Origin of the sequence: Thauera sp., from assembly GCF_034003485.1 — a bacterium.
In the GTDB taxonomy this organism is placed as follows: Bacteria; Pseudomonadota; Gammaproteobacteria; order Burkholderiales; family Rhodocyclaceae; genus Thauera.
Map to the genome: position 1 here is coordinate 55,146 of NZ_JAVEYL010000005.1, position 56,729 is coordinate 111,874.

Genomic DNA, 56,729 nt, shown 5'->3' on the forward strand with positions numbered 1-56,729 from the left:
TACGCCCATGCCAAGGTGTTCTTCACCAACATGACGGGCGAGGGCGACGTGCCCGAGATCCTGCAGGGCCTGCGTCGGGCGAGTGGGTTTCTGCGCCGCGAGCTTGGCCGTCGCATCCGCATCCACACCATTCCGGAGCTGCACTTCCACTATGACCGTTCGGTGGAAGAGGGATCGCGCCTGTCGCAACTGATCGACACGGTCGTGCGCGAGGATGAGGCGCGGCAGCAGGACGAGCCTGGCGACGGCACGGATGCCGTCGACAAGGACGATGACGGACAGCCCCGGGGCTGAACTCGGGGCGTCGGCGCAGCAGCGCCCCAGGCGCCCGAAGCAGCCGCAGCGCAAGATCATCCGGCGCATCGTTGACGGCGTGCTGCTGCTCGACAAGCCCACCGGCATGAGCTCGAACGGCGCGCTGCAGGCTGCGCGCCGCCTGCTCAACGCGGCCAAGGCAGGTCATACCGGGACGCTGGACCCGATGGCGAGCGGGCTCTTGCCGCTCACCTTCGGTGAGGCGACCAAGTTTTCGCAGATGCTGCTCGATGCCGACAAGACCTACGAGGCGGTCGTGCAGCTTGGCGTGGAGACCGACAGCGGTGATGCCGAGGGGGCGGTGACTGCTACCTCGCCCGTCGCGCTCACTCAGGCTGATGTCGAAAAGGTGCTCGCGCGCTTTCGAGGAGAGCTCGCGCAGGTGCCACCGATGTATTCGGCGCTCAAGCGCGACGGCAAGGCGCTGTACGAATATGCGCGCGAAGGTATCGAACTCGAGCGCGAGCCGCGTCGGGTGACGATCCACGCGCTCGATCTGCTCGACTTCGCGGGCGACCATTTCACGATCCGCGTCCATTGCAGCAAAGGTACATACATTCGCAGCCTGGCGATGGACATGGGTACGGCGCTCGGTTGTGGCGCGCACCTTTGTGCGCTGCGGCGCACGGTGATCGGTGCGTTCGACCTGAGCGAGGCGGTCACCCTGGCGCAGCTCGAGGCGCTCGGCGAGGGCGATCGCGACGGGCTGCTAGCGCCGGTCGATGCCCTGGTGGCCGAGTACCCGGCGCTGACGCTGGACGCAGACGCGACGCGCGCGCTGCTTCAGGGGCGCGTACTGAGCGAGCCGCGCGGAGAGTCCGGCGCGTCGGTGAGGGTTTATGGGCCGACCGGTTTTCTCGGCCTGGGCCGCTGGCAGGACGACGGCCGGCTCGCGGCGCGCCGCCTGATCGCCACTGCACCAGAGCTGCTGGTGGCATGCGGATGATTTTGATTGAATTCATGCCGCGGGTTTGGGTATAATCCGCGGCTTCTGATTGGCAGAAAAACACGAGTAAAGACACACATGGCTCTTGATACCGCATCCAAGTCGAAGATCGTCTCCGACTTCCAGCGCGCCCAGGGCGACACCGGTTCCCCGGAAGTCCAGGTTGCGCTCCTGACCGCCCGCATCAACGGGCTTGCCCCTCACTTCAAGGAGCACGGCAAGGATCACCATTCCCGCCGTGGCCTGCTGAAGATGGTCAGCCAGCGCCGCAAGCTGCTGGACTACCTCAAAGGCAGCAACGCTGACAGCTACCGCACTCTGATCGAGCGTCTGGGCCTGCGCAAGTAATTGCAGTCCGTGACGAGTCCGACAGCGCCGATCAGGGCGAAGTAAGCCAGCAAAGCCGGTGTGTGCCCCTGCGGCCGCGCCGGCTTTTTGCTATCTGCGGCGCCCTGTCCGCTGGCCTGTCGACGTCGTCTTTCCGTGGTGTCGCGCTGCCCGCTCGGGCGGCCCGCCACAAGCAGTTGTAGTTCGCTGCATCAACCGAAAAAGGGAAAATACCTTGCCTACCGCAATCAAGAAAACCTTCGCCTACGGCGCCCACACCGTCACGCTCGAAACCGGCGAAGTTGCACGCCAGGCCGGCGGCGCCGTCATCGTCAGGATGGATGAAACCGTTGTGCTGGCCACCGTGGTCGGCGCCAAGGAAGCCCGTCCTGGCCAGGACTTCTTTCCGCTCACCGTGGACTACGTGGAGAAGTTCTACGCTGCGGGCCGCATCCCGGGTGGTTTCTTCAAGCGTGAAGGTCGTCCGACCGAGAAGGAAACGCTCACCTCGCGCCTGATCGATCGTCCGATCCGCCCGCTCTTCCCCGATGGCTTCATGAATGAAGTGCAGGTCATCGTCACCGTACTGTCGCTCGACCCCGAGATCGACTCCGACATTCCGGCGTTGATTGGTGCTTCGGCTGCGCTCGCAATCTCCGGTTTGCCGTTCAACGGCCCGATCGGCGCTGCACGTGTCGGTTACCTCGACGGTCAGTACCTCCTCAACCCGACCGCGACCGAACTCCAGTCCAGCCAGATGAACCTGGTGGTGGCTGGTACCCAGACCGCTGTGCTGATGGTCGAGTCCGAAGCCAAGGAGCTGCCCGAAGACGTGATGCTCGGCGCCGTGGTGTTCGGTCACGAGCAGATGCAGACTGCGATCAATGCCATCAACGAGCTGGTCGAGGTCGCCGGAAAGCCCGAGTGGAACTGGCAGCCCGCGCCCGCCAACGAGCCGCTGATCAACAAGGTCACCGAACTCGCCAAGGCCGAGATGGAAGAGGCCTTCCGCATCACCAGCAAGCAGGAGCGCTCGACCCGCCTGGCGGAAATCCGCAGGCGCGTGATCGGCCAGCTCACCGAAGGCGTGGAGAACGCGCCGTCGGTCGGCGAGCTCAAGGACATCTTCTTCAACCTCGAGTCGGGTATCGTGCGTAGCCGCATCCTCAATGGCGAGCCGCGCATCGACGGGCGAAACACCCGCACTGTCCGTCCGATCGAGATCCGTACCGGCGTGCTGCCGCGCACCCACGGCTCCGCGCTGTTCACCCGTGGCGAGACCCAGGCCCTGGTCGTGGCCACGCTCGGTACCGGGCGTGATGAACAGATCATCGACGCGATCGCCGGCGAGTACCGGGAGCGCTTCCTGCTGCACTACAACTTCCCGCCGTTCTGCACCGGCGAGACCGGCCGCTTCGGCATCACCAAGCGCCGCGAAGTCGGCCACGGCCGCCTGGCCAAGCGTTCGCTGGTCGCCATGCTGCCCAAGCCGGAAGAGTTCTCCTACACAGTGCGCGTGGTTTCCGAGATCACCGAATCCAACGGCTCGTCGTCGATGGCCTCGGTGTGCGGGGGTTCGCTCGCCATGATGGACGCCGGCGTGCCGCTGAAGAACCACGTCGCCGGCATCGCGATGGGCCTGATCAAGGACGGTAACCGCTTCGCAGTGCTGACCGACATCCTGGGCGACGAGGACCACCTCGGCGACATGGACTTCAAGGTCGCCGGTACCGAGAACGGCATCACCGGCCTGCAGATGGACATCAAGATCCAGGGCATCACAAAGGAGATCATGCACGCGGCGCTCGAGCAGGCCAAGGAAGGCCGCCTGCACATCCTCGGCATCATGCAGCAGTCGCTGAGCAGCAGCCGTGGCGAGGTCTCCGAGTACGCGCCGCGCATGATCAACATGAAGATCAACCCGGAGAAGATCCGTGACGTGATCGGCAAGGGTGGTGCCGTGATCCGCGCGCTGCAGGAAGAGACCGGCACCGTGATCGAGATCGAGGACGACGGTTCGATCAAGATCTCTTCGGTGAGCGCCGAAGGTGCGCAGATCGCCAAGGCCAAGATCGAGGCGATCACGGCCGAAGTCGAGGTCGGCAAGATTTACGAGGGTCCGGTCGTGCGCCTGCTCGACTTCGGCGCCATTGTGAACATCATGCCGGGCCGTGACGGCTTGCTACACGTGTCCCAGATCGCCAACGAGCGTGTGAATAACGTTGCGGACTACGTGAAGGAAGGCCAGGTCGTGCGAGTGAAGGTCCTCGAGACCGACGAGCGCGGCAAGATCCGCCTGAGCATGAAGGCGCTGTTGAACGAGAACGCTGGCTGAAGCAAATGGCGGGCCTCGGCCCGCCGCGCGCTGCGATGCCTTCGCAACAAAAAAGGACGCATGCCGCGTCCTTTTTTGTTGCCTGTGTCGGGGCATGCCCCGGCCGCGTCCGGCGTGCAGGTTTCCCGGCCGTAGCCGGGCAGGGCGGATTACTTCGCGACCTGACGCTCGCGCATCTCTTCCAGGGTCTTGCAGTCGATGCACATCGTCGCGGTCGGGCGGGCTTCCAGGCGCTTGAGGCCGATCTCCACGCCACAGCTGTCGCAGTAGCCGTATTCGCCGTCTTCGATGCGGCCGATCGCCTCGTCGATCTTCTTGATGAGCTTGCGCTCGCGGTCGCGGTTGCGCAGCTCGAGCGCGATGTCGGATTCCTGGCTGGCGCGGTCGTTGGGGTCCGCGAACACGGTGGCTTCGTCCTGCATGGTGTGAACCGTGCGCTCGATGTCATCGACGAGCTCGCCCTTGAGCGAGTTCAGGATCGCGCGGAAGTGGGCCAGCTGCTTTTCGCTCATGTATTCCTCGCCGGCTGCAGGTACGTAGGGCGGGAATTGCTTGTGCAGGGTATCGTCGGCCATGGATCAGCTTCCGTAGGTGGTAAATGAAGAGAGCCGACTTAATAGCAGAATCGGCCTTGAGCGGCAAGCCGAGCGTTGGCCGAGGCGTGTGCGCTGTCGTGGCGGACGGGGCTTTCGAGCCGACCCTTGGCGCCGCGCGGGCTCCGATGATGAGCGCGAGTGCTCAGGGCCCCGCCCGGCGGCCGCCGAACTGAAGAAGCAGATCGCAGGTCCGACCGCCCGCAAACCAGCGCGAGACCACGCGAGGGCCGCCTCCGTTAGCGCTTCGCTCAGCGGGCAGGAAGGTGAATTCGGTAGACACCGGCCTGTGCTGTACCGACCAGGCCTGCATGGCGCCCAGCGTCGCAGCCAGGCTTGCAGCGAAATCAGCGCCGTACGCGCGGCACGCTTCTGCATCCGCAAGCCTGACACCTGCGTTGCCCGCCGGTGTGGCGAGGATCTCCTCGATGCGGCCTTGCGTGTCGGCCATTGCCATCACCGACATCGGCTGACCGGCGACCTCGAGCACCACCGTGATCTGGTCACGCTCGTCGCAGCCCGGACCAACCATGGCGGCGGCGGGATCCAGAGGCACCGTCTGCCGCGAAGCTTCCACGAGCGACACGCCCAGCACCAGTGGCCCGATACCGCTGGCCGACAGTTGCACCGAGGCTGACGGTGGCGCGGCGAGGGCGAGCGCTGTGGACGCCAGCGCCAGACCAAGGAGGGCGACAGAGCAAGCGAAGGGGGCGACATGCTTTCGCGGTCGCAGTACGCTGTCGCCCCCAGCGGACTTCGGCAGATTCATTCGCCGAGGATCACCCCGCAGAAGTGGCGCGGTCCCGCCCCGCCGATCGGTTGCGTTACATGGTCGTCGCGGTTTTCGTGGATCACCAGTGCCGCACCATCGGCGTCGAGGATCGCGGGTCTGTCGCCTGCACCCCCAAGGCTGGCGAAGGTGGTGAAGAACTCGGCTTCGACGCTGCCATCGGGATGCACGAAGAGGTTCGGCAGATCGCCCGCGTCCGGACCCTCCGCGTTCATCAGCCCATGCGGCTTTGCGCCCGGATTCAGGTGACCCTTGGAGGCGACGAAGCCCGCCGCGCCGTCGTCACAGGTGCCGACGCTGTGGATGTGAATGGCCTTGGGTCCGGGCGGCAAGCCTTTGGCCGAGATGTGGATCAGCACCCCATGCGGGCTTTCGGTCAGTGTCGCCTTGCCGACTGTGGCGCCCCCGCGGTCGACGATCGGCGCGCTGGCGCGCTCGGCGGCAAGCACAGGCGTGCTGATGATTGCCGCTGCGAGGGCAAGGGTTAGCAGGGAACGTGTCTCCATGTCGTGGTCTCCTTTTTTGGAATGGATACAGCACCTGAAGCATAGGTGATTCGCAAGCCAAAGAGGGTATGGATCTGTGCTGCTGCCGTTCTTTCGTGCCCGGAGAGGGGATGGATTTCTGGTGTGGACGGTGGCGAGGGCTTAACATCGCGATTGGTCCGAAACGGAGAATTCCATGGCTTCCTCCCCCGACAGTGTCAGCATGGCGCTGTTCTGCGACTTCGAAAACGTAGCCCTCGGCGTGCGGGATGCGAATTACGACAAGTTCGACATCAAGCGTGTGCTCGAGCGGCTGCTGCTCAAGGGCAGCATCGTGGTCAAGAAGGCATACTGCGACTGGGACCGCTACAAGAGCTTCAAGGCGGCGATGCACGAGGCCAACTTCGAGCTCATCGAGATCCCGCACGTGCGCCAGTCCGGCAAGAACTCCGCCGACATCCGCCTCGTCGTCGACGCGCTCGACCTGTGCTACACCAAGTCGCATGTCGACACTTTCGTCATCATCAGTGGCGATTCGGACTTTTCGCCGCTGGTGTCCAAGCTGCGTGAGAACGCCAAGCAGGTAATTGGCGTCGGGGTGAAACAATCGACCTCCGACCTGCTGATCGCCAATTGCGACGAATTCATCTTCTACGACGATCTCGTCCGCGACAGTCAGCGCGCCGCGGCCAAGCGCGAGGCGCGGGATAATCCGCCCCCGGTGAGCAGACGTTCGCCAGAGGAGGAAAAGCAGCGCCGTGAAGAGATGGAGGCCCTTCGGGGCAAGGCGATCGACATCGCGGTGGAGACCTTCGAGGCGCTGCTCGCCGAGCGCGGCGAGAGCGGCAAGATCTGGTCGTCGATGCTCAAGGAGGCGATCAAGCGTCGCAAGCCGGACTTCAACGAGAGCTACTTTGGCTTTCGCGCTTTCGGCAATCTGCTCGAAGAAGCGCAGAGCCGCGGCCTGCTGGAGTTGGGACGTGACGAAAAATCGGGCACTTACGTGACCCGACCCGGGCCGGGCATGGGGCTGACCGAGCCTTACGCCGCGCCGAGAGAGCCGCGAAGCGTCGAGGTGCCCGAGGGGGGCGCAGACACGCATGCGGAGGGTCCGAGCGGTATCGCAGCCGCGGAGCCCGCTGCACGTGGCGGGCGCCAGGCCGGACGGGGGGCGCGTCGGCGCGGGGGCAAGGCGGTCGAGACCGAGTCGCTGGTCGTGCAGGCCGCGTCGGTCGCCGAAGCGGCTGAGAATGCCCCGCGCCTGGAGGAGGCCGGGCACGAAGTGGTGCAGGCTGAGTCTCGCGGTGCGGAGCGGCCCGAGCCCAGCCTTGCTGCCGAACCGGCCGATGCTGCGCCGAAGTCCAGAGGCGGACGTGGCCGCGGCCGCGGCGCGGCGGTCAAGGCTGACGCGGCGCCTGCTCCTGCGGCGGCGGTGCCTGTGCCGCCGGCGCCCGAGCCCGAGGCTGCGCAGGGGGGGCGGTCCGATGAGGTGTCTGCTGACCGGCGCGGTGCCAAGCGCGGCAAGCGTGGCTCGGAGCGGTCCGGGCGCGAGCCGGCGCAGTCCGTTGGCAACACGGGGGTGGCCGAGACGAGGCTGCCGGAATCCGAGGTGTCCGAGACGAAGGAGCCTGGGACGAGTGCGGCGGAAATCGCCGCAAAGGTCGGCCGCGCAACGAAGAAGGCCAGGGCAGCCCAAGCGACAGTCGCTTCGCCGCCGCCCCCCGAGACAGTCGGTAGCGAAACGGGTGAGGTCCGCAACGACGAGCCCGCTGCTGCCCGCAAGGCGCCGCCGCGAGCCCGTCGCCCGCGCAAGCCCAAGACCGACGCCAGCGAGTGAGCATGGCGGGTGCCTGGCCGTATCCGCGCTGGATTGCCCACCGGGGCGCGGGTCGGCTGGCGCCGGAGAACACGCTTGCCGCCTTCGCGCTCGGTCATGCGCAGGGTTATCGCATGTTCGAGTGCGATGTGCGGCTGAGCGCGGACGGGCATCCCTTCCTGCTGCATGACGACCGCCTCGAGCGCACCACCGATGGTGCGGGTGAGGCGCTCGCGCTGAGCTGGGCGGCGCTCTCGCGCCTGGATGCGGGGGCCTGGCACTCGCCGCGGTTCGCGGGTGAGCGCCTGCCGACGCTGGGCGCGGTGCTGGCCTTCTGCGCGCGCCATGACTGCGCGCTGAACGTCGAGCTCAAGCCCGCACCCGGCGACGCCCGGCGCACGGGCGCGGTCGTGGCCGCGCGGATTGCGCGTGAATGGGCCGGCGCGTTGCCGCCGCTGCTCACGTCCTTCGACACGTCCGCGCTCGAGGCCGCAGCCGCAGCCGCACCGGCCCTGCCACGCGGCCTGCTGCTCGAGCGCTTCGCGGCCGGCTGGCGTGAAACCGCGCAGTGCCTGGGCTGTGTGGCCGTGGTGGCCGAGCAGCAGGCATGGACGCCCCAAACCGCGACGGCGGCGCGCAGCGCAGGCCTGCACACGCTCGCATACACCGTCAATGACGACGCCCAGGCCTCGCGCCTGCTGGCATTGGGCGTGGACGGCCTCATCACCGATCGCGTCGATCATTTTCGCGCCTGAAGTCGTGCGCGCAGGGCGGTGCCCGGAACTCGCCGCGGCGCGCAGGCTCTACCGCTGGTTACTTTCCTTGGCTCGATCATCATGTCCTTACGTTCAAGGTTTGGCGCGTTTGCGCTGGTGGGCACCGTGGCCGCGTCCCTTGCCGCGCCGGCATTCGCGCAGGCAGGAGACGCCTCGCAATGCCTCGTTCCGGGGGGCTGGGCGCGGGCCGACGGCGTGGCGCCGCAGGTCGTGGACGGCGCCGGGCTGCTTGCGGCCATGGCGCAGCGCGCGGTCGTGTTGCTCGGCGAGCAGCACGACGACATGGATCATCACCGCTGGCAGTTGCAGACGCTGGCTGCCTTGCACGCGCAGCGCGCGCACCTGGTGATCGGCTTCGAGATGTTCCCGCGCCGGGTGCAACCGGTGCTCGACCGCTGGGTGGCCGGTGAGCTCACCGAGTCCGAGTTCCTCGCGCAGAGCGAGTGGAACAAGGTGTGGAGCATGCCGGCGGAGCTCTATCTGCCGCTGTTTCACTTTGCGCGCATCAACCGGATTCCGATGCTGGCCTTGAACATCGAGCCCACGCTGACGCGTGCCATTGCCGAGAAGGGGTGGGCGGGCGTCTCCGAGGCCCAGCGCGAGGGCGTGGGACAGGCCGCGGCGGCGCTCGCGGCCTACGAGGATTTCCTTTTCGAGATCCATGAGCAGCACGCGCTTGCGCGCGGGAAGTCGGCCGCCAAGACGGCGCGCAGCGATGCAGGATTCCGCAACTTCGTCGATTCGCAGCTCGCGTGGGACCGTGCGATGGCCGAGGCCGTGGTGGCGGGGCGCCAGCGTCATGCGAGCGCCGATGGGGCTCTGCCGCTGGCGGTGGCGATCATGGGCAACGGGCACGTGCGCTACGGCCATGGGGTTGCGCATCAGTTGCGTGACCTGGGAGAGCACAGCATCGGGCAGTTGATGCCGGTCGGCGCGGATACCGCGTGTGGTGAGCTTAGCGCGGGGCTGGCGGATGCGGTGTTCGCGGTGCCGGTCGCGCGCCAGAGTGCGCCGCCGCCGCCGCGACTGGGCGTTGCGCTGGAAGAACATGCCAAGGGTGTGCGCATCGCCGAAGTCACCCCAGGCAGTCTGGCCCAGCGGAGCGGGCTACGGCCCGACGACATCATCACCGAGGTGGCCGGCAAGCCCGCGAAGCGGCCGCTGCACCTCATCGCCGCTGTGCGCCTCCAGCCGGGTGGTACCTGGCTCCCGCTCAAGCTGCAGCGGGGCGGGGAATCGGTCGAGATGGTGGTGCGTTTCCCTGTCGAGCGTTGAGATGCGGCGCTCGGGCGTGTTGCTGGAGACGGCAGGGGGCGCTGGCGCCCAACGGACATTCGGGGACGGCCTGCGGCGCCAGGGTTGGCGCCTGTTGCAGGTCGTCATGCTTGCGCTGATTGGTGCGGGCGCGGTGCAGGCGGCGCCCGGCCTGGTACTCGATGTCGTCCTCGACCCGGAATCGAGGCGGCTCGAGGTCGAAGCGGAACTCCGGCCGGCGCAGCGCGACTTCGAGTTCGTGCTTCACGAGGCGCTGCAGCCCCAGGACGCGAGCATCGACGGGCGCACGGTCCGCGTGCGCCCGGCGGGGCGGCGTGACGCCTGGCGCGCCTGGCGGGTCGAGGTCCCGCAGGGGGCGACGCTGAAGCTGCGTTACGCCGGGACGCTGCCAGCGCTCGAGCGCGAACGTGACCACCGCGGCGTGCTCCAGGGCATGCCGCCGATGGCCTCGCCCGAGGGCAGTTACCTGCCGGCTGGGGCAGGGTGGTATCCGCGCCCGGCGGCGTTGTTTTCGTATCGTGTGAGCCTGAGCGTGAAGGGCGGCCAGCGTGCGCTGGTCGCGGGGCGGCTGGAGGACGAAAGCCTGCCTGCAACGCCGGCCGATCCCTACCGCGCGCGCTTCGCCTTCGATCAGCCGACCGACGGCATCGACCTGATGGCCGGGCCGTGGGTGGTGCGCGAACGTCGCGTGGTGCAGGCCGATGGTCGGCCATTGCGGCTGCGCACCTACTTTCCCGCCGCGCTCGATCAGGTTGGGGGCCTGGCTGACGCTTATCTTGCCGACAGCGAGGGTTACATCGAGCGCTACGGCGCGCTCATCGGCGCCTATCCATTCACCGAGTTCTCGGTGGTGGCCAGTCCGCTGCCGACCGGTTTCGGCATGCCGACGCTGACCTACATCGGCGAGCAGGTGCTGCGTCTGCCCTTCATCCGTGCCACTTCGCTGGGCCACGAGATCCTGCACAACTGGTGGGGCAACGGCGTGATGGTGGACTACGCCCGCGGCAACTGGTCCGAGGGGCTCACGACCTTCATGGCCGATTACGCGTACAAGGAAGCCGAGTCTCCGGCCGGCGCGCGCGAGATGCGGCTCGGCTGGCTGCGCGATTTTGCGGCGGTTCCGGCGGGCAATCACCAGGCGCTGGCCGATTTCCGCTCGCGCACCCATGGGGCGGCTGCTGCGGTGGGGTACGGCAAGGCTGCGATGGTGTTCGTGATGCTCCGTGATGCCATCGGCGAGGACGCCTTCGCGCGCGGGATCCGCCTGTTCTGGGAGCGGGAGCGCTTTCGGGTCGCGGGCTGGGCGGAACTGCAGCAAGCCTTCGAGGAGACGTCGGGACGCCCGCTGGAAGGCTTCTTCCGTCAGTGGCTGACGCTGCGCGGTGGCCCGGCGCTGAGGCTGGAGCGGGCGCAGTTGCTGGCGGCGGGTGCCTCGGCGGGGAAGAGCGGCGCGGTCGTTCCGCAGCAGCCGGAGGTGCCCGGTGCCGAGCGCTACCGACTTCGTCTCGAACTCGTGCAGCCGCAGCCTGCCTACGCGTTGCGCGTGCCCCTGCAACTGACCGCGGGCGAGAGGCAGGAAACGCGCTGGGTCGACATCGATGGCGAGCACGCAGGGGTCGATCTGAATGTCGACTTTGCGCCGGCCGAGGTGCGCCTCGACCCCGACCTGCGCCTCTGGCGCTTGCCGGATTCCGCGCAACTTCCGCCCATCCTGCGCCAGTGGATCGTCGCGCGCGCGCCGCGGCTCGTGATCGCCGACGCCTTGCCAGCCCTCGGGCGGGCGGGAGATGCGGGCGTGATCGATGCGGCCGGTGCGCTCGCGCGCCGGCTATTCGAGCGCCCGCCGGCGCGCAGTGACGCCACCGCACTAGGTGGCGGGAACGAGCCGGTCTTGCTGGTGGGCACGCATGACGCGGTTTCGCGCGTGCTGCAAGGCGCAGGCCTGCCTGCTGCAGCCGAAGCCATGCCGCCGGGCGGCGAGGTGCGCGTGTGGACCGCGCGCGCTGGGGGTGGTCCGCCGCTGGCCGTGGTGGAGGCAAAGGACGCCGCCGCCCTGCAGGCCATCGCGCGTCCGTTGCCGCATTACGGCAGCCAGAGCTGGTTGGTGTTCGATGGTGGCCGGGTGCTCGCCCGGGGTGTCTGGGATGCGCCTGGTCCGGCGGTGGCGGTGGAACGCTGACCATGCGCTGCGCCGGGACCGTGCGCGCTTGCTGCCGCGTGGTCGGACGGAGCCAAGCCCGCCAGCAATGCTAGACTTTGGCCCGAATCGTCCCCCCGGAAATGCCATGCAGCCACGCCACCTCGTCCTGAGCTCCGCGCTCGTCGTCTCTTCGTTCTTCGGTGCCGCGCACGCGGACGAGGCGGCCTTCGCATCCTGTCTGGCCGGCTTGCGCGCCGAGGCGCAGGCGAAGGGCGTGAGCAGGGCAACCTACGATGCCCATGCCGCGGCTCTTGTGCCCGACATGACCGTCATCGGCTTCCTCGATGCCCAGCCCGAATTCGTCACGCCGATCTGGGACTACCTCGCCGCGCTGGTCGACGCCGAGCGCGTGGCCGACGGCCGGGCGATGCTCGCTGAATGGGCGTCGGTGCTGGCGCAGGTGGAGGCCGAATACGGCGTGGATGCCGCCACCGTGGTTGCGGTGTGGGGGGTGGAGAGCAATTTCGGGCGCAACTTCGGCAGCCGCCCGCTGCTCACCTCGCTGTCGACCCTGTCGTGCTTCGGCCGGCGCCAGAGCTTCTTCCGTGGCGAGTTCTTCACCACGCTCAAGATCATCCAGGACGGTCACGTCGCACCCGAACGCCTGACCGGCTCGTGGGCGGGCGCCTTCGGGCACACGCAGTTCATGCCCTCGACCTTCATGCGCCTGGCGGTCGATTTCGACGGTGATGGCCGGCGCGACCTGGTCGACAGCGTGCCGGATGCGCTCGCGTCGACGGCCAACTTCCTCAAGCGCGCGGGCTGGCGCAGCAATCTGCCCTGGGGGTTCGAGGTCAGCCTGCCGCGCGGGCTGGATGTGTCGGGGGCAGGGCGGCGCAACAAGCAGCCGCTTTCCGAGTGGGCTGCGCGCGGCGTGACGCGTATCGACGGCACGCCCATGCCCGCGGGGGCGACGCCCGCCGGGCTGTTGCTGCCTGCGGGCGAGGACGGACCGGCCTTCCTGGTCACCCGCAACTTCGATGCGCTGTATTCGTACAACGCAGCCGAGAGCTATGGTTTGGCAATTGCGCATCTTTCTGATCGCCTGCGCGGTGGTGCGCCCTTCGTGACCCCGTGGCCGACGGACGATCCCGGCCTGTCGCGCGCCGAGCGCCGCGAGCTGCAGCAGTTGCTGATCGCCCGCGGTCACGAAATCGGCGAGGCCGACGGCATGATCGGCGCGCGTACCCGCGAGGCGCTCAAGCTCGAGCAGGCTGCGCTCGGCCTGGCTGCCGACGGTCGCGCCGGCCAGCGCGTGCTGCAGGCCCTGCGCGCCAGCGCTCGCCGCTGACCGGCGGCTGCGCGCGCTCGTTCAGGCCGGCGTGCGCCGCCGGTTCGCACGCTCGGTTCGGCGCTCCTCGTCCTGCGTCTGGGCGAGCACCTCCTGCACGTAGTCAAGGTGCTCGCACGCGAGCCTGCGGGCGTCGTCGGCACGACGCTCGATGATCGCCTTGTACAGCGCCTCGTGCTGTCCGAGCAAGTTGTCGCGGATCTCTCCGCCTTGCGGGTACATGCCGCCGATGTTGGTCACCACATTGCGTTCGAGCAGATCGAAGAGGCTGCGGATCGTGTGCAGGAGCACCGCGTTGTGGCTGGCTTCGGCGATCGCGAGGTGAAACAGCGCATCGTTGCGCCCCTCCTCGGCACGGCTGATCCGCCCCTGGCGCAGATTGCTGTCCTGCACGCGCTCGAAGGCGCTCTTCAGGCGCTCGCGGTCCGGCTCGGTTGCGCGCAGCGCGGCGTAATAGGCACAGGAGCCCTCGAGCGTATGGCGGAATTCAATAAGGTCGCGCTGGGCCTCGGGATTGTTCTCGAGGAGTTCTAGCATCGGGTCGCGGAACGATGATCCGAGCGACTCGCTGACGAAGGTTCCGCCGCCGTGCCGGCTGATCAGCAACCCGCGCGCGACCAGTTTCTGGATCGCTTCGCGCAACGATGGCCTCGATACGCCGAATTCCTCGGCCAGCGCGCGCTCGGCGGGCAGGCGCTCGCCCGCCTGAAAGCTGCCCTCGAGGATCAAGGTCTCGATGCGTTCGATGATGTCGTCGGACAGGCGGCGTTGTTGCAGGGGCTTGGCTTTCATGAACGATTTTCCTGGGATACGGGTGCGTGCGGTCTGGACCCGCAGGCACGTGAAATCTAGCCGTGGAGCAGGGTGTGGGCAAGTTTCCCCGGCGGCTGCTAAAGCGGCTGCGGGAAAGGGGTTATGCCCGCATCGGGAAATTTGATGATTTTGATTGACAGGCTAAAAAGGCTCCCCTAGTCTAGGTCACAAATTGGTTAAGTGGTAAGACCAATTGAAAGATTATGAACTGATCTGACTTCTAAGGGGTAGGGGGTATCCGATGGCTTTTTCGACAATCGTGGTGTTCATGGCGCGCGCGCGGCGTTGCCTTCGGGCAGGGGGGTAGGACATGCAGCCCGGTGCCTTGGCCTTAATAGCCTTTTCTCCAATCCTGCTCGCAGCAATCCTGCTCGTCGGCCTGCGCTGGCCGGCAAAGCGTGCGATGCCTGTGGTCTATGTGATCACGGCGCTCATCGGTCTGTTCGTGTGGGACATGAGCTTCAACCGCGTGCTTGCCTCGACCCTTCAGGGCCTGGTGATCACGATCGGCGTGCTCTGGATCATCTTCGGCGCGATCCTGCTGCTGAACACCTTGAAATACTCGGGGGGTATTTCGGCTATCCGTGCCGGCTTCACCACCATCAGCCCCGACCGCCGGATCCAGGCAATCATCATCGCGTGGCTGTTCGGCTGTTTCATCGAGGGTGCCTCCGGCTTCGGTACCCCAGCGGCGATTGCCGCGCCTTTGCTGGTGGCAATCGGCTTCCCGGCGATGGCGGCGGTGATGCTCGGCATGCTGGTGCAGAGCACGCCCGTCTCCTTCGGTGCGGTTGGTACGCCGATCATCATCGGCGTCAATAGCGGCCTGGATACCGTTGCGATCGGTGCTCAACTGGCGGCCAAGGGATCGAGCTGGGAGGTCTTCCTGCAGCTCATCACCAGCAACGTGGCGATCATCCACGCCATCGTCGGCACAGTGATGCCGGTGGTGATGGCGATGATGCTGACGCGCTTCTTCGGCAAGGAGAAGAGCTGGAAGGCGGGTCTCGAGGTCGTGCCGTTCGCCCTGTTCGCGGGGCTGGCCTTCACCGTGCCATATGCCTTCACCGGTGTCTTCCTCGGGCCCGAGTTTCCGTCGCTGCTCGGTGGTCTTGTCGGTCTTGCGATTGTCACCACTGCAGCGCGCTTTGGATTCCTGGTTCCGAAGACGCACTGGGACTTCGCCGATCCCAAGGACTGGCCGGCCGAGTGGTTGGGCAGCATCGAGATGAAGCTCGATCAGATGCCGCACCACCAGAAGATCGGCATGGTGCGCGCATGGTTGCCCTACGTTCTGGTTGGGGTACTGCTCGTTGTGAGCCGTGTTTTCCCCGACGTGGGCAACGCGCTCAAGTCCGTGGTCGTCAACTTCCCGAACATGCTGGGTGAGAAGGGTGTCAGCGCCAACTTCCAGCCGCTTTACCTGCCTGGAGGCATTCTTGTCGCCGTCGTCTTGATCACCACCTTCCTGCACGGCATGCATGCTCGTTCGCTGATGAAGGCCGTGGGTGAATCCTCGCGGGTTCTGCTTGGCGCTGGCTTCGTGCTGCTCTTCACCGTACCGATGGTTCGCATCCTGATCAACTCCGGTGTCAATGCGGCCGACCTGCCGAGCATGCCGATCGCGATGGCGCAGTGGGTGGCCGACAGCGTGGGCAACGTGTATCCGCTGCTGGCGCCTTCGGTGGGCGCGCTGGGCGCCTTCATCGCCGGCTCGAACACGGTCAGCAACATGATGCTCAGCCAGTTCCAGTTCGGTGTGGCGAGCACGTTGGGCATCTCCGGTGCCCTGATCGTGGCGGTGCAGGCGATCGGTGCGGCTGCGGGCAACATGGTCGCAATCCATAACGTCGTCGCCGCCTCTGCCACTGTTGGCCTGCTCGGGCGCGAGGGCGCGATCCTGCGCAAGACCTTCTGGCCGACGGTGTATTACGTGGTGATGGCCGGCGTGGTCGCGATGATCGCCATCTATGTGCTCGGTGTCACCGATCCGTTGGTTGCCGCGGGCTGACCGGGGCGGGTTCCGAGAGGCCCCCTGCGAGGGGCGGGAGGCGCAAGCGCGCTACGCCTCCCGCTGTTTTGCAGTCGCGGCGAAGCTGCGGCTGGCGCAGGATCAATAGCCTCGATCTACCAGGACGCCGCGCGCTCCCGAAGACAGGCCGGTATCACGCCGACGATGGCTGCGGCGATATCAGCCGGCGAGCGACACCACCAGCCACCCGCCGACAGCCGTGAGCAAGACGACGAGCCAGGGCGGCGCCTTCAGCCGCGTCAGGGCGAAAAGGGCCGCTCCTGCGATGAGGAGGTCCGCCGGGGTGTGGATGGCGCTTGACCACACCGGATCATAGAAGGCTGCAAGCAGCAGGCCGACCACCGCAGCGTTGATGCCGCCGAGCGCGGCACGAGCGGCAGTGTTGCCGCGCAGGCGATCCCAGAACGGCAGCGCGCCGAGGACGAGCAGGAAGGACGGCACGAAGATCGCTACCAGCGCCAGCACGCCGCCGGACCAAGCGCTTGCCGGCCCGCTGGCGGAGGCGCCGAGGAAGGCTGCGAAGGTGAACAGGGGGCCCGGCATGGCCTGCACCGCGCCGTAGCCGGCGAGGAATGTGTCGTTGTCCACCCAGCCAGGCGGTACCACCTCGGCCTGCAGCAAGGGCAGCATCACGTGGCCGCCACCGAACACGAGGGCGCCGGTCCGGTAAAAGACGTCGACCATCGCTACGGTCGGATTGTCGAGCACACTCGAGAGCAGCGGCAGGCCGGCCAGCAGTAATGCGAAGGCAGCGAGCAGGGCGAGCGCCACGCGATGGTCGGCTCTAGCCAGGGGTGGGATCGGAGCGGGGGGAATCCGATCGGCGAACGCCCAGCGTCCGACCGCAGCGGCGGCCAGGATGACGATGATCTGGTTCCAGGCCGAAGGCAGGGCGAGCAGAAATGCGGCCGCGCCAAGCATGATGATCTTGTGGGTGCGCCCGGGGCACAGGTTACGCATCATCCCCCAGACTGCCTGGGCCACGACCGCCACCGCGACCACCTTCAGCCCGTGCACCACACCTTCCGGCATCCGGCCCCAGTGCTGGATGCCGAGCGCGAACAGGATCATCGCCAGCGCCGAGGGCAACGTGAACCCTGCCCACGCGGCCAGCGCCCCAGTCGGCCCGCCACGCCCATAGCCGATGCCCATCCCCACCTGGCTGCTAGCCGGACCAGGCAGGAACTGGCACAGCGCAACGAGATCCGCGTAACTGCGTTCGTCCAGCCACGCACGGCGAGTGACGAACTCGGTGCGGAAATAGCCCAGATGCGCCACCGGTCCCCCAAAGGATGTCAATCCAAGGCGCAGGAAGACCAGGAAGACCGACCACGCGGAGTGGCGCTCTGCAGCCGCCTCCGACATCGCGTCAGTCGTGGGTGATCGGCTTGTCGGTGAATAGGAATTCCTTCAGTTCATGAGAGAAGGTCTTGTCGCGACGGCGAATCCATTCCAGCACCATGGCCGCGTGTTCCTTTTCCTCGTCGCGATTGTGAGCGAGGATGGACTTCAGTTCGGGATCCTTGCAGGCATCGACGCGCTGGTTGTACCAGTCGACCGCTTCAAGTTCTTCCATCAACGAAATGATCGCCCGATGCATGTCGCGGGTTTCATCGCTGAGTTCCTCGACGGGTTCGTGGTAGCCCTCGTTGGCCATGGCGTTCTCCTTGTGAATGGTCCAGTTCTCGACTGCAGTAGCGCGTTCGCAACGTGAAGCTCAGGGCTCGCGGCGTGTATGCACCATGTAATTGACGTCGGTGTCCCGCCCGAGGCTATACACGCGGCTCAAGGGGTTGTAGCTGAGGCCGATGATGCCCTCGACGTCGAGCCGGGCGTTGCGGCAATGTCGGGTGAGTTCGGACGGCTTGATGAACCTGGCGTACTCGTGGGTCCCCGCGGGCAAAAGCTTGAGCACGTATTCGGCTCCGATGATGGCGAACGCGTAGGACTTCAAGTTCCGGTTCAGGGTGGACAGGAAAACGTGCCCACCTGGTTTCACCAGACGCGCGCAGGCAGTGACCGTGCTGGCTGGGTCGGGAACGTGCTCGAGCATCTCCATGCAGGTCACGACGTCAAATGAGGCCGGCGCCTCCTCAGCGAGTGCTTCGGCACTGATGAGGCGGTAATCGATCGCATGCCCGCTCTCGAAGAGGTGCAGGCGGGCGACGCTGAGTGCCTTCTCGGAGAGATCGATGCCGGTCACGTCGGCGCCGAGCCCTGCCATGCCTTCGGCCAGAATGCCGCCGCCGCATCCGATGTCCAGTACCTTCTTTCCGGTCAGTGCGGCCTTGCCGTCGATCCAGCCCAGGCGTAGAGGGTTGATCTCGTGCAGGGGCTTGAACTCGGAGGCGGGGTCCCACCAGCGGTGGGCGAGGTCGCTGAACTTCTTCAGTTCTGCGGGATCGGCGTTTAGCGTATTCATGGGGGGAAGCATAGCCTTGCTGACGAGCGCTGAAAACGGGGGCGGCGGATCTGTGCCCCGCAGAAATGAAAAAAGCCCCGCCGAGGCAGGGCTTTTTGTGCATCGAGTCCCGAATTACTTGGAGCCGATGACTTCCACTTCGACGCGACGATCCGGCTGCAGGCAGGAGATCTGCGCAGCGCGGCCACGGACGTTGTCGCACTTGTTACCGGTGACCGGCTGGGTTTCGCCCTTGCCCTCGGTATAGACACGGTTGGCATCGACGCCCTGCGAGACCAGGTAGGTCTTGACGGCGGCGGCGCGACGCTCGGACAGACGCTGGTTGTAGGTGGCCGAACCGATGCGGTCAGTGTGACCGACGGCGAGAATCACTTCCAGCTTGAGAGCCTTGGCTTGGGCAGCCAGCTCGTTCAGCTTGGCCTGGCCTTCCGGCTTCAGGACCGCCTTGTCGAAGTCGAACAGAGCGTCGGCGGACAGCTTGACCTTGTCGGCGGTGGGCTTCGGCGCGGGAACGGCAGCAGCGACCGGCGCGGTGCACTTGTCGGCAGGAACGATGTCGGAGTCGCATGCGCAGCCGACCGGGAACTCGCCAGCCATAGCGGTCGAGGCGGCAGCCGGGCTCCAGTAGCCCGTGCGCCAGCACAGGCCGGTACCGCTGCGGGCGACGACGTTACGGGCGTCGATCACGTAAGGGATTTCACCCTGGCCAGCAACGACGACGTCGCTGACCTGCGCGAAAGCGCTGGGGGCGGACAGGCCGATCGAGGCGATGGCGGCCAGCATGAGCATCTGCTTCTTGGTTTGTTTGATCATGGTTTCCTCTTAGAAGGGCGAGTCGCCGGAATTGCCACTGTACGAACTGAAGACATGCAAAATTGCTGTCTTCACGTCGGGTTGCACACTATATCCAGTTCAATTACCGAGTCTAGTTTGCCACACGGAAGCGAGCTGCAGCAATTCGCTGTCGTTAATATGCAACAGCCGGATGCCTTTGTCCACGCGGGTTTCTCCGTTTACCCATACGTGCGACACGTGCTCGCGTCCGGCTACATAGACAAGGTGCGACACTGGTTCGAAGCAAGGCTGGCAGTCGAGCGTGCCGAAGTCCACTGCGCACAAATCGGCAAACTTTCCGCTTTCAATCGAACCGATGCGGTCACCGAGGCCCAGCGCCCGCGCGCCGGCCAGCGTTGCCATGCGCAGCGCGGCATGGGCTGGGAGGGCGCTGGCATCCATGCTGCCAAGCTTTGCGAGGAGTGCGGCATGACGCATTTCCTGGATGAGATCGAGTCGGTTGTTGCTGGCCGCGCCGTCGGTGCCGAGCCCGACGCGCAGCCCTGCCCCGAGCAGGCGCGGCACGGGTGCGATACCGCTGGCCAGTTTCATGTTGGAGGTCGGGCAGTGCGCGACACTGCAGTCGTGGCGGACGAGGAGATCGAGATCGGCATCATCCAGATGAACGGCATGTACGCCGATCAGGTTTTCGCCCAGCACGCCAAGGCGCGCAAGCCTCGAAAGTGGGCGCACGCCATGCAGCGCCAGCGAGTCCTCGATCTCGCGCGCGGTTTCATGCACATGTAGATGAATCGGCAGCGCGAGTTCGTTCGCCATGGCGAGTACGCGCCCGAAGCTGGCGTCCGAGACGGTGTATGGCGCGTGTGGCGCGATCGAGAAACCGATCAGGGGATGTCCCTGCCATTGGTCCCGCGCCGCCAGGCCCTTGCGCAGGTAGTCATCCGGATCACTTGCAAAGGAGGTGGGGAAATCGAGCATGACGAGCCCCACCACCGCGCGCATCCCCATCTCGGCGAACGCTTCGGCAGCGGCCTCGGGATGGAAGTACATGTCGTTGCAGGTGGTGATGCCGCCGCGCAACATCTCGGCGGCAGCGAGCCTGGTGCCGTCGCGTACGAATGCTGCAGACACGTGCCTGGCCTCGGTTGGCCAGATTGCCTCCTGCAGCCAGCGCATCAGCGGCAGGTCGTCGGCGATGCCCCGCATCAGGTTCATGGCCGCATGGACGTGCAGGTTCACCATGCCCGGCATCAGCAGGTGACGCGGCAGGTCGACGGTGGTCGTGGCGCGGAATCGCGCGCTTGCCTGCGCCTGCGGCAACACGGCAACGATGAGCCCATCGCGGATGGCGACCGCATGGTGGTCAAGGACGACGCCAGCGGGCTCGACAGGTACGAGCCAGCGTGCGCGGATCACGAGGTCGACAGCTTCACTCAAGAGTGCTCTCCGGTTTTGGGGGTGGTACAGATTATTTCGGCCTTTTCGGCGGGGATTTAAGCATGTACGCGCACTGGGAGAAAATTTGGATTGTTCGAGTTCACAGCGCCGCCTGATTCGGCGCACGATGGAATGTGGTATGCCGTACTTTGTGCTGCCTTGGCCTGGACTCGCCGGAGCGGGCGGGTTCGTGCAACAATCGGCCATTCGTCAAGCACCGCGGTCGCGAGCGTCCACCCAAACGCATGAACCGAACTCCTGAGCGCATCGGCAAGTACAGAATCATCAGGGAGATTGGCCGCGGCGCCACGGCCGTGGTGTATCTCGCGGAGAGTGCCGACTATCCCGAGCAAGTCGCGCTCAAGCACGTTCGCTTCGACGACAGGGTCAAGGACGAGGCGAAGTGGAACCGACGGGTCATCAAGCTGCTGAAGGCTGAACGGGTGGTTTCGGGTCGGCTGAATCACCCCAACATCATTCGTATATTTGATGCCAGCATCGAGCCCGAGCAGGCCTATGTGGTGATGGAGTATTTTCCCGGCGATTCGCTCGAGCGTTACTGCAGCTTCGAGCATCTGCTACCGGTTCATCGCACGATCGGGATCGTCTTCAAGTGCTGCATGGCGCTGGATCACGCCTACCGCCAGGGCATCATCCATCGCGACATCAAACCGGCGAACATCCTGGTTGATGATCACGACAACGTGAAGATCACCGACTTCGGGCTCGCGCTCAACATCAACAAGAAGATGGACACCGACTCCACCTTCATCATGGGCGTGGGCTCGCCGGCATACATGAGTCCGGAGCAGATCAAGGGCTATCCGCTCAACCAGAAGACCGACCTGTATTCGCTGGGCGTGCTGCTGTTCCACATGCTCACCGGCCGGCTGCCGTTTCGCGCCAGCAATGCGGCGCAACTGGTGTACAAGATCATCAACGCCGATCCGCCTTCGGTGTCGCAGCTCAATCCCGACGTCCCCGAGCAGATGGACGCGGTGATCCGCAAGGCGCTGGAGAAGGATCTTTATTCCCGCTACCGCAACGGCGCCGAGTTCGCGAAGGACCTGGCAGCGGTGCGCTATCAGATCCTCGACGAGAATTACCTGCCGCCCGATGCGGCGCGCTTCGCAAAACTGCGGCGACTGGCCTTCTTCACCGAGTTCGAGGACGTCGATCTGTGGGAAGTCATGCGCATCTGCGCCTGGCGTAACGTCGATAGTGAAGTCGCGCTGATGCGCGAGGGGGACGTCGACCAGCGTTTCGGCGTCGTGCTCGAGGGCCGGGTGGAACTGTCGATCGAGGGGCGGCGGGTCATGGAACTGGGGCCGGGCGAAGTGTTCGGCGTACAAGCCTGGCTGGACCATATGGAACACCGGCACAGGATGACAGTGGTTTCGCTCGACCCGCTCAGCTACCTCGAGGTCAATCCAGCCGCGCTCGCGCTCGCCAGCGAGGAAGTGGTGGAGCGCTTCCGGCGCCAGATCTCAACGGTGGTGGTCCGCCGGCTTGCGGCCGTGTCACGCCAGCTTGCCGACCATGCGCCTCCTGCGGTGCGCGCACAGCACGCTGCACCGGGCAGTTTCGACATGCAGTTGCTGGATAACTGAACACCGCCGCGACGCGGCGATGTTCCGGAAAACTCACTGGCTTGCGCCGAGCGCGCGGGCGCGCTCGAGCGTTGCGGCACGCGCGGCCGCATCTGCGGGCGCGATCTCGAGCCAGTTGCCGAGATGCGCGCGGGTCAGGTCAGCAAGGGCATTGATCCAGGCATCGCCTTCATTGAGGCAGGGAATGTAATGGAAGGCCTTGCCGCCCTTCTCGAGGAAGGCTTCCTTGCACTCCATGGCGATTTCCTCGAGCGTTTCCAGGCAGTCGGAGACGAAGCCGGGGCACATCACATCCACCCGCTTGACCCCCTGGGCTGCGAGCGACTCGAGCGTGGGCTGGGTGTAGGGTTTGAGCCACTCTGCCTTGCCGAAGCGTGACTGAAAGGTCACCAGCACGCGTTCGCGCGCGATCCCCAGCCCTTCGGCCACCAGGCGACCCGTCTTGTGGCATTCGCAGTGGTAGGGGTCACCGAGCTCGAGCGAGCGCCGCGGCACGCCATGGAAGCTCAGCAGCAGGCGCTCGGGCTCGCCATTGACGAGCCAGTGTTCGCGCACGCTCTTCACCAGCGCCGCGACGTACCCGGGATGGTCGTGGAAGTTCCGTACGAAGCGGATTTCGGGTTGGTTGCGCCAGTGCGCCAGGCAGCGACCCACCTCGTCGACCACCGTGGCCGAAGTGCTGGCGGAGTATTGGGGGTAGAGCGGCAGGACGAGGATGCGGGTGCAGCCGCGCGCGCGCATGGCGTTGAGCACGTCCGGAATCGAAGGCGCGCCATAGCGCATCGCGTAGTCGATATCGAGGTCGTCGTGACCGCCCTTGGCGAGATAGCCGGCCAGGAGCTTGGTCTGGCGCTGGGTGTGGACCTTGAGCGGCGAGCCTTCGTCCGTCCATACGCTTGCATATTTCTTTGCCGACGCCGCGGGTCGGGTGTTGAGGATGATGCCGTTGAGGATGAGCCACCACACCGGGCGCGGGATCTCCACGACGCGCGGGTCGGACAGGAACTGCTTCAGATAGGGCCGCAGTGCCGCAGCGGTCGGCGCTTCGGGGGTGCCGAGATTGACGAGGAGGACGCCCGTACGTGCGGTGCTGTCGTGCTTGAAGGCGGGTTCGGTCCAGTAACGAGACATCTGAGTCCTTGATTGGCGGTGGCGCGGCATGCCGTTGCCGTCAGTGCTTGGAGGAAAGGGCGTTCGACAGCAGGCGTGCAGTGATGTCGACGATCGGGATCACCCGGTCGTAGGCCATGCGGGTGGGGCCGATGACGCCGAGCGAGCCGACGATCTGGCCGTCGACCTCGTAGGGCGCGGTGATGACGCTGCAGCCGTCGAGCGGCGCCAGGCCGGATTCGCCGCCGATGAAGATCTGCACGCCCTCGGCGCGGTTGGAGAGGTCGAGCAACTGGATCAGTCCGGTGCGCTGCTCGAAGAGCTTGAACAGCTCGCGCAGCCGCGACATGTTGGACGACAGGTCCTCGACGTCGAGAAGATTCGTTTCGCCGGAGATCACGTAGTGAGTCGCCGTCTCCTCCGCCGCTTGTGAGCCGGCATCGACCGTTGCCGTCATCAGCTCGTCCATGTCGCTGCGTAACTGGCGCAACTCCGCGGTGACGCGCCGGCGGATCTCGTCGAAGGACAGGCCGGCAAAGTGCTCGTTGAGGTAGGTGGCCGCGCCCGTGAGCTCACTCGCGGTGTAGGCGCGGCGCGTGATCAGTATGCGGTTCTGCACGTCGCCGGCGGTGGTGACGATGATCAGCAGGATGCGGTTTTCGGCCAGGCTGATGAATTCGAACTGGCGGATGCGCACTGCATCCTTGCGCGGCGCGACGACGACGCCGGCAAACTGGGTGAGTTCGGATAGCAGGTGGGAGGCCGAGTTGATGAGGCGTTGCGGCTGGTCAGGCACGAGCTGGCCCTGGAGTGCGCGCACGCGGGCGCTCTCCAGCGGCTGCATGGTGAGCAGCGAATCGACGAAGAAACGGTAGCCACGCGCGGTCGGAATGCGGCCGGCCGAGGTGTGCGGGCTGGCGATGAACCCCATCTCCTCGAGGTCGCTCATCACGTTGCGCACGGTGGCCGGCGACAGCTCCAGGCCGGAGAAGCGCGACAGCGCACGTGAGCCGACCGGCTGGCCGTCCGCGATGTAGCGTTCGATCAGGGTCTTGAGCAGGATCTGGGAGCGGGCGTCGAGCGAATTCATGGCAGGCGGCAATATAGCCCGGATTGTAAGAAAGCGCGCCCGCGCTGGCCACCCGCGGGGACCGCGCGGGCACGACAAGACGTGGGGCGGTTGTGGTTTAATCGGCGCTCATGAGCACGAAATTCCGAACGATTGCCCTCATCGGCAAATACCAGAGCCCCGATGTCGCTGAATCGGTGCTGTCGATCGCCCGCTACCTGCGTGATCGTAACCTTTCCGTGCTGATCGAGCAGGGCACGGCGAGTGCCATCGGCGGGGCGCACGACTTCCCCCTGGCCAGTTACGAGCACATCGGCGCCGAGGCCGATCTCGCCGTGGTCATCGGCGGTGACGGCAGCATGCTGCATACCGCGCGCAGACTGGTCGAACACGGTGTGCCGCTGGTGGGCGTCAACCTCGGCCGGCTCGGCTTTCTGACCGACATTTCGCGCAGCGACGCGACGGTGCGCCTCGGCGAAATGCTCGACGGTGTTTATACGGAAGAAACCCGCTTCATGCTCGACGCCGAAGTCCTGCGTGGCGGCGAACGTGTGTTTCATACCCTTGCCCTCAACGACGTCGTGGTGAATAAGGGCGATCTCGGGCGCATGATCGAATTCGAGTTGTTCATCGACGCAGAGTTCGTCTATACGCAGCGCTCGGACGGAATGATCGTTTCCACGCCGACCGGTTCCACGGCGTACGCGTTGTCCGCGAATGGCCCCATCCTGCATCCGAGCGTGGGCGGGATCGCGCTCGTGCCGCTGTGCCCGCATGCGCTGACGGCGCGTCCGATCACGCTTCCCGACTCCTGCAGCATCGACATCGTCATGCTGCCTCCGCAGGATGCCCGCGTGCACTTCGACGGGCAGACGCGTTTCGATCTGCGCGCGGGCGACTGTGTGCGGCTCAAGCGCTCGCCGAGCTCGCTGCGGCTTCTTCATCCGCAGGGCTACAGTTACTTTGCAATGCTGCGCCAGAAACTGCACTGGAGTGCCGCGCCGCGCGTGTGAGCGCCCGATGCAAGCGTCGTGCCTGCGCGCTGATCTGTCCCGTCCGACAACCGCCTGATTTCCCCTGCGTTCTCCTCTGCCATGCTCCGTAGTCTGACCATTCGTGACTTCGTTATCGTCGATCGCCTCGAACTCGAGTTCGGTCCCGGATTCGGTGTGTTGACCGGCGAGACGGGTGCCGGCAAGTCGATCTTGCTCGACGCGCTCGGGCTCGTACTTGGTGGGCGGGGCGAGGCGGGCATGGTGCGCAGCGGGCGTGATCGGGCCGATGTCGCGGCAGAGTTCGACCTCGCTGCAGGCGGCGCGCTCGCCGCCTGGCTTGCCGAGCAGGACCTGCCTGCGGATGAGGGCGCCGTGATCCTGCGGCGCACCATCGACGCGGGCGGACGCAGTCGCGCGTGGATCAACGGCAGTGCGGTCACCCTGGCGCAACTACGCACTGCCGGCGAATGGCTTGCCGACATCCACGGACAGCATGCGCATCATGCATTGCTGCGTGCGGATGCGCAGCGCAGCCTGGTCGACGTGCAGGCCGCCGCCGTGCCGCTGGCGGCCGAGGTCGCAGCCCTGCATCGCGAGTGGCAGCGTTTGCTGCGGCTGGAGCGCGCGGCCGAGGCCGACGCGGCCAGTTCCGCGCGCGAGCGCGAGTTGCTGTCATGGCAGTTGCAGGAACTCGACCAACTGGGGTTCGATCCCGACGCGTGGCAGGAGCTCAATGCCGAACACAGCCGCCTGGCCCATGCGTCAAGCCTGATCGACGGCGCCGACGAGACGCTCGCGGCCCTGGGCGAGGGCGACATCGCGGTGTGCACAATCCTGCGTCACCTGGATGCGCGTGTCGCCGCACTGGCTGACTATGACCCGGGTCTTGCCGACGTGCGCGAGTTGCTCGGTGCGGCGGCGATCCAGGCCGATGAGGCCCTGTACGCGCTCAAACGCTACCGCGATCGCCTCGACATGGATCCACAACGTCTGGTCGACGTCGAGCAACGTATTGCGACCGTGATGGACGCCGCGCGCAAGCATCGCGTGGCGCCCGAGGCGCTCCCGGAACTCGCGCACCAGTGGCGCGAACGCCTGGAAGCGCTCGAGGCGACGGCCGACCCCGCACGCCTCGCCGCGGCCGCGGCCGCGGCCCGGGAGGCGTTCGAGGCGGCTGCCGGGCGGCTGTCGGCCGCCCGTGCGCCGGCTGCACGCCGGCTGTCCGATGAAATCACCGCGGCGATGCAGACCCTGGCCATGGCGGGCGGGCGTTTCGAGGTGGCGCTCCAAGCCTGCGAGCCGGCTGCCACCGGCCTGGAAATCGTCGAGTTCCGCGTGTCCGCCAATCCCGGGCAGCCCTTGCGCAGCCTGGCCAAGGTGGCCTCGGGGGGCGAACTGTCGCGCATCGGGCTGGCCATCCAGGTCATGGCGAGTCGCGACACCGCAGTGCCGACGCTCGTGTTCGACGAGGTTGATGTGGGCATCGGCGGTCGCGTGGCCGAGATCGTCGGCAAGCTGCTGGCGCGGCTGGGGCGTGATCGCCAGGTTCTTTGCGTCACGCACCTGCCCCAGGTTGCGGCGTGTGCGGACTGGCAGTGGCGGATTGCCAAGCGGGAGCTGGCTGGTGAGACGGTCAGCGAGGTGACGCCGCTTGATCAAGCTGCGCGTGTCGAGGAAATTGCCCGCATGTTGGGGGGTGTGAACATCACCTCGACTACCCGCGAACATGCTGCCGAGATGCTCGGAAGACGCTGAGCGCGCGATCTCCGTGCAGCCTGAACCCACGTGGCGGAGCGCCGGCGCGGGGCGCTGAGGGGGCTAGGCTTCTGCTTCGCGATTCGGGCAGTTTTCGCGGGTGCAATCCGCGTAGAGGTAAAGCGCATGATCGCGGATCGCGAAGCCGCGCTCCTCGGCAATCTTGTTTTGCCGGCGCTCGATCTCGGGATCGAAGAATTCCTCGACCTTGCCGCATTGCATGCAGACCAGGTGGTCGTGGTGGCCGCCCTCGTTGAGTTCGAACACGGCTTTGCCGGATTCGAAGTAGTGCCGTTCGAGCAACCCGGCCTGTTCGAACTGGGTCAGCACACGATAGACCGTTGCCAGGCCGATATCCATGCCGTCGTTCATCAGCGCGCGGTAGACGTCTTCTGCGGTCAGGTGGCGCTGATCAGAGCTCTGAAAGAGGTCGAGGATCTTGAGGCGGGGGTAGGTCGCCTTCAGGCCGATGCTTTTCAGGTTCTTGGAGTTGTCGGACATGGGAGCCTGGACGAAGTGGGAAACGATATGTCGCTGAAGCTGGCGGAGCGCGGTGGCACTGGAGCCTATGCGGGGCGCCCTGAGGACCCGGGCTATGTTATATTTTTTACCCCTTTCTGAGAACTGCGACTCCGTCGCGCCAAGTCCAAATCCACATGCGCTCCTATCTCGCTGCGGCTCTCGTCGCCACCGGACTTGTTGCCGGCTGTTCTTTCGATTCTGTCGTTGGCGTGGTCGATCCTTACCGCATCGACATCCGTCAGGGCAATTATGTGGATCAGGAGATGCTTTCGCAGCTTCGTCGCGGCATGAGCCGGGATCAGGTGCGTTACGTGCTGGGTTCTCCGCTTGTGGTCGATATGTTCCGCAAGGATCGCTGGGACTACGTGTATAGCCTTCGCGCCGGTCGCAGCGAAGCGGAGCAGCGGGTGATCTCGGTGTACTTCGATGGAGATGCGCTCGATCGTGTGGAGGGTGACGTCGAGGTGGCGCAGCCGGGCGAGGGCGCTGAAGGCGCGGCCATGACGGCCGGGTCGCGTAGCCGCGTGGTCGAGATTCCCCCTGCCGACTCGCGCTGAACGGCACGCGCGCCCGCCATCTCTTCTCTCTTACCTCTGGTCCGGCCTTGTGCCGGGCCTTGTTTTTGCAGGAAACCATTCCGATGCCAGACGTTCGAGTCGCAATCGCAGGAGCATCCGGCCGCATGGGCAGGATGCTGATCGAAGCTGCACTGCAGGAGGAGGGCGTCATGCTCGCCGCTGCCTTCGATCGTCCCGGTACGCCATTCATCGGGCGTGACGCAGGCGAACTGGCAGGCATGCAGACGGGCGTGGCGATCGTCGACGACGCTGCCGCAGCCATCGCTGCCGCCGACTGCGTGATCGACTTCACCCGCCCCGAAGGCACGCTCGCGCATCTGGCGCTGGCGCGCGAGATGGGCAAGGCGGCGGTCATCGGCACGACCGGCTTCGATGCCGCGGGCAAGGCTGCGATCAGCGAGATTGCGCGCCACATCCCGGTGGTTTTTGCGCCGAACATGGCGGTCGGGGTCAATGCCGTTTTCCGTCTGCTTGAAGTGGCAGCGCGCATCCTGTCCGAGGGGTACGACGTCGAGGTCATCGAGGCGCATCACCGCTTCAAGGTCGACGCGCCGTCGGGCACTGCGCTGCGCATGGGTGAGGTGGTCGCCCGCGAGCTCGGACGCAGCCTCGACGAGTGCGCGATCTATGGTCGCGAGGGTCATACCGGTGAGCGCAATAACGAAACCATCGGTTTCTCGACGATTCGCGGTGGGGATGTGGTCGGTGACCACACCGTGCTGTTTGCCGGCATCGGTGAGCGCATCGAGATCACCCACAAATCGGGCAGCCGAATGCCGTATGCACTCGGCGCGATGCGCGCGGCGCGTTTCCTCGCCGGGCGCGGCAACGGGCTGTTCGACATGCAGGACGTACTCGGTCTGCGTTGATCTGCTGACGCCATGACTGCGGCGACCGGGGGCGGTGCCTTGCGGGCGGATTCCGCTTCCGGGGCGGAGGGTGTGGCGCGTACCGGCGGCGACTGCGATGTCGCGCTGCAGGCGCTGGAACTGGCCCAGCGCCACCTCGATTTGCTTGCGCGCAACACGGGCGCGGGCGTCTGGAGTTTTGACGTCGAACGCGGCACGATGGAGTCCGACGGGCGCTGGCGTGCGCTGCTCGGTTATCCGGCAGGCGGATCGTCCGCCTGGGTCGACCTGATGGAGGAGGACGATCGCGTCAGGCTCGACGAAGCACTCCGCGCCCATCTGCGCGGCATGACCCCGGAAGTTCGCGCCGAGGTCAGGGTTCGTGCGGCCGACGGAGGCTGGCACTGGGTGGAAGTGCACGGCATTGCACGGGGTCGCGATCATGGAGGGCGCTGGTACCCGGTCGAGGGCACCTATCGCGACATCACCGAGCGCAAGCTGCGCGAGTTCGAGCTGCTCGAGGCCAAGGAGGCCGCAGAGGCTGCGAACCGGGCCAAGGGCGACTTTCTCGCCAACATGAGCCATGAGATTCGTACGCCGATGAACGGCATCATCGGCATGACCGACCTGCTGCTGGATTCGGCAAGCCCGGAGGGCGAGCAGCGCGAGTATCTGCAGACGGTCCGTTCATCGGCCGAGGCGCTGCTGACCATCATCAACGACATCCTCGATTTCTCCCGGATCGAGGCCGGGCACCTTCATCTCGAGAGCATTGATTTCTCGACCGTGTCCGTGGTCTCTGAGACCTGTCGTTCACTCGCCCTGCGTGCAAGCCAGAAAGGCGTCGAGCTGTTCCATGCCGTGGAGCCGGACGTGCCAGCCGTGTTGCGTGGCGATCCGACCCGCTTGCGCCAGATCCTCAATAACCTGATTGGCAATGCCGTCAAGTTCACCGAGCGCGGCGAGGTGGAGGTCGGCGTTCGTTGCGTCGGCAGGCAGAATGGCGAGCTCAGCCTTGCATTCTCGGTGCGTGACACGGGTTGCGGGATTTCGGCGGACAATCTCGATACCATCTTCGGCGCGTTCGCGCAGGCCGATACCTCGACGACCCGCAAGTACGGTGGCACCGGGCTGGGGCTTGCGATCTCGCGCCAATTGGTCGAGCTCATGCACGGGCAGATCGATGTGGAGAGCGTTCTGGGCAAGGGCAGCACCTTCACCTTCACGCTCCCGTTTGGCGCGGTGGCCGATGCCCGGCCTCGTGACGCCGGAGGGCTGGCTGGTACGCGAGTGCTGGTGGCTGCGCGCAACCGTGCCTTCGGACTGTCGCTTTGTCGGCACCTGGCGAACGCAGGCCTGCGAACCCTGCTCGCCATTCGTGGAGAGGACGTGTTGGCCGCGCTGGCTTCCGCCCGTGACGGGGTCGATCCCTTCCATTTCCTGCTCATGGATGCCGATCTGCCCGACCCGGGTGGATTCGCGCTCGCGCAGCGTTTTGCCGATGCCGATCCGCGGCTCGATCGCCTGGTGATGATGCTGGCGGGCCACTCCCAGCGTAATGACGCTGCACGCTGCGACGAGTTGGGCGTACCCTTCCGGCTCGCGAAACCGTTCTCGATCGAGGATCTGCTTGACGTGCTGCGCATGGCCCGAACTGCGCAGTCGCGGGCGAACAAGGGCTCTGAAGGGCCGGCTTTCCAGCTCGCCCCCGTGATGCTGGATGCGGCCGCGGATGGTCCTGTGGCGGCCCCCCTGAGCATCCTTGTGGTCGAAGACAATCCGGTGAACCAGACGGTTGCCCAGCGGCTGCTCGAGCGCGCCGGGCATGCGGTCACCGTCGCCAACAACGGCGAAGAAGCGCTCGAGGCGCTGGAGGGTGATCACTTCGACGTCGTGCTGATGGATGTGCAGATGCCGGTGATGGGCGGAATCGAGGCCACTCAGGCGATCCGTGCGCGCGAGGCACGTCACAGCTGGGTGGTGCAGGGCGAATGGAGGCCGATTCCGATCATTGCAATGACCGCCCATGCGATGCAAGGTGACCGGCAGCGTTGTCTCGACGCCGGCATGGATGATTACGTCTCCAAGCCGATCGATGCCAAGGCGCTGTTTTCCGCGATCGACCACGTCACCCGCAGCAATTGTGCGGAGGCGGAGTTCGAGAGTGACACCCGCTTGCTCGAGCTCGGCGAGGAGGGGCGCCGACAGATCGCCTGTCTGGACGAGGCGCGTGAAATGTTCGACGGGGACGAGGCTGTCGTGCAGCAGCTCATCCAGGTGTTTCTCGGTGACCATGAGCGCACGATTGCAGAACTGCTGCGCGCTGGCGCACACCTTGACTACAAGTCCCTGGGCGAGGTCGGGCATTCGGTGAAGGGATCGGTCGGCGTTTTTTGTGCCCGGCGTGCAATCGAGGCTGCGCGCAGGCTGGAGGAGCTTGCCGCAGCGCGGGACCCACAGGCTGCAACCGGCCAGTCGCAGGCGCTCGTCAGCGAGCTTAAACTGCTCGCCCAGGCGCTGCGCGGCGAAGTGACCGACGGTCTGTAAGTCGGGGCGGTCTGCCTCGCAAGGGCGGTAGCGCGTGCGGAACGGGGTGAGTCATTTGCCTTGAATCGCCCAAAAATATACAATTTCGCAGTTTCTCAAGCGGGATCGGCCCCGAGGCCCGTCCCGTTTTTTGTACATATCGGGTGCGCCTTCCGCGTACCTTCAAGATCTTCAAGCTGATTCCAGGAGCTTCTCGTGAGTGCATTCCCGTCCGCCCTTCTTGCGCTTGCCGACGGAACGATCTTCCACGGCAAGGGTATCGGCGCGATTGGCAGCACGGTTGGCGAGGTCGTGTTCAACACTTCCATGTCGGGTTATCAGGAAATCCTGACCGACCCGAGCTATTGCCGCCAGATCGTCACGCTGACCTATCCGCACATCGGCAACACCGGTGTGAACGCAGAGGACGTCGAGTCCGACCGGGTGCATGCTGCGGGTCTCGTGATTCGTGACCTGCCCATCCTGCCGTCCAACTTCCGCATGAGCCAGCGCCTCGATGCCTACCTGAAAGCCGAGAACGTGGTTGCGATCGCCGGGCTCGATACCCGCAAGCTGACCCGCGTGCTGCGCGAAAAAGGCGCCCAGGCGGGTTGTATCGTCACTGCCGCCCCAGGCGAGACTCTGAGCGCCGAGGCTGCCGTTGCCCAGGCGCGGGCCTTTCCGGGCCTGGCCGGCATGGACCTCGCCAAGGTCGTCAGCGCCACCGAGCGTTACGACTGGAAGCAGGGTGAATGGGCCCTCGAGGGCGGCTACACCGATCGCGCCGATGGCCGCTTCCACGTCGTCGCCTACGACTACGGGGTCAAGTACAACATCCTGCGCATGCTCGCCGAGCGCGGCTGCCGCCTCACCGTGGTGCCGGCGCAGACGAGCGCCGCGCAGGTGCTCGCGCTCAACCCGGACGGCGTCTTCCTGTCCAACGGCCCGGGCGACCCCGAGGCTTGCGATTATGCGATCGATGCGGTCCGCGAGATCGTTGGCGCGCGCATGCCGACCTTCGGTATCTGCCTCGGCCATCAGTTGCTGGCGCTGGCCTCCGGTGCGAAGACGATGAAGATGCCGACCGGACACCACGGCGCCAACCACCCGGTCAAGGATCTCGACACAGGCAAGGTGCTGATCACCAGCCAGAACCATGGCTTCGCGGTCGATCCGTCCACCATGCCGGCGAACCTGCGCGTGACGCACGTGTCGCTGTTCGACGGCACCAATCAGGGTATCGCGCGCACCGACGTGCCGGCGTACTCCTTCCAGGGTCACCCGGAAGCGAGTCCCGGTCCGCACGACGTGGCCTACCTGTTCGACCGCTTCATCGGTCTGATGGAAGCCGCCAGATAACACGGTGCCCGGCGGGCCGTGGCCCGCCACCCCAGTTTTGGACGCGAGCGCATTCGGCGCGGCGTCGAGGAATCATCGAGGCAAGACAATGCCCAAACGTACAGACATCAAGACCATCCTGATCATCGGCGCCGGTCCGATCATCATCGGCCAGGCCTGCGAATTTGACTATTCCGGCGCTCAGGCCTGCAAAGCCCTGCGTGAGGAAGGCTACAAGGTCGTCCTGGTCAACTCGAACCCGGCGACGATCATGACCGACCCGGAAACGGCAGACGTCACCTATATCGAGCCGATCACCTGGCAGGTCGTCGAGCGCATCATCGAAAAGGAGCGCCCCGACGCGATCCTGCCGACCATGGGCGGCCAGACCGCGCTCAACTGCGCGCTCGATCTCGGCCGCCACGGCGTGCTCGCCAAGTACGGCGTAGAGCTGATCGGCGCTTCGGAAGAGGCGATCGACAAGGCCGAGGACCGCCTGAAGTTCAAGGACGCGATGACCAAGATCGGTCTCGGCTCCGCGCGCTCTGGCATCGCCCACAGCATGGAAGAGGCGCAGCAGGTGCAGGGCGGCATCGGCTTCCCGGTCATCATCCGCCCGAGCTTCACGCTCGGCGGCACCGGCGGCGGCATCGCCTACAACATGGAAGAGTTCCAGGAGATCTGCAAGCGTGGCCTGGAGGCGAGCCCGACCAACGAGCTGCTGATCGAAGAGTCGCTGCTCGGCTGGAAGGAGTTCGAGATGGAGGTCGTGCGTGACCGCGCCGACAATTGCATCATCGTGTGCTCGATCGAGAACCTCGACCCGATGGGCGTGCACACCGGCGACTCGATCACGGTCGCCCCGTCGCAGACGCTGACGGACAAGGAGTACCAGATCATGCGGAACGCCTCGATCGCGGTGCTGCGCGAGATCGGGGTGGATACCGGGGGGTCGAACGTGCAGTTCGCCATCAACCCCCAGGACGGTCGCATGATCGTCATCGAGATGAACCCGCGCGTGTCGCGTTCGTCGGCGCTGGCTTCCAAGGCCACCGGCTTCCCGATCGCCAAGGTCGCGGCCAAGCTGGCGGTGGGCTATACGCTCGACGAGCTCAAGAACGACATCACCGGCGGTGCCACGCCGGCGTCCTTCGAGCCCTCGATTGACTACGTGGTCACCAAGATTCCGCGCTTCGCATTCGAGAAGTTCCCGCAGGCCAACGACCGCCTGACCACGCAGATGAAGTCGGTGGGCGAGGTCATGGCGATGGGCCGCAGCTTCCAGGAGTCCTTCCAGAAGGCGCTGCGCGGTCTGGAGGTGGGTGCCTACGGTCTGGACGAGATCGAAGCGGACAGCGCCGACCTCGAGCACGAACTGTCGAGTGCCGGCCCGCAGCGCATCTGGTATGTCGGCCAGGCCTTCCGCGAAGGCATGAGCCAGGAGCAGGTTCACAACCTGACCAAGATCGACCCCTGGTTCCTCGCCCAGATCGAGGACATCGTGCTGTCCGAGAAGGCGCTCGCCGGCCGTTCGCTGAAGGCGCTGCAGGCGCCCGAACTGCGCGAGCTCAAGCGCAAGGGCTTCTCCGACCGCCGGCTCGCCAAGCTGCTCAACGCCGACGAGACCGCGCTGCGCCTGCATCGCCATGCGCTCGGCGTGCGCCCGGTGTTCAAGCGTGTCGATACCTGCGCGGCCGAGTTCGCCACGTCGACCGCCTACATGTACTCCTCTTACGAGGACGAGTGCGAGGCGCGCCCGACCGACAGGAAGAAGATCATGGTGCTCGGCGGCGGTCCGAACCGCATCGGCCAGGGCATCGAGTTCGACTACTGCTGCGTCCATGCCGCGCTCGCGCTGCGCGAAGACGGCTACGAGACCATCATGGTCAACTGCAACCCGGAGACCGTGTCCACCGACTACGACACCTCCGACCGCCTGTATTTCGAGCCGATCACGCTCGAGGACCTGCTCGAGATCGTGCACATCGAGAAGCCGGTTGGCGTCATCGTGCAGTTCGGCGGCCAGACCCCACTCAAGCGTGCCCAGGCGCTGGCCGACAATGGCGTGCCGATCATCGGCACCAGCCCGGACATGATCGACGCCGCCGAGGACCGGGAGCGCTTCCAGAAGCTGCTCAACGACCTCGGCCTGCGCCAGCCGCCCAACCGCACCGCGCGCACGCCGGAAGAGGCCGTGCGTCTGGCGGCCGAGATCGGTTATCCGCTGGTCGTGCGTCCGTCCTACGTGCTCGGTGGCCGCGCGATGGAGATCGTTCACGAGCAGAAGGACCTCGAGCGCTACATGCGCGAGGCGGTCAAGGTTTCCAATGAATCACCGGTGTTGCTCGACCGCTTCCTCAACGACGCCACCGAAGTCGACGTCGATGCGCTGTCCGACGGTACGCAGGTGATCATCGGCGGCATCATGGAGCACATCGAACAGGCCGGAGTGCACTCGGGCGACTCCGCGTGCTCGCTGCCGCCTTACACGCTGTCGGCTGCGCTGCAGGACGAACTGCGCCGCCAGACCGAGGCGATGGCGCGTGCGCTCAACGTCGTCGGCCTGATGAACGTGCAGTTCGCGATCCAGGGCGAGGGCGACGACGCGGTGGTGTTCGTGCTCGAGGTCAACCCGCGTGCCTCGCGCACCGTGCCCTTCGTCTCCAAGGCCTGCTCGCTGCCGCTGGCCAAGGTCGCCGCGCGCTGCATGGCTGGGCAGAGCCTGGCCAGCCAGGGCGTGACCGGCGAGATCGTGCCGCCGTACTACTCCGTCAAGGAGGCGGTGTTCCCGTTCGTGAAATTCCCGGGCGTGGATACCATCCTCGGGCCCGAGATGAAATCCACCGGCGAGGTCATGGGCGTGGGCCGCAGCTTTGCCGAGGCCTTCGTCAAGAGCCAGATCGGCGCGGGCGTCAAGCTGCCGACCTCGGGTGCGGTGTTCATCAGCGTCAAGCATGGCGACCGTCCGGTCGCGGTGGAGGTCGCGCGCGAGCTGCATGCCCTGGGCTTTACCCTGGTTGCGACGCGCGGTACCGCGTCGGTGATCGAGGCCGCCGGCATTCCGGTCGCCGTGGTGAACAAGGTCAATGAGGGCCGCCCGCACATCGTCGACATGATCAAGAACGAGGAACTCGTCATGGTCATCAACACGGTCGAGGAAAAACGCCAGGCGATCACCGACTCGCGCTCGATCCGCACCAGTGCGCTCGCCGCCAAGCTGTCGATCTTCACCACCATCGAGGGCGCGCGCGCCGCGTGCATGGGCATGCGTCGTCTGGCGGGCGGGCTCGAGGTCTATTCCGTGCAGAGCCTGCACAAAGAACTGAACCAGCAAGCATGAACAAGACTCCGCTCACCGTTGCCGGTGCCGAGAAGCTGCGCACCGAGCTCCATCGTCTGAAGACCATCGAGCGCCCGAGCGTGATCGCCGCGATCGCCGAGGCGCGCTCGCATGGCGATCTGTCGGAGAATGCCGAGTACGAGGCCGCAAAGGACCGTCAGGGCTTCATCGAAGGCCGCATCATGGAGGTCGAATCCAAGCTCGCCAATGGGCAGATCATCGATCCCAAGCTGCTCGACGCGGACGGGCGCTGTGTGTTCGGCGCCACCGTGGATCTCGAGGACATGGATTCTGGACAGGTCGTGACCTACCAGATCGTCGGTGACGACGAGGCCGACATCAAGGACAACAAGATCTCGATCAGCTCGCCGATCGCGCGCGCACTGATCGGCAAGTACGCGGGAGACATCGCCGAGGTTCAGGCCCCGGGCGGCGTGCGTGAATACGAGGTGATCGACGTCCGCTACATCTGATGCTTGCTGCAAGGGCAGTGACAGAAGCGAAAAAGGCGGTGCAATGCGCCGCCTCCTCGTTTCAGGGCACTACAGGCGATTGCGCGCGGGTTCAGCGGCCGCGCGACCCGCTGCTGGAACCGGTGCCGCGTCCGCGCGGGGCCGGGCTGCGCGCGGGCGAGCGGCGCGATTCGGCGCTGGCTTTGGCGAGTGCGGCGCGGCGAGCGGCAGCGGCAAATGCAGCAGCAGATTTTGCCGTGGCGACACGCGCGGGTTTTTTCTCTGCCGAGGTGGCCGGTTTTTCCTCGTCGCGGCGCTGGCGCCAGACCACGAGGATGTTGCCGATGTGCTGGACCGGGGCGGCGTCGAGCGCGTCGCACAGTTCCTGCATGAGGGCCTCGCGCTGTTCGCGCTCGGCACCCTGGACCTTGACCTTGATGAGTTCGTGCGCCTGAAGCGAGCGCTCGATTTCGGCAACGACGGTCGGGGCCAGACCGTTGTCGGCGATCGTGACCACAGGGTTGAGGTGATGGGCGCGTGCGCGCAGGTCGCGGCGCTGGGCCGGGGTGAGCTCGGTCATGGAAATTCTCTGGGTACTTGAAGCCTGGGACGCGGATTCTACTCCTTGCGTGGGGGTGGTGGCCGTTAACGGAAGAGCAGACGAGCGGATGAAGAAGAACAAGAGCAGTCGTGCCTGGGTGCACGATCATTTGAACGACCCCTATGTGCAGCGCGCACAGGCCGACGGCTATCGCGCGCGCGCCGCCTACAAGCTGCTCGAGATCGACGAGCGTGATCATCTGCTCAGGCCAGGTGCGATCGTCGTTGACCTCGGCTCGGCGCCGGGGTCCTGGTGCCAGGTGGCGGTCAAGCGCTGTGGGCCAAAGGGTCGAGTGCTTGCGCTCGACCTGCTCCCGATGGAGGTTGTCGCAGGTGTGGATTTCCTGCTGGGCGACTTCACCGAGGACCGTGTGCTCGCTGAGCTCGAGGCCCGCCTCGAGGGTGCCCGCGCAGACCTCGTGCTTTCGGACATGGCGCCGAATCTCACGGGGGTGGCGACCGTTGATCAGGCACGCTCGATTCATCTCTGCGAGCTCGCGCTCGATTTTGCGATCCAGCATCTGAAACCTGGCGGCCAGTTTCTGGTCAAAGTGTTTCAAGGCGAAGGCTTCATGGGGTATCGCAAGCAGATGGAGGCCGTTTTTGCTTCGGTGCATGTGCGCAAGCCGAAGGCATCGCGTGATCGCAGCGCCGAGGTATACCTCCTGGGCAAGGGGCCGCGTCAGCCCTGAACGGGAGAGTGCACTTCATTGTCTGCGGCAATACCGCCTATTGGTTTGCCCAGGGGAACGTTCACCACTAGAATCAGTCAGTCGCGTACAGGCCTTAATGCCTTTCGGGGAATAGAAAGTTGAACAATCTCTTCAAGAATCTCGCGATCTGGATGGTCATCGGCGTTGTGCTGATGACCGTATTCAACCAGTTCAACGCGCGGCAGGCGCCCGCCAACACCATGGAGTACTCGCAGTTCCTGGAGGAAGCCAAGGCGGGCAAGATCACGCGTGCGACCATCGACGGGCGCATGCTGAGGGCGACCACCCAGGAGGGGCGCTCAATCACGGTTTACACGCCTGGCGTGCAGGACATCTGGATGGTGTCCGATCTGATGCGTTACGGGGTGCAGATCAATGCGAGCAAGCCGGAGGAGGAGCAGTCCTTCCTCGCGAGCGTGTTCGTGTCCTGGTTCCCGATGTTGTTGTTGATCGGCGTATGGATCTTCTTCATGCGCCAGATGCAGGGCGGTGGAAAGGGGGGGGCGTTCTCCTTCGGCAAGAGCAAGGCGCGCATGCTCGACGAGTCGGCGAACACGATCACTTTCGCGGACGTTGCCGGCTGCGACGAGGCGAAGGAAGAAGTCTTCGAGCTGGTCGAGTTCCTGCGTGACCCGTCCAAGTTTCAGAAGCTCGGCGGGCGCATCCCCAAGGGTGTGCTGATGGTGGGCTCGCCGGGTACCGGCAAGACCCTGCTCGCCAAGGCGATCGCCGGCGAGGCCAAGGTGCCGTTCTTCTCGATCTCCGGTTCCGATTTCGTCGAGATGTTCGTCGGCGTCGGTGCGGCTCGCGTTCGTGACATGTTCGAGCAAGCCAAGAAGCAGGCACCGTGCATCATCTTCATCGACGAGATCGATGCGGTCGGTCGCCAGCGTGGCGCCGGCATGGGCGGCGGTAATGACGAGCGCGAGCAGACGCTGAACCAGTTGCTGGTCGAAATGGATGGCTTTGAAGGCCAGGCTGGCGTGATCGTGGTTGCTGCGACGAACCGCCCCGACGTGCTCGACCCGGCGTTGTTGCGCCCGGGGCGTTTCGACCGCCAGGTCGTCGTGTCGCTGCCGGACATTCGGGGCCGCGAGCAGATCCTCAAGGTGCACATGCGCAAGGTGCCGATCGCACCCGACGTCGACCCGCAGGTGCTTGCACGTGGTACGCCGGGTTTTGCCGGCGCCGATCTGGCAAACCTGGTGAACGAGGCGGCGCTGTTTGCCGCGCGCGGTAACAAGCGTCTGGTTGACATGGAAGACTTCGAGCGCGCGAAGGACAAGATCATGATGGGCGCCGAGCGCCGCTCGGTGGTCATGCCTGAAGAGGAGCGCCGTAACACGGCCTATCACGAGTCTGGCCATGCCGTGGTCGCACGTCTGCTGGACAAGACCGACCCGGTGCACAAGGTCACCATCATTCCGCGTGGCCGTGCGCTCGGGGTGACGATGCAGCTGCCGACCGAAGATCGGTACAGTCAGGACCGTGAGCGTTTGTTGCAGACGATCACCGTTCTGTTCGGCGGGCGGATCGCCGAAGAGATCTTCATGAAGCAGATGACCACGGGCGCTTCAAACGACTTTGCGCGTGCTACCGACCTCGCTCGTCGCATGGTCACGCAGTGGGGTATGTCTGACAACCTCGGGCCGATGGTGTATGGCGAGGAGGAGGGCGAGATCTTCCTCGGTCGTCAGGTCACTACCCACCGCAACGTGTCGGAGGCGACGATGCAGAAGGTCGACGCGGAGATTCGCCGCATCATCGACCAGCAGTATTCGTTGGCGCGCCGTCTGCTCGAAGAGAACAGCGACAAGGTCGAGGCGATGACCAAGGCGCTGCTCGAATGGGAAACCATCGATGCCGATCAGGTGAACGACATCATGGCGGGACGTCCGCCGCGCCCGCCCAAGCCGGTGAACACGCCGGCCGCGCGCCCGAAGGACGACGCACCGGGGGCCGCCCCCACGGCACCGGCGCCGGCTGCCTGACGCGCACGGCAGCAGGCCGCACTGGCAGACGGGCCGGCTTTTGCCGGCCCTTTTCATTCGCTTCCGAGCCCACGCCCGACATGGGCGCGGGCGCTCAAATGGAGGGTCTTCATGTCCGTCCTTCAATGCGGTCGCTTCCGCCTCGACCTCAGCCAGCCGCAGGTGATGGCGATCATCAACCTGACCGACGATTCATTCTCGGGCGACGGGCTGCATGGCGATGCCCGCGCCGCGCTCGCTCGCGCCGAGCAAGCGCTGGAGCAGGGTGCGGACATGCTGGACATCGGTGCAGAGTCGTCCCGGCCTGGCTCCGAGCCGGTTCCCGAGGCGCAGGAACTCGAGCGCGTGGTTCGCTTCGTCGAGCAGGCGCGCGACTGGCAGGTTCCGCTGTCGATCGACACCGTCAAGCCGGCAGTGATGCGTGCGGCACTCGCGGCCGGTGCGGACATGATCAACGACATCAATGCCTTCCGGGCGTCCGACGCGATCGAGGCTGTGGCCTCCGGAAACGCCGGGCTGTGCCTCATGCACATGCGTGGTGAGCCACGGACCATGCAACAGGATCCGAGGTACGGGGACGTGGTCGGTGAGGTGGTGGCGTTCCTCGACGAGCGTGTCGCGGCGCTGCAGGCCGCCGGCGTTGTGCGCGAACGCCTGGTGCTCGATCCGGGCTTCGGATTCGGCAAGCGCACGGTTCACAACTTCACCTTGTTGCGCGAACTGGCCCGATTCACCGAAGGCGGGCTCCCGGTGCTGGCCGGCATGTCACGCAAGTCCATGATCGGCGCCGTGACGGGCCGCGAGGTTGGCGAGCGTCTGGCCGGCAGCGTGGCCGCGGCACTGATCGCAGTCCAGCGCGGCGCCGGGATCGTGCGTGTGCACGATGTCGCCGCGACCGTCGATGCGATCAAGGTGTGGCAAGCGACGCTCGCGTCAAGCTGAGCAGGGTGCGCGCTGCGATGTCATAATCCGCGCTTTATCGAGCTGGCGGAGTGATGATGGCGCGTAAGTATTTCGGCACCGATGGCATTCGTGGCAAGGTCGGGGACGCACCGATCACGCCTGAATTCGTGATGAGGCTCGGCTACGCGGCCGGCGTCACCCTGGTTGCGCGCGAGAAGCTGCCGGCGGGCGAACACCCCGCAGTGTTGATCGGCAAGGACACGCGCATCTCCGGCTACATGCTCGAGGCCGCGCTCGAAGCCGGCTTCGCGGCAGCGGGGGTCGATGTGATGCTGGCGGGGCCGATACCGACGCCAGCCGTTGCATACCTGACCCGGGCCTTGCGTCTGCAGGCTGGGGTGGTGATCTCGGCCTCGCACAACCCGTTTTACGACAACGGGATCAAGTTCTTTTCGGCCGGTGGTGCCAAGTTGCCCGATGCACTCGAGTTGGAGATCGAGGCGCGCCTCGATGAGCCGATGGGCTGCGTCGACCCCGCTCGCCTCGGCAAGGCGCGGCGCATCAACGATGCGGCTGGTCGCTACATCGAGTTCTGCAAGAGCACTTTCCCGAACGAGCTCGACCTGCGCGGGCTGAGAATCGCGATCGACTGCGCCCACGGCGCCGCCTATCAGATCGCGCCGAAGGTGTTGCACGAATTGGGGGCCGAGGTCCTGGCTGTGGGCGTCGAGCCCAATGGCCTGAACATCAACGACGGAGTTGGGGCGACGCGGCCAGAAAACCTCAAGAATGCCGTGCTCGCGCAGGGTGCCGATCTGGGCATTGCACTCGATGGCGATGCCGACCGCCTGATCATGGTTGATCACCGCGGCGAGATCTACGACGGCGACAAGCTGCTCTACGTTATTGCTTGTGCCCGCCAGGCCGAAGGCCGGCTTGATGGCGTGGTTGGAACGCTCATGAGCAACCTTGGCTTCGAGCATGCGATCGGCCGCCTCGGGGCGCCCTTCGCGCGTGCGAAGGTGGGCGACCGTTATGTGCTCGAGCAACTCCACGAGCGCGGCTGGAAGCTCGGCGGCGAGAACTCCGGCCACATCATCTGTCTCGATCGCCACACCACGGGCGACGGCATCGTATCTGCACTGCAGGTGCTCGCTGCGCTCAAGCAGCGCGGGCTTTCGCTTGCCGACGCATGCGCCGATCTCGTGTTCTACCCGCAGCGGCTGATCAACGTGCGCATGCCGGCTGGGTTCGACTGGCGCGCCGATGCCACGATCGCGCGGGCGCAGCAGGAGGCAGAGGGCGAACTGGGTGAGTGCGGACGGGTGCTGCTGCGCCCCTCCGGCACCGAGCCGCTGTTGCGGGTGATGGTCGAAGGGCAGGACGGAGTGCAGGTCGAGCGTCTCGCAAAGCACATTGCCACGGCAGTGGAGCACGCCTTTGGTTGATGGTGAGTTTGTTGCGGTGCGGCATGTTCGCCGTTGATGCGCCGCGCCGCGGTGAAAACTTTCAAGTGGCTGAAAGAAAATAGAATTTCTATGTGTATCCGGTATCGAAACGCAAAAGCCCGAGCCAGGTTGCTCGGGCTTTTGCGTTTGTTTCGTGACGTTTAACAGAACTGTCACGTTGAGTGTCGATAATCCAGACCGTTCCCGCAACGCGGGAGCGCCTGCCTGCGAGGCAGGGCGAATTCACGAAACCGGAGAGTCAGTACATGTTCAAGAAGAGCCTCATCGCGACCGCCGTCGTGGCCATGACCGCCTCCTTCGCCGCACAGGCGCAGGTCCAGGTCGACCCGGCGCTGTCCTCGTACGAGCCCGTCAGTGGGGTATCGGGCAACCTGAAATCGATTGGTTCGGACACGCTGAACAACCTGATGACGCTGTGGGCCGAAGGCTTCAATGCCATGTACCCCAACGTCAAGATCGAGATCGAAGGCAAGGGTTCGAGCACCGCGCCCGCCGCTCTGATCGCGGGCACTGCCCAGTTCGGTCCGATGTCGCGACCGATGAAGGGCAAGGAAGAAGACGACTTCGAGAAGAAGTACGGTTACAAGCCCACGGCCATTCGTGGCGCCGTCGATGCGCTCGCCGTCTATGCGCACAAGGACAACCCGATCGAGTGCCTGACGCTGCAGCAGGTCGATGCCATCTTCTCCAAGACCCGCAAGGGCGGCCTCGACAAGGACATCAAGACCTGGGGTGACGTCGGCGTGACCGGCGAGTGGGCCAGCCGCCCGATCTCGCTCTACGGCCGTAACTCGGCCTCGGGCACCTACGGCTACTTCAAGGAAGTTGCGCTCTTCGATGGCGACTACAAGGATGAGGTGAAGGAGCAGCCGGGTTCCTCGACCGTGGTGCAGGGCGTCGCCTCCGACATCGGTGGTATCGGCTACTCGGGCGTGGGCTACAAGACCGCTGACGTCAAGTTCGTCAAGCTGGCGGCGGCCGCGGGTGAGACCTGCTACGAGCCGAATGCCGAGCACGCTTCCAGCGGTGACTACCCGGTCTCCCGCTTCCTGTACATCTACGTCAACAAGAACCCGAACGAGATGTTGGATCCGGTTCGCGGCGAGTTCATCCGTTTCGTCTACTCGAAGCAGGGGCAAGAGGCCGTGGTCAAGGATGGCTACTTCCCGGTCGTGAAGGCGCTCGCTGACGACGACATGAAGCGCTTCGGCCTGGCCAAGTAATCGCTTCGGTTCATTGGCTGGCGGGCACGGCTTAGGCGGTGCCCGCCACTCGTTTAAATGTAGCAGTGGAAACGCCCATGAGTGAAAAATCGGCCAAACAGTCAGGCACGCAGGACGGTTACAAGCGCTTGCTGCCGATTGGCAGGACGACACGCAAGTCTGTCCTGTTCGCGGACCGCGCGGCAGATCTGACGATCACCGTAGGCGGCCTCCTCGTCATTGTCGCCGTCTTCGGCATCCTCGCCTTTCTTGCGAAAGAGGCGATCCCGCTGTTCATGGGCGGCGAACTCAAGAAGCAGGATACCTACGTCCTGCAGCCCATGCAGGATGTGATCTGGACCAATGCCGACGAGTACCAGACGATGGGTCTGCGCATCGGCAGCAATGGCAAGGTCGACAGCTTTCATATCAATTCGGGGCGCCCCCTGGCGGCGCTCGAGCTGGATTTCGGCGGTGACACGGCGACCGCAGTCGGCGCCACCAACAGCCGCGGCGACATGATGTTCGGCTTCGCTGATGGCAGCGTGCGTTTTGCTCACATCGGTCTCGAAACCCAGGTCTTGCGCGCTGAGGACATGCCCTCCGGTCTGACGCAGATCGACGACGACGACTTTACCGACGGTAGCTCGGTCTACCGTCGCATCCCCGGCAACCAGGTGCGACGCATCGCTATCGACGCCAAGGTCATGCCGCCCGAGCAGATCGCACCCGAGGGCGTGGCGATCAAGGCGATCGGCTTTGCCCTCGGCGGTACGGTCGAGCGCCCGACGCGTTCTTACGTCAGCTTTGACGCCGACGGGGTAGGGCGGCTGACGCGCTCCGAAACCCGGGTGAACCTGATGACTCGGCAGGAAACGGTAACCACTCGCAGCTCGAACCTGCCAGCGCTGCCGGCGGGTACGTTGGTGGCCAAGGTGCTGCTCACCGCGCAAGCCGACCAAGTCTATGTCGGCGTAGCCGATGGTACTGTGCAGCGTTTCGATACCCGCGATTTCAACAATCCCAGACTGGCCGAGACGGCCCGCTTGACGCCAGAGGGTGCGCAGCTCGGCGTGCTCGGTTTCCTGATTGGCGACCAGACCATCGTGGTCGGTGGCACCGACGGCTCGCTGCGAATGTTCTTCCGCCTGCAGGCCGAGAACGCCGGCACGGCGGACGGCTACAAGATGGTGCTGGCGCGCGAGCTCGACAAGCAGCCGGCCGCTATCGTCGCCTATGACGTCTCGCAACGCCGCAAGAACCTGGTGACGCTGGATGCGGACGGTAACTTGTGGTTCCGTCATGCCACGAGCGAGCAGGTTCTGCTGCAGCTCAAGCAGGACAAGTCGGGCGCCGAAGCAGGCGGGCAGCTGATGTTGATGCCGCGTGACGACGGCGCGGTCGCGATCACTCCCGCCGGCCTGGTTGACCACTGGACGTTCAACGTCCCGCATCCGGAGACCACCTGGCGCGCGATCTTCGGCAAGAGCTGGTACGAGGGTTATCAGGAGCCGAGTTACACATGGCAATCCTCCTCCGGCACAGACGTCTTCGAGCCCAAGTTCTCGCTTGTTCCGCTGATCTTCGGCACCCTCAAGGCCACCGTCTATTCGCTGATGTTTGCGGTGCCGATCGCGCTGCTTGCGGCGATCTACACGTCGGAGTTCGTCCATCGCAAGGTCCGCGCCACGGTGAAGCCGATGATGGAGATGATGGAGTCGCTGCCGACGGTGGTGCTCGGCTTCATCGCCGCGCTGATCCTCGCGCCCATCGTCGAGAGCTGGATCGCAGCCGTGCTGCTGGGCTTCATTGCGCTGCCGATGGGGCTGATGATCGCCGCCTATGTATGGCAGATGCTCCCGCCATCGGTCGCGCTGAGGCTCAACGGCATACCCAAGTTCGCCTTGATGTTCGTGGTTATCGGGCTGTCGGTGTGGGTTGCCGCCGCGCTTGGACCGTGGTTCGAGCAGACTTTCTTCTATGGCGACTTCAAGGCCTGGACGAACCACGACGTCGGTACCGGGACCCCCTTCATGGGTCTGCTGCTGTGGCCGCTGTCCTTTGTGCTGCTGACCATGCTGTTCAACCGCACCGTTGGTACGGCCTACCGTATGCACGTTCGCGGCCTGGGTCGCCAGCGGGCGGGCGTGCTCGACGGCGCGCGCTGGCTGGTCATGGTCGTGCTCTCGATCGCGCTGTCCTTCGGCCTGGCGATGTCGCTGACGTCCCTGGGTTTCGATCCGCGCGGCGGGGTGGTGGATACCTACGTGCAGCGCAACGCGTTGGTCGTCGGGATGGTGATGGGCTTCGCGATCATCCCCAACATCTACACGCTGGCTGAGGACGCGCTCAATTCGGTGCCTTCGCAGTTGCGCGCCGCCAGCCTCGCCGCCGGCGCCACACCCTGGCAGACGGCGATCTGGGTCGTGTTGCCGACCGCGATGTCGGGCGTGTTTGCGGCCGTCATGATCGGCATGGGCCGCGCCGTGGGAGAGACCATGATCGTGGTGATGGCTGCGGGCAACACCGCGCTGCTCGACTGGAACATTTTCAACGGCCTGCGCACCCTGTCGGCCAACATCGCCGTGGAACTTCCCGAGGCGGTGATCGGGGGGACGCTTTACCGCATGCTGTTCCTTGCCGCGCTGACGCTTTTCATCATGACCTTCGTCGTCAACACGGTGGCCGAGGTCATCCGCCAGCGCTTCCGCAAGCGCGCCTTCCAACTTTGATCGAGGAAGGGCAAAGACCATGACGACAAATGTCGAACAAAAGGCGCTGAACATGAGCACCGAGAAGGATGCAGGAAAGGAAGCAAAAGCCGTCCGCCGCTACACGGCGGATCTGTCGGCGGTGGGCGAGCCGGCGCTGTGGGGTTTCGGCGGTGCATTGGCACTGGGCATGATCCTGATCTGCGGCTTCCTGCTGATGATCTTCTGGAACGGGATGACCACCTTCTGGCCGAAGCCGATCGAGGTGGTGACGCTCGACAATGGGCGAAAGATCGCCGGGGAGCCGTCACGTTTCAACGTGTATCGACCCGAGGGGGCTTTCCTCGCCGGCTTGCCCGAAGCGGTGCGTAACGACATCGCTGCCAATGACGGTTACGCCGAGCGCACGCTTTACCGGATCGGCAACTACGATCTCTACAACGAGGATTTCCGCTGGGTGAACACGTTCGACGTCGCCAGCGTCGAGCGCGATCCGTCGTTCTATTACCTCGAGCGCCAGGAATGGGGACCTTTCGTCGGCCGCATCAAGGCGGTGATCCTCGATGGCGTCGAGCACGATCCGGCAGCGCTTGGTTTGTCACGGCTGCACGAGGAGCAGGCTGCCGCGCGTGACCGCTTCGCCGCAATTCGAAAGATCGAGCGTTCCGATATTGGCGTCACCAACCATGAGCTGAACCAGCTTCGCCTCGGCCTGCGCCGCATCGAACTCGATAAGGGGGCCGACAGCGCCGAGTATCGTGCCGAACTGATCCGGGTCGAGCAGCGCACCGCAGAGCTGCAGCGCGAATTCGATCGTCTGCAGGGCCAGGCCAACGAGATCAAGGCGTTCGATGCCCGCTTCCGCATCGTGCTCGAGGAGGTGGGCGGCGACACCAAGGAAACGCAGTTGTCGCAGATCGTCCGCTTCTATCCGGCCAACGACCTTTCAGTCTTGCAGAAGGTCGGTATCTATTTCTCGCGCTGGGGAGAATTCCTGAGCGCTGAGCCGCGCGAGGCCAACACCGAAGGCGGCATCCTGCCGGCGATATTCGGCACCGTGGTGATGACACTACTGATGGTGGTCGTGGTCGCTCCCTTCGGTGTGATCACCGCGCTGTATCTGCGCGAGTACGCGAAGCAGGGCAAGCTGGTGGCAATGGTGCGGATCGCGGTCAATAACCTCGCCGGCGTGCCCTCCATCGTGTATGGCGTGTTCGGCCTCGGTTTCTTTGCTTACACGGTGGGTGGCTCGATCGACGCCATCTTTTTCCCCGAACGCCTGCCCAACCCCACCTTTGGTACCGGCGGCATCCTGTGGTCGGCGCTTACGTTGGCGCTGCTCACCGTGCCGGTGGTGATCGTGGCCTCCGAGGAAGCCTTGTCTGCCGTACCGCGCTCGATCCGTGAGGGCTCGCTGGCCTGTGGTGCATCGAAGTGGCAGACGATCCGCTCGGTGGTGCTGCCGCACGCGATGCCCGGCATCATGACCGGCCTCATCCTGGCAATGGCACGCGGGGCCGGGGAGGTGGCGCCGCTGATGCTGGTGGGCGTGGTCAAGCTCGCCCCCGAGTTGCCGATCGACGGCTTCGCCCCATTCATCCACCTCGAACGCAGCTTCATGCACCTGGGCTTCCACATCTTCGACGTGGGCTTCCAGTCGCGCAACTCCGAGGCCGGCAAGCCGATGGTGTTCGTCACCACCTTGCTGCTGCTCGCGCTGATCGTGCTGATGAACTCGTCCGCCATCTACATCCGAAACCGACTCAAGAAGCAATTTGTCGGTAGCCAGTTCTGAGATTCAGGAGCCTCAAACCATGACAACCGCAACCCTGGAAGCGCCGGGCATTCCCAAGACCGTCTATCACGTAAACGAATCCGGGCAGGGCTCGGCGATCTCGATCAGCGACTTCAACCTCTTCTACGGTGAGGCGCAGGCGCTCTACAACGTCAATATGGACGTCCAGCGCGGCATGGTCACCTCGCTGATCGGGCCATCGGGCTGCGGCAAATCGACGCTGCTGCGCTCGCTCAATCGCATGAACGATCTCATCGACAATCTGCGCATCAGCGGCAAGGTCATCGTGCACGACAACGACATCTATGCCCCGGGCGTGGATGTGATCGCCCTGCGCAAGCGAATGGGCATGGTTTTCCAGAAGCCGAATCCCTTCCCCAAGTCGATCTTCGAAAACGTGATCTACCCCTTGCGGGTCGAGGGCATCAGTGACAAGGCGATGCTTGCCGAGGCCTGCGAGCGTGCGCTGAAGGGCTCGGCACTGTGGAATGAGGTCAAGGACCGCCTCAATGAAAGTGCGCTCGGTCTTTCCGGAGGCCAGCAGCAACGCCTTTGCATCGCACGCGCAATCGCGGCCGAGCCCGAAATCCTGCTGATGGACGAACCCTGCTCGGCGCTCGATCCGATCGCCACCGCCAAGGTTGAGGAGCTGATCACCGAGTTGCGTGGCCAATTCACGATTGTCATCGTGACGCACTCGATGCAGCAGGCCGCGCGCGTGTCCGACAACACCGCGTTCATGTATCTCGGCAAGCTCATCGAGTACGGTGCGACCGATACAGTTTTCGTCAACCCGAAGGATAGCCGCACCGAGGACTACATCACCGGACGATTCGGCTGACTCCGCTCAGTCGCGTGCGCGGAGCGCTGCGTTGAGCTGATCGACCAGCTCGGCCCAGTCGGCATCCCCGGCAAGCTCCTCGCGCAGAAACGCCGACTGGCTTGAAGTCCAGAACGGCGCGTCTGCGAGCTTCACCGTATCGGGCAGTGGGGCGTGGTTTCTGACAAAGCTCTCGATTGCATCCGGATCGTTCGCCAGGCCCAGCTGTGCGAATAGATCCTTGAGAACATGTACCGGCTTTTCCATGTGGCGCTCCCAGTTTTTTCGGGGTGTTCATCGCGGTTATAGCAGATCCGAGCGGGCGGTGAACCGCTAGTCGAATGGATCAAGGCGTCTACGACTGGCTCAGGATCGCCCGATTCAGCCGTCGTATGTGGAGGCCCCCTGCGGCACTTCCCAGCTACGACTGGAAGTCAGATTGCCTTGCGGCAAAAGCGTTCCGACCACGATGCGCATGGCTCGGCAGTGGGCAGAACAGCTCCCGGGTGTGTTGCCAGCGTCCGCGCAGCGCGGACCTCGTCGGAGGATCCCTGTCCCGATCCGTGCCCGGATTTGCCGCCGAGGTCATCGGAGCCTTATACTCCTGCGGTTTATCCTCGTTAACGCGGTTCGACAATGACCAGGCTCGTCGCCGGCAACTGGAAGATGAACGGCAGTCTCGCTGCCAATCGCAAGCTCCTTGGCGAGCTTGCCGTCCAATCTGGCGTGGAGGTGGCAGTGTGCGTGCCTTTTCCGTATCTCGCTCAGCTTCAGGAGCGGCCTGCAGGGCTGTTCCTTGGGGCGCAGGATGTCAGTGAGTTCGAGGTCGGTGCATACACCGGTGAGGTGAGTGCGGCGATGCTGGCCGAGTTCGGCTGTCGGTTCGTGATCGTTGGACACTCCGAGCGACGTGCCCTATTCGGGGAGGATGATCTCCTTGTTGGGCGAAAAGCGCGCGCCGCCATGGCGCGGGGAATTGTCCCGATCGTGTGCGTGGGCGAGACACTTGCCGAACGAGACGCGGGGCAGGCAATGCTCGTGATAGGTCGCCAACTCGCGGCGGTGCTGGAGGTGTTGGGGCGCGAAGCGATGGCGGCTGTTGTTCTGGCCTATGAGCCGGTCTGGGCGATTGGCAGCGGTCGGTCTGCGACGGTGTCGCAGGTTAGCGTGGTTCATGCTGGTATCCGCGGCTGGCTGCGGGAGCAGCGCGTGCGCGCAGAAGGTGTTCGCATCCTTTATGGCGGCAGCGTCAAGCCGGAAAATGCGGCTGAGCTGTTTGCGGTGCGCGACGTCGACGGTGGTCTGATCGGGGGGGCGTCGCTCGTCGGGGAAGATTTCATGGCTATCTGCCGCGCCGCGGCCGATGCAGTTTGATTGTTCAACTTTTGGTTCAAATCAGGGTTTGTGATGGGTGACTATCTGTTTTCTCTCGTGTTGACGGTCCACGTTCTGGTCGGTCTTGGTGTGATCGGGCTGGTTCTTGTGCAGCACGGCAAGGGTGCCGACATGGGCGCCGCTTTTGGTGGCGGCACTTCGGGCAGCCTGTTCGGTTCCTCCGGCTCGGCGAACTTTCTGAGTCGAACGACGGCTGTGCTGGCTACGGTGTTTTTCATCACCAGTCTTGGGCTGACTTTCCTCGCCAGCAACAAGCCTGCGGCACCTTCGAGTGTGATGGAGGGCGTGCAGGTCGCCCCCGCGGTTGAGCCTGTGCCGGCCGCGCCTGTCGATACCTCGCCGGCACAGTCCATACCCAAATAATTGGGTTGGGCCTCTTTGCGCGGTGCGCAAAAGCTCATATAATTATGAGGCTTTCTGAGCGACAGGCCGACGTGGTGAAATTGGTAGACACGCTATCTTGAGGGGGTAGTGGCGAAAGCCGTATGAGTTCGAGTCTCATCGTCGGCACCACATTCCGGGAACGCCCGCGGTAGCGGGCGTTTCCATGCAGAGCAGACAAAAACAATAATGACGGCGCGTTTTTGACGTCGTCCAACGTAAATGGGGGTTTCTGGACATGCTGGAAAATTATTTTCCCGTCCTGATGTTCATGCTCGTTGGTCTTGGGTTTGGTGTTGCTCCTGTCATTCTTGGGCGCCTGCTCGCCCCCTATCGTCCCGATACGGAAAAAAATTCTCCCTACGAATGCGGCTTCGAGGCGTTTGAAGACGCCCGCATGAAGTTCGACGTTCGCTATTACCTGATCGCCATACTTTTCATCCTGTTCGACCTTGAGATCGCCTTTCTGTTTCCGTGGGCGATGGTCTTTCAGGAATTTATCGCCGCTGGAGAGATTGCCTGGTTCGTCTTCGGTTCGGTGATGGTCTTTCTCGCGATCCTGGTAATCGGTTATATCGTCGAGTGGAAGAACGGCGCACTCGACTGGGAGTAAGGCATGAGCATTGAGGGCGTCTTTCGCGAGGGGTTTGTCACCACCTCGCTCGATGCGGTCATCAACTGGACGCGCACCGGCTCGTTATGGCCGATGACATTCGGTCTGGCCTGTTGTGCGGTTGAAATGATCCATGCGGGCTGCTCCCGCTACGATCTCGACCGCTTCGGCGTGGTGTTCAGGCCGAGTCCGCGGCAGTCCGATCTGATGATCGTCGCCGGCACGCTGTGCAACAAGATGGCGCCGGCGTTGCGCAAGGTCTACGACCAGATGTCGGAGCCGCGCTGGGTCATCTCCATGGGGTCGTGTGCTAATGGTGGTGGCTATTACCACTATTCCTATTCGGTCGTGCGGGGTTGCGATCGTATCGTGCCGGTCGACGTGTATGTGCCGGGCTGTCCGCCGACGGCTGAGGCGCTGATCTACGGCATTCTCCAGCTTCAAAACAAGATCAAGCGCACCAACACGATTGCGCGCTGACGGGTGTCCCAGACATGAGTGCCAAGCTTGAACGCCTGAGTCAAACCTTGCGCGACGTCTTCGGCGAGCGGCTTAAGTCGCTCGTGGTCGATCGCGGTGAGGTGACCATCGAGGTTGCTGCTTCTGACTACTTGCGCATTGCGCGCCAGTTGCGCGATCACGCCGAGTTGTGTTTTGAGCAGTTGATCGACATTTCCGGGTTGGACTATTCCTCCTATGGTCATCTCGCGTGGGAGGGGCGGCGCTTTGCATCCGCCGCGCATCTGACGTCGATCAAACACAACTGGAGGTTGCGCCTCAAGGTGTTTGCCGATGATGATGCCTTTCCAGTGGTCGATTCGGTAGTCGACGTCTGGCAGAGCGCAAACTGGTATGAGCGCGAATCCTTCGATTTGTACGGGATCATGTACTCCGGTCATCCTGACCTGCGTCGCATCCTGACCGACTACGGTTTCGTCGGTCATCCGTTCCGCAAGGACTTCCCGGTCTCGGGTTATGTCGAGATGCGCTACGACCCGGAGCAGGGCAGGGTTGTGTACCAGCCGGTCACCATCGAGCCGCGCGAGAACACGCCGCGCATCGTGCGCGAAGAGAACTACGGGGACGTCGGCCATGGCTGAGATCCGCAACTACACGATCAACTTCGGTCCCCAGCACCCGTCTGCGCACGGGGTGCTTCGCCTCGTGCTCGAGCTTGATGGCGAAGTCGTCGAGCGCGCGGATCCGCATATTGGTCTGCTGCATCGCGGCACCGAAAAGCTTGCCGAGACACGCACCTGGGTGCAGTCCGTGCCCTACATGGATCGCCTCGATTACGTGTCGATGATGTGTAACGAGCACGCTTACTGCATGGCGATCGAGCGCCTGCTCGGCGTACAGGTGCCGGAGCGTGCACAGTACATCCGCGTGATGTTCGACGAGATCACGCGCATCCTGAATCACCTGCTCAACATCGGTACGCACGCGCTCGACATCGGCGCGATGACGATGGTGCTTTACACCTTCCGCGAGCGGGAAGATCTGATGGATGTCTATGAGGCGGTGTCGGGTGCGCGCATGCACGCGGCCTACTACCGGCCGGGCGGGGTCTATCGCGACCTGCCGGACCGGATGCCGAAGTACGAGGTCAACAAGTTCAAGAACGAGAAGCTCGTCAAGGAGCTCAACGCCAGCCGCGAAGGGTCCATGCTCGACTTCCTCGAGGACTTCACCAGTCGCTTCCCGACTTATTGCGACGAGTACGAGACCCTCCTCACCGACAACCGGATCTGGAAGCAGCGTACCGTGGGCATCGGCGTGGTGTCGCCCGAGCAGGCGCTGGCCTGGGGCTTTACCGGTCCGATGCTGCGTGGTTCAGGCATCGCCTGGGATCTGCGCAAGAAGCAGCCCTATGAAGTGTACGACCGCATGGATTTCGATATCCCCGTGGGCAAGAACGGCGACTGCTACGACCGTTACCTTTGCCGCATGGAGGAGATGCGCCAGTCAAACCGGATCGTCAAGCAGTGCATCGACTGGCTGCGCAGGAACCCGGGGCCGGTCATCACCGACAATCACAAGGTTGCGCCGCCATCGCGCGAGGCGATGAAGTCGAACATGGAAGAACTGATCCATCACTTCAAGCTCTTCACCGAAGGGATGCATGTGCCCAAGGGCGAGGTGTATGCCGCAGTCGAGCACCCGAAGGGCGAATTTGGCGTGTACGCCGTCTCCGACGGTGCCAACAAGCCTTATCGACTCAAGCTGCGCGCACCCGGTTTCGCGCACCTCGCTGCAATGGACGACATGGCCCGCGGGCACATGATCGCCGACGTGGTCGCGATCATCGGCACCATGGATGTGGTGTTCGGCGAGATCGACCGCTGACGCGCGGGGCGCTGACAAGACAGGTACTGGCGTCGCAGGGCGTCACTGAATCAAACAAGAATCGGCAGGCTATCCGGAAGATCAAGACGACATGCTGAGCCAGGAATCGCTGCAACAGATCGATCAAGAGATCGCTAAATATCCGTCCGATCAGAAGCAGTCAGCGGTAATGGCCGCGCTTCGGATCGCACAGGTCGAGAAGGGTTGGTTGCCCAAGGAGCTCATCGAGTTCGTGGCGCACTACCTCGACATGGCCCCGATCGCGGCCTACGAGGTCGCCAGCTTCTACAACATGTACGACCTCGCACCGGTCGGCCGGAACAAGATCACCGTCTGCACCAATCTGCCCTGCGCGCTTTCCGGGGGTGTCGATGCGGCGAACTACGTCAAGCAAAAGCTCGGTATCGATTTCAACGAAACCACGCCAGACGGCAAGTTCACGTTGAAAGAGGGTGAGTGCATGGGTGCCTGTGGCGACGCCCCGGTGCTGCTGGTGAATAACCATCACATGTGCAGCTGGATGACCACCGACAAGATCGACCAGATGCTGGCCGAGCTGGACAAGAAATGAGCACGCAAGGAATGATCCTCGCCGGCTGTGACGGCGACCGCACCTGGCGGCTCCAGGACTACGTCGCCCGCGGTGGGTATTCGGCGCTGAAGAAGATCATCGCCGAGAAAATCTCTCAGGACGCGATCATCGCCGAACTCAAGACCTCTGTCCTGCGTGGTCGAGGTGGTGCAGGTTTCCCGACCGGCTTGAAGTGGAGCTTCATGCCACGCTCATTCCCGGGCGACAAGTACCTCGCGTGCAACTCCGACGAGGGCGAGCCGGGTACGTTCAAAGACCGTGACATCCTGCGCTACAACCCGCACAGCGTCATTGAGGGCATGGTCATTGCTGCCTACGCGATGGGTGCGGCGCGCGGTTACAACTACATTCACGGCGAAATTTTCGACGTCTATTCGCGCTTCGAGGAGGCACTTGCCGAGGCGCGCGCGGCGGGCTTGATGGGCCAGAACATCCTCGGCTCCGATTTCTCCTTCGAGCTCTTTGCTCACCACGGCTATGGAGCCTATATCTGCGGCGAGGAAACGGCGCTGCTCGAGTCGATCGAGGGCAAGAAGGGGCAGCCGCGCTTCAAGCCGCCGTTCCCGGCGAGCTATGGTCTGTACGGCAAGCCAACCACGATCAACAACACCGAGACCTTCGCCTCTGTTCCTTTCATCATGAACATGGGCGGCGAGGCCTTCCTGAACCTCGGCAAGCCCAATAACGGCGGCATGAAGCTGTTCTCGGTGTCTGGGCACGTCAATCGCCCGGGCAACTATGAGATCCCGCTCGGCACACCGTTCGCCGAACTGCTCGAGATGGCTGGCGGCATGCGCGGCGGCCGCAAGATCAAGGCCGTGATTCCTGGCGGGTCGTCCGCGCCGGTTGTGCCGGGCAGCGCCATGATGGACTGCACCATGGACTATGACTCGATCTCCAAGGCGGGGTCCATGCTCGGCTCGGGCGCGGTCATCGTCATGGATGAGACCACCTGTATGGTCAAGGCGCTCGAGCGCCTGTCCTACTTCTATTTCGAGGAGTCCTGCGGTCAATGCACACCATGTCGCGAGGGCACGGGCTGGCTGTACCGCGTGGTGCATCGCATCGAGCACGGCCTCGGCCGCCCGGATGACCTCGATCTGCTGAATTCGGTGACCACGAACATCATGGGTCGCACCATCTGTGCGCTCGGCGACGCCGCCTCGATGCCGGTGCAGAGCTTCGTCAAGCACTTCGGCAGCGAGTTCGAATACCACATCGAAAACAAGAAATGCCTCGTGCCGCCCGAAGTCCAGCGCGCAGGCAGTCAAATCTACGTGAGCCCGTCATGCTAGAGATCGAAATCGACGGCAAGCAGGTCCAGGTCAACGACGGCAGCACCGTGATCGAGGCTGCAGCGGTTGCCGGGTCCTACATTCCGCACTTCTGCTATCACAAGAAGTTGTCCATTGCGGCCAACTGCCGCATGTGTCTGGTACAGGTCGAGAAGGCGCCCAAGCCGCTGCCCGCCTGTGCGACGCCGGTCACGAATGGCATGAAGGTGTGGACGCACTCCGAGCTCGCCGTGAAGGCGCAGAAGGGGGTGATGGAGTTCCTGCTCATCAACCACCCGCTCGATTGCCCGATCTGCGATCAGGGCGGCGAGTGCCAGCTACAGGATCTTGCAGTCGGTTATGGTTCGACAGCGTCGCGCTACCAGGAAGAAAAGCGCGTCGTGTTCAACAAGAACCTCGGTTCGCTCGTTTCCACTGACATGACGCGTTGCATCAACTGCACGCGCTGCGTCCGCTTCACCGCCGAGATTGCCGGTGAGATGGAACTCGGCCAGGCCTTCCGTGGCGAGCATGCAGAGATCATGCCGTTCATCGAGAAGACGATCGACTCCGAACTGTCGGGCAACATCATCGATCTGTGCCCGGTCGGTGCGCTCACCTCGAAGCCTTTCCGCTTCGCTGCGCGTACCTGGGAGTTGTCGCGGCGCAAGTCGGTGAGCCCGCACGATTCACTCGGCTCGAACCTGATCGTGCAGACCAAGCACGACGTCGTGAAGCGCGTGCTGCCGCTCGAGAACGAAGAGGTCAACGAGTGCTGGTTATCGGACAAGGACCGTTTCTCCTATGAAGCCCTTGGGAGCGAAGATCGTCTGACTTCGCCGATGATCAAGCAGGGCGGACAGTGGAAGAAGGTCGACTGGCAGGCTGCACTCGAGTTCGCCGCGACCGGTTTGCGTGGCATTGCCAAGGATTACGGTTCGGCGGCGATCGGGGCGCTGGCTTCGCCGCACTCGACCGTCGAGGAGCTCTTCCTGCTCCAGAAACTGGTGCGCGGACTCGGATCGGAGAACGTGGACTTCCGCCTGCGACAGGCTGATTTCCGCACCGATGGCAAGCGTGCCGGTGCGCCCTGGCTCGGCATGCCGATCGCCGGGGTGAAGGACCTGACGCGC

Annotated in this window: 50 protein-coding genes and 1 tRNA gene (2 of these 51 cut by a window edge); 37 read left to right on the top strand and 14 right to left on the bottom strand. The window is 64.6% G+C overall.

The genetic code is table 11. The features are described from left to right. The 4 genes from rbfA to pnp all read left to right on the top strand — a co-directional run. A protein-coding gene (rbfA, locus tag RBT54_RS03895; RefSeq protein WP_320364301.1) for a 30S ribosome-binding factor RbfA crosses the window boundary here: on the top strand, positions 1–294 show its 3' portion. It extends 135 nt beyond the left edge of the window; only the last 294 of its 429 coding nucleotides appear in the window; its start codon lies beyond the left edge, outside the window; the stop codon is at positions 292–294. Continuing rightward, positions 272–1,261, top strand: coding sequence for a tRNA pseudouridine(55) synthase TruB (gene truB / locus RBT54_RS03900; RefSeq protein WP_320364303.1), 990 nt, complete (start codon positions 272–274; stop codon positions 1,259–1,261). The genes rbfA and truB overlap by 23 nt, the downstream gene beginning before the upstream one ends. A gap of 78 nt (positions 1,262–1,339) precedes the next feature. Next, positions 1,340–1,609, top strand: a complete 270-nt coding sequence (gene rpsO, locus RBT54_RS03905; RefSeq protein WP_320364305.1) for a 30S ribosomal protein S15 — start codon at positions 1,340–1,342, stop codon at positions 1,607–1,609. Positions 1,610–1,823: 214 nt separating this feature from the next. Beyond that, positions 1,824–3,923 carry a polyribonucleotide nucleotidyltransferase gene (pnp, locus tag RBT54_RS03910; protein WP_320364307.1) on the top strand — a complete coding sequence of 700 codons (2,100 nt, stop codon included), beginning with the start codon at positions 1,824–1,826 and terminating at the stop codon, positions 3,921–3,923. Positions 3,924–4,072: 149 nt separating this feature from the next. Here pnp and dksA read toward each other — a convergent pair whose 3' ends face one another. The 3 genes from dksA to RBT54_RS03925 all read right to left on the bottom strand — a co-directional run bounded on the left by dksA (position 4,073) and on the right by RBT54_RS03925 (position 5,812). Next, entirely contained in the window at positions 4,073–4,498 is a 426-nt protein-coding gene (gene dksA, locus RBT54_RS03915) for an RNA polymerase-binding protein DksA (protein ID WP_320364309.1), read from the bottom strand. Positions 4,499–4,661: 163 nt separating this feature from the next. Beyond that, the gene (locus tag RBT54_RS03920) at positions 4,662–5,285 is read right to left on the bottom strand and encodes a hypothetical protein (protein WP_320364311.1); all 624 of its coding nucleotides are present in this window, start codon (positions 5,283–5,285) and stop codon (positions 4,662–4,664) included. Then, positions 5,282–5,812, bottom strand: coding sequence for a superoxide dismutase family protein (locus RBT54_RS03925; protein ID WP_320364313.1), 531 nt, complete (start codon positions 5,810–5,812; stop codon positions 5,282–5,284). The genes RBT54_RS03920 and RBT54_RS03925 overlap by 4 nt, the downstream gene beginning before the upstream one ends. Before the next feature lie 175 nt (positions 5,813–5,987). Between RBT54_RS03925 and RBT54_RS03930 the strand changes: the two genes are divergently transcribed. The 5 genes from RBT54_RS03930 (at position 5,988) to RBT54_RS03950 (ending at position 13,149) form a co-directional block, all read left to right on the top strand. After that, positions 5,988–7,628, top strand: coding sequence for an NYN domain-containing protein (locus RBT54_RS03930; protein WP_320364315.1), 1,641 nt, complete (start codon positions 5,988–5,990; stop codon positions 7,626–7,628). Between the two features lie 2 nt (positions 7,629–7,630). Then, positions 7,631–8,362, top strand: coding sequence for a glycerophosphodiester phosphodiesterase (gene ugpQ, locus RBT54_RS03935; RefSeq protein ID WP_320364317.1), 732 nt, complete (start codon positions 7,631–7,633; stop codon positions 8,360–8,362). 81 nt (positions 8,363–8,443) lie between these two features. Next, the gene (locus tag RBT54_RS03940) at positions 8,444–9,658 is read left to right on the top strand and encodes a ChaN family lipoprotein (protein ID WP_320364319.1); all 1,215 of its coding nucleotides are present in this window, start codon (positions 8,444–8,446) and stop codon (positions 9,656–9,658) included. 106 nt (positions 9,659–9,764) lie between these two features. After that, on the top strand, positions 9,765–11,837 hold the full coding sequence (locus RBT54_RS03945; RefSeq protein ID WP_320364321.1) for a M1 family metallopeptidase: 2,073 nt from the start codon (positions 9,765–9,767) through the stop codon (positions 11,835–11,837). A 106-nt stretch (positions 11,838–11,943) separates the two neighbouring features. After that, the gene (locus tag RBT54_RS03950) at positions 11,944–13,149 is read left to right on the top strand and encodes a lytic murein transglycosylase (protein WP_320364323.1); all 1,206 of its coding nucleotides are present in this window, start codon (positions 11,944–11,946) and stop codon (positions 13,147–13,149) included. Between the two features lie 21 nt (positions 13,150–13,170). Here the strand turns inward: RBT54_RS03950 and RBT54_RS03955 are convergent, their stop codons facing one another. Then, positions 13,171–13,941 carry a GntR family transcriptional regulator gene (locus RBT54_RS03955; protein WP_320364325.1) on the bottom strand — a complete coding sequence of 257 codons (771 nt, stop codon included), beginning with the start codon at positions 13,939–13,941 and terminating at the stop codon, positions 13,171–13,173. A gap of 331 nt (positions 13,942–14,272) precedes the next feature. On the opposite strand from RBT54_RS03955, the gene RBT54_RS03960 reads away from it, so the two are divergent. Further along, positions 14,273–15,973, top strand: a complete 1,701-nt coding sequence (locus RBT54_RS03960; protein WP_320364327.1) for an L-lactate permease — start codon at positions 14,273–14,275, stop codon at positions 15,971–15,973. A gap of 180 nt (positions 15,974–16,153) precedes the next feature. On the opposite strand, the gene chrA is transcribed toward RBT54_RS03960, so the two are convergent. The 5 genes from chrA to RBT54_RS03985 form a co-directional block, all read right to left on the bottom strand. Beyond that, the gene (gene chrA, locus RBT54_RS03965; protein WP_320364329.1) at positions 16,154–17,359 is read right to left on the bottom strand and encodes a chromate efflux transporter; all 1,206 of its coding nucleotides are present in this window, start codon (positions 17,357–17,359) and stop codon (positions 16,154–16,156) included. 4 nt (positions 17,360–17,363) lie between these two features. Then, a complete protein-coding gene (locus RBT54_RS03970; protein WP_320364332.1) occupies positions 17,364–17,651 on the bottom strand; it encodes a ferritin-like domain-containing protein in 288 nt (95 codons plus the stop codon). Between the two features lie 60 nt (positions 17,652–17,711). Next, complete coding sequence (gene ubiG / locus RBT54_RS03975) at positions 17,712–18,416, bottom strand: bifunctional 2-polyprenyl-6-hydroxyphenol methylase/3-demethylubiquinol 3-O-methyltransferase UbiG (RefSeq protein WP_320364334.1); 705 nt, start codon at positions 18,414–18,416, stop codon at positions 17,712–17,714. Positions 18,417–18,530: 114 nt separating this feature from the next. Next, a complete protein-coding gene (locus RBT54_RS03980) occupies positions 18,531–19,229 on the bottom strand; it encodes an OmpA family protein (protein WP_320364336.1) in 699 nt (232 codons plus the stop codon). 99 nt (positions 19,230–19,328) lie between these two features. Further along, positions 19,329–20,648: a TRZ/ATZ family hydrolase gene (locus tag RBT54_RS03985; protein ID WP_320364477.1), complete on the bottom strand. Its 1,320-nt coding sequence runs from the start codon at positions 20,646–20,648 to the stop codon at positions 19,329–19,331. A gap of 245 nt (positions 20,649–20,893) precedes the next feature. Here RBT54_RS03985 and RBT54_RS03990 point away from each other — a divergent pair, with 245 nt between their 5' ends. Beyond that, positions 20,894–22,258, top strand: coding sequence for a serine/threonine-protein kinase (locus RBT54_RS03990; protein WP_320364338.1), 1,365 nt, complete (start codon positions 20,894–20,896; stop codon positions 22,256–22,258). Between the two features lie 33 nt (positions 22,259–22,291). On the opposite strand, the gene hemH is transcribed toward RBT54_RS03990, so the two are convergent. Together hemH and hrcA are read right to left on the bottom strand one after the other, a co-directional pair. Then, a complete protein-coding gene (hemH, locus tag RBT54_RS03995) occupies positions 22,292–23,389 on the bottom strand; it encodes a ferrochelatase (RefSeq protein WP_320364340.1) in 1,098 nt (365 codons plus the stop codon). Between the two features lie 40 nt (positions 23,390–23,429). Then, on the bottom strand, positions 23,430–24,458 hold the full coding sequence (gene hrcA / locus RBT54_RS04000) for a heat-inducible transcriptional repressor HrcA (protein ID WP_320364342.1): 1,029 nt from the start codon (positions 24,456–24,458) through the stop codon (positions 23,430–23,432). Positions 24,459–24,568: 110 nt separating this feature from the next. Here hrcA and RBT54_RS04005 point away from each other — a divergent pair, with 110 nt between their 5' ends. Next, positions 24,569–25,450 (top strand): NAD kinase, encoded by an 882-nt coding sequence (locus RBT54_RS04005; protein WP_320364344.1) that lies wholly within the window; start codon positions 24,569–24,571, stop codon positions 25,448–25,450. An 81-nt stretch (positions 25,451–25,531) separates the two neighbouring features. Beyond that, the gene (gene recN, locus RBT54_RS04010) at positions 25,532–27,187 is read left to right on the top strand and encodes a DNA repair protein RecN (protein ID WP_320364346.1); all 1,656 of its coding nucleotides are present in this window, start codon (positions 25,532–25,534) and stop codon (positions 27,185–27,187) included. A 63-nt stretch (positions 27,188–27,250) separates the two neighbouring features. Here recN and fur read toward each other — a convergent pair whose 3' ends face one another. Continuing rightward, positions 27,251–27,688 carry a ferric iron uptake transcriptional regulator gene (fur, locus tag RBT54_RS04015; protein ID WP_320364348.1) on the bottom strand — a complete coding sequence of 146 codons (438 nt, stop codon included), beginning with the start codon at positions 27,686–27,688 and terminating at the stop codon, positions 27,251–27,253. Positions 27,689–27,843: 155 nt separating this feature from the next. Between fur and RBT54_RS04020 the strand changes: the two genes are divergently transcribed. The 6 genes from RBT54_RS04020 (at position 27,844) to greA (ending at position 36,812) form a co-directional block, all read left to right on the top strand. Further along, positions 27,844–28,266, top strand: a complete 423-nt coding sequence (locus RBT54_RS04020) for an outer membrane protein assembly factor BamE (protein ID WP_320364350.1) — start codon at positions 27,844–27,846, stop codon at positions 28,264–28,266. Positions 28,267–28,349: 83 nt separating this feature from the next. After that, positions 28,350–29,156 carry a 4-hydroxy-tetrahydrodipicolinate reductase gene (gene dapB / locus RBT54_RS04025; RefSeq protein ID WP_320364352.1) on the top strand — a complete coding sequence of 269 codons (807 nt, stop codon included), beginning with the start codon at positions 28,350–28,352 and terminating at the stop codon, positions 29,154–29,156. Positions 29,157–29,168: 12 nt separating this feature from the next. Then, a complete protein-coding gene (locus RBT54_RS04030) occupies positions 29,169–31,682 on the top strand; it encodes a response regulator (RefSeq protein ID WP_320364354.1) in 2,514 nt (837 codons plus the stop codon). A 195-nt stretch (positions 31,683–31,877) separates the two neighbouring features. After that, a complete protein-coding gene (gene carA, locus RBT54_RS04035; protein WP_320364356.1) occupies positions 31,878–33,020 on the top strand; it encodes a glutamine-hydrolyzing carbamoyl-phosphate synthase small subunit in 1,143 nt (380 codons plus the stop codon). A gap of 88 nt (positions 33,021–33,108) precedes the next feature. Further along, complete coding sequence (carB, locus tag RBT54_RS04040; protein WP_320364358.1) at positions 33,109–36,339, top strand: carbamoyl-phosphate synthase large subunit; 3,231 nt, start codon at positions 33,109–33,111, stop codon at positions 36,337–36,339. After that, positions 36,336–36,812 (top strand): transcription elongation factor GreA, encoded by a 477-nt coding sequence (greA, locus tag RBT54_RS04045; RefSeq protein WP_320364360.1) that lies wholly within the window; start codon positions 36,336–36,338, stop codon positions 36,810–36,812. Before carB ends, greA begins: the two co-directional genes overlap by 4 nt. 91 nt (positions 36,813–36,903) lie before the next feature. Here the strand turns inward: greA and yhbY are convergent, their stop codons facing one another. After that, on the bottom strand, positions 36,904–37,371 hold the full coding sequence (gene yhbY, locus RBT54_RS04050) for a ribosome assembly RNA-binding protein YhbY (RefSeq protein ID WP_320364362.1): 468 nt from the start codon (positions 37,369–37,371) through the stop codon (positions 36,904–36,906). A gap of 88 nt (positions 37,372–37,459) precedes the next feature. Between yhbY and RBT54_RS04055 the strand changes: the two genes are divergently transcribed. The 8 genes from RBT54_RS04055 to pstB all read left to right on the top strand — a co-directional run bounded on the left by RBT54_RS04055 (position 37,460) and on the right by pstB (position 49,016). After that, positions 37,460–38,083, top strand: coding sequence for an RlmE family RNA methyltransferase (locus tag RBT54_RS04055; RefSeq protein ID WP_320364364.1), 624 nt, complete (start codon positions 37,460–37,462; stop codon positions 38,081–38,083). 119 nt (positions 38,084–38,202) lie between these two features. Continuing rightward, a complete protein-coding gene (gene ftsH, locus RBT54_RS04060; RefSeq protein ID WP_320364366.1) occupies positions 38,203–40,095 on the top strand; it encodes an ATP-dependent zinc metalloprotease FtsH in 1,893 nt (630 codons plus the stop codon). Between the two features lie 111 nt (positions 40,096–40,206). Further along, positions 40,207–41,037, top strand: a complete 831-nt coding sequence (folP, locus tag RBT54_RS04065) for a dihydropteroate synthase (RefSeq protein WP_320364368.1) — start codon at positions 40,207–40,209, stop codon at positions 41,035–41,037. A gap of 56 nt (positions 41,038–41,093) precedes the next feature. After that, positions 41,094–42,446 (top strand): phosphoglucosamine mutase, encoded by a 1,353-nt coding sequence (gene glmM / locus RBT54_RS04070; protein ID WP_320364370.1) that lies wholly within the window; start codon positions 41,094–41,096, stop codon positions 42,444–42,446. A 266-nt stretch (positions 42,447–42,712) separates the two neighbouring features. Beyond that, a complete protein-coding gene (locus RBT54_RS04075; RefSeq protein ID WP_320364372.1) occupies positions 42,713–43,690 on the top strand; it encodes a phosphate ABC transporter substrate-binding protein PstS family protein in 978 nt (325 codons plus the stop codon). Positions 43,691–43,767: 77 nt separating this feature from the next. Beyond that, complete coding sequence (locus tag RBT54_RS04080) at positions 43,768–46,401, top strand: ABC transporter permease subunit (RefSeq protein ID WP_320364374.1); 2,634 nt, start codon at positions 43,768–43,770, stop codon at positions 46,399–46,401. 19 nt (positions 46,402–46,420) lie between these two features. Next, positions 46,421–48,175, top strand: a complete 1,755-nt coding sequence (pstA, locus tag RBT54_RS04085; protein ID WP_320364376.1) for a phosphate ABC transporter permease PstA — start codon at positions 46,421–46,423, stop codon at positions 48,173–48,175. A gap of 19 nt (positions 48,176–48,194) precedes the next feature. Then, complete coding sequence (gene pstB / locus RBT54_RS04090; protein ID WP_320364378.1) at positions 48,195–49,016, top strand: phosphate ABC transporter ATP-binding protein PstB; 822 nt, start codon at positions 48,195–48,197, stop codon at positions 49,014–49,016. Positions 49,017–49,022: 6 nt separating this feature from the next. On the opposite strand, the gene RBT54_RS04095 is transcribed toward pstB, so the two are convergent. Beyond that, positions 49,023–49,262 (bottom strand): DUF2789 domain-containing protein, encoded by a 240-nt coding sequence (locus RBT54_RS04095; protein ID WP_320364380.1) that lies wholly within the window; start codon positions 49,260–49,262, stop codon positions 49,023–49,025. A 369-nt stretch (positions 49,263–49,631) separates the two neighbouring features. Between RBT54_RS04095 and tpiA the strand changes: the two genes are divergently transcribed. From tpiA to nuoG, 10 genes are all read left to right on the top strand, one after another. Then, the gene (gene tpiA, locus RBT54_RS04100) at positions 49,632–50,369 is read left to right on the top strand and encodes a triose-phosphate isomerase (protein WP_320364382.1); all 738 of its coding nucleotides are present in this window, start codon (positions 49,632–49,634) and stop codon (positions 50,367–50,369) included. Between the two features lie 33 nt (positions 50,370–50,402). Further along, positions 50,403–50,753, top strand: a complete 351-nt coding sequence (gene secG / locus RBT54_RS04105) for a preprotein translocase subunit SecG (RefSeq protein ID WP_320364384.1) — start codon at positions 50,403–50,405, stop codon at positions 50,751–50,753. Positions 50,754–50,818: 65 nt separating this feature from the next. Beyond that, positions 50,819–50,903 (top strand) — tRNA-Leu (locus tag RBT54_RS04110). 106 nt (positions 50,904–51,009) lie between these two features. Then, a complete protein-coding gene (ndhC, locus tag RBT54_RS04115) occupies positions 51,010–51,384 on the top strand; it encodes an NADH-quinone oxidoreductase subunit A (RefSeq protein WP_320364386.1) in 375 nt (124 codons plus the stop codon). A gap of 3 nt (positions 51,385–51,387) precedes the next feature. Then, complete coding sequence (locus RBT54_RS04120; RefSeq protein WP_002926530.1) at positions 51,388–51,864, top strand: NuoB/complex I 20 kDa subunit family protein; 477 nt, start codon at positions 51,388–51,390, stop codon at positions 51,862–51,864. 14 nt (positions 51,865–51,878) lie between these two features. Beyond that, the gene (locus tag RBT54_RS04125; RefSeq protein WP_320364395.1) at positions 51,879–52,484 is read left to right on the top strand and encodes an NADH-quinone oxidoreductase subunit C; all 606 of its coding nucleotides are present in this window, start codon (positions 51,879–51,881) and stop codon (positions 52,482–52,484) included. Then, on the top strand, positions 52,477–53,730 hold the full coding sequence (locus tag RBT54_RS04130; RefSeq protein ID WP_320364397.1) for an NADH-quinone oxidoreductase subunit D: 1,254 nt from the start codon (positions 52,477–52,479) through the stop codon (positions 53,728–53,730). Before RBT54_RS04125 ends, RBT54_RS04130 begins: the two co-directional genes overlap by 8 nt. A 91-nt stretch (positions 53,731–53,821) precedes the next feature. Then, on the top strand, positions 53,822–54,301 hold the full coding sequence (gene nuoE, locus RBT54_RS04135; protein ID WP_320364399.1) for an NADH-quinone oxidoreductase subunit NuoE: 480 nt from the start codon (positions 53,822–53,824) through the stop codon (positions 54,299–54,301). Positions 54,302–54,312: 11 nt separating this feature from the next. Next, positions 54,313–55,617: an NADH-quinone oxidoreductase subunit NuoF gene (gene nuoF, locus RBT54_RS04140; RefSeq protein ID WP_320364479.1), complete on the top strand. Its 1,305-nt coding sequence runs from the start codon at positions 54,313–54,315 to the stop codon at positions 55,615–55,617. Next, positions 55,611–56,729 carry the 5' portion of an NADH-quinone oxidoreductase subunit NuoG gene (gene nuoG / locus RBT54_RS04145; RefSeq protein ID WP_320364400.1) on the top strand. The gene runs 1,221 nt beyond the window's last position, so only the first 1,119 of its 2,340 coding nucleotides appear in the window; its start codon is at positions 55,611–55,613; its stop codon lies off the right edge, out of view. The genes nuoF and nuoG overlap by 7 nt, the downstream gene beginning before the upstream one ends.

Excerpts from the sequence above, each read along its gene's own strand:
- truB (WP_320364303.1), top strand. The coding sequence starts at position 272 with ATGACGGACAGCCCCGGGGCTGAACTCGGGGCGTCGGCGCAGCAGCGC.
- rpsO (WP_320364305.1), top strand. The coding sequence starts at position 1,340 with ATGGCTCTTGATACCGCATCCAAGTCGAAGATCGTCTCCGACTTCCAG.
- dksA (WP_320364309.1), bottom strand. The coding sequence starts at position 4,498 with ATGGCCGACGATACCCTGCACAAGCAATTCCCGCCCTACGTACCTGCA.
- RBT54_RS03920 (WP_320364311.1), bottom strand. The coding sequence starts at position 5,285 with ATGAATCTGCCGAAGTCCGCTGGGGGCGACAGCGTACTGCGACCGCGA.
- RBT54_RS03925 (WP_320364313.1), bottom strand. The coding sequence starts at position 5,812 with ATGGAGACACGTTCCCTGCTAACCCTTGCCCTCGCAGCGGCAATCATC.
- RBT54_RS03930 (WP_320364315.1), top strand. The coding sequence starts at position 5,988 with ATGGCTTCCTCCCCCGACAGTGTCAGCATGGCGCTGTTCTGCGACTTC.
- ugpQ (WP_320364317.1), top strand. The coding sequence starts at position 7,631 with ATGGCGGGTGCCTGGCCGTATCCGCGCTGGATTGCCCACCGGGGCGCG.
- RBT54_RS03940 (WP_320364319.1), top strand. The coding sequence starts at position 8,444 with ATGTCCTTACGTTCAAGGTTTGGCGCGTTTGCGCTGGTGGGCACCGTG.
- RBT54_RS03945 (WP_320364321.1), top strand. The coding sequence starts at position 9,765 with ATGCTTGCGCTGATTGGTGCGGGCGCGGTGCAGGCGGCGCCCGGCCTG.
- RBT54_RS03950 (WP_320364323.1), top strand. The coding sequence starts at position 11,944 with ATGCAGCCACGCCACCTCGTCCTGAGCTCCGCGCTCGTCGTCTCTTCG.
- RBT54_RS03955 (WP_320364325.1), bottom strand. The coding sequence starts at position 13,941 with ATGAAAGCCAAGCCCCTGCAACAACGCCGCCTGTCCGACGACATCATC.
- RBT54_RS03960 (WP_320364327.1), top strand. The coding sequence starts at position 14,273 with ATGCAGCCCGGTGCCTTGGCCTTAATAGCCTTTTCTCCAATCCTGCTC.
- chrA (WP_320364329.1), bottom strand. The coding sequence starts at position 17,359 with ATGTCGGAGGCGGCTGCAGAGCGCCACTCCGCGTGGTCGGTCTTCCTG.
- RBT54_RS03970 (WP_320364332.1), bottom strand. The coding sequence starts at position 17,651 with ATGGCCAACGAGGGCTACCACGAACCCGTCGAGGAACTCAGCGATGAA.
- ubiG (WP_320364334.1), bottom strand. The coding sequence starts at position 18,416 with ATGAATACGCTAAACGCCGATCCCGCAGAACTGAAGAAGTTCAGCGAC.
- RBT54_RS03980 (WP_320364336.1), bottom strand. The coding sequence starts at position 19,229 with ATGATCAAACAAACCAAGAAGCAGATGCTCATGCTGGCCGCCATCGCC.
- RBT54_RS03990 (WP_320364338.1), top strand. The coding sequence starts at position 20,894 with ATGAACCGAACTCCTGAGCGCATCGGCAAGTACAGAATCATCAGGGAG.
- hemH (WP_320364340.1), bottom strand. The coding sequence starts at position 23,389 with ATGTCTCGTTACTGGACCGAACCCGCCTTCAAGCACGACAGCACCGCA.
- hrcA (WP_320364342.1), bottom strand. The coding sequence starts at position 24,458 with ATGAATTCGCTCGACGCCCGCTCCCAGATCCTGCTCAAGACCCTGATC.
- RBT54_RS04005 (WP_320364344.1), top strand. The coding sequence starts at position 24,569 with ATGAGCACGAAATTCCGAACGATTGCCCTCATCGGCAAATACCAGAGC.
- recN (WP_320364346.1), top strand. The coding sequence starts at position 25,532 with ATGCTCCGTAGTCTGACCATTCGTGACTTCGTTATCGTCGATCGCCTC.
- fur (WP_320364348.1), bottom strand. The coding sequence starts at position 27,688 with ATGTCCGACAACTCCAAGAACCTGAAAAGCATCGGCCTGAAGGCGACC.
- RBT54_RS04020 (WP_320364350.1), top strand. The coding sequence starts at position 27,844 with ATGCGCTCCTATCTCGCTGCGGCTCTCGTCGCCACCGGACTTGTTGCC.
- dapB (WP_320364352.1), top strand. The coding sequence starts at position 28,350 with ATGCCAGACGTTCGAGTCGCAATCGCAGGAGCATCCGGCCGCATGGGC.
- RBT54_RS04030 (WP_320364354.1), top strand. The coding sequence starts at position 29,169 with ATGACTGCGGCGACCGGGGGCGGTGCCTTGCGGGCGGATTCCGCTTCC.
- carB (WP_320364358.1), top strand. The coding sequence starts at position 33,109 with ATGCCCAAACGTACAGACATCAAGACCATCCTGATCATCGGCGCCGGT.
- greA (WP_320364360.1), top strand. The coding sequence starts at position 36,336 with ATGAACAAGACTCCGCTCACCGTTGCCGGTGCCGAGAAGCTGCGCACC.
- yhbY (WP_320364362.1), bottom strand. The coding sequence starts at position 37,371 with ATGACCGAGCTCACCCCGGCCCAGCGCCGCGACCTGCGCGCACGCGCC.
- RBT54_RS04055 (WP_320364364.1), top strand. The coding sequence starts at position 37,460 with ATGAAGAAGAACAAGAGCAGTCGTGCCTGGGTGCACGATCATTTGAAC.
- folP (WP_320364368.1), top strand. The coding sequence starts at position 40,207 with ATGTCCGTCCTTCAATGCGGTCGCTTCCGCCTCGACCTCAGCCAGCCG.
- glmM (WP_320364370.1), top strand. The coding sequence starts at position 41,094 with ATGGCGCGTAAGTATTTCGGCACCGATGGCATTCGTGGCAAGGTCGGG.
- RBT54_RS04075 (WP_320364372.1), top strand. The coding sequence starts at position 42,713 with ATGTTCAAGAAGAGCCTCATCGCGACCGCCGTCGTGGCCATGACCGCC.
- RBT54_RS04080 (WP_320364374.1), top strand. The coding sequence starts at position 43,768 with ATGAGTGAAAAATCGGCCAAACAGTCAGGCACGCAGGACGGTTACAAG.
- pstA (WP_320364376.1), top strand. The coding sequence starts at position 46,421 with ATGACGACAAATGTCGAACAAAAGGCGCTGAACATGAGCACCGAGAAG.
- pstB (WP_320364378.1), top strand. The coding sequence starts at position 48,195 with ATGACAACCGCAACCCTGGAAGCGCCGGGCATTCCCAAGACCGTCTAT.
- RBT54_RS04095 (WP_320364380.1), bottom strand. The coding sequence starts at position 49,262 with ATGGAAAAGCCGGTACATGTTCTCAAGGATCTATTCGCACAGCTGGGC.
- tpiA (WP_320364382.1), top strand. The coding sequence starts at position 49,632 with ATGACCAGGCTCGTCGCCGGCAACTGGAAGATGAACGGCAGTCTCGCT.
- secG (WP_320364384.1), top strand. The coding sequence starts at position 50,403 with ATGGGTGACTATCTGTTTTCTCTCGTGTTGACGGTCCACGTTCTGGTC.
- ndhC (WP_320364386.1), top strand. The coding sequence starts at position 51,010 with ATGCTGGAAAATTATTTTCCCGTCCTGATGTTCATGCTCGTTGGTCTT.
- RBT54_RS04120 (WP_002926530.1), top strand. The coding sequence starts at position 51,388 with ATGAGCATTGAGGGCGTCTTTCGCGAGGGGTTTGTCACCACCTCGCTC.
- RBT54_RS04125 (WP_320364395.1), top strand. The coding sequence starts at position 51,879 with ATGAGTGCCAAGCTTGAACGCCTGAGTCAAACCTTGCGCGACGTCTTC.
- RBT54_RS04130 (WP_320364397.1), top strand. The coding sequence starts at position 52,477 with ATGGCTGAGATCCGCAACTACACGATCAACTTCGGTCCCCAGCACCCG.
- nuoE (WP_320364399.1), top strand. The coding sequence starts at position 53,822 with ATGCTGAGCCAGGAATCGCTGCAACAGATCGATCAAGAGATCGCTAAA.
- nuoF (WP_320364479.1), top strand. The coding sequence starts at position 54,313 with ATGATCCTCGCCGGCTGTGACGGCGACCGCACCTGGCGGCTCCAGGAC.